This window comes from Caulobacter sp. 17J80-11 (assembly GCF_014349105.1).
GTDB lineage: Bacteria > Pseudomonadota > Alphaproteobacteria > Caulobacterales > Caulobacteraceae > 17J80-11.
Genome location: NZ_JACSJI010000004.1, coordinates 1 through 54,527 on the forward strand (window position 1 = coordinate 1; position 54,527 = coordinate 54,527).

53 protein-coding genes (1 of these 53 running past the window's edge) are annotated in these 54,527 nt (G+C 71.1%); 24 read left to right on the forward strand and 29 right to left on the reverse strand.

Annotation, left to right across the window (positions count from 1 at the left end; all coding sequences use genetic code 11):
- Positions 1-121: 121 nt before the first annotated feature.
- Together H8B08_RS05460 and H8B08_RS05465 are read right to left on the reverse strand one after the other, a co-directional pair.
- Positions 122-1,381: an NRAMP family divalent metal transporter gene (locus tag H8B08_RS05460; protein WP_222934333.1), complete on the reverse strand. Its 1,260-nt coding sequence runs from the start codon at positions 1,379-1,381 to the stop codon at positions 122-124.
- 58 nt (positions 1,382-1,439) lie between these two features.
- A complete protein-coding gene (locus H8B08_RS05465; protein WP_187449195.1) occupies positions 1,440-2,360 on the reverse strand; it encodes a LysR substrate-binding domain-containing protein in 921 nt (306 codons plus the stop codon).
- Positions 2,361-2,458: 98 nt separating this feature from the next.
- Here H8B08_RS05465 and H8B08_RS19065 point away from each other — a divergent pair, with 98 nt between their 5' ends.
- The gene (locus H8B08_RS19065) at positions 2,459-2,593 is read left to right on the forward strand and encodes a hypothetical protein (RefSeq protein ID WP_255500686.1); all 135 of its coding nucleotides are present in this window, start codon (positions 2,459-2,461) and stop codon (positions 2,591-2,593) included.
- Positions 2,594-2,747: 154 nt separating this feature from the next.
- On the opposite strand, the gene H8B08_RS05470 is transcribed toward H8B08_RS19065, so the two are convergent.
- On the reverse strand, positions 2,748-3,296 hold the full coding sequence (locus H8B08_RS05470; RefSeq protein ID WP_370545416.1) for a superoxide dismutase family protein: 549 nt from the start codon (positions 3,294-3,296) through the stop codon (positions 2,748-2,750).
- Positions 3,297-3,574: 278 nt separating this feature from the next.
- Here H8B08_RS05470 and gyrA point away from each other — a divergent pair, with 278 nt between their 5' ends.
- Entirely contained in the window at positions 3,575-6,313 is a 2,739-nt protein-coding gene (gene gyrA, locus H8B08_RS05475) for a DNA gyrase subunit A (protein WP_187449197.1), read from the forward strand.
- 32 nt (positions 6,314-6,345) lie between these two features.
- Positions 6,346-6,828 carry a pantetheine-phosphate adenylyltransferase gene (gene coaD / locus H8B08_RS05480; RefSeq protein ID WP_187449198.1) on the forward strand — a complete coding sequence of 161 codons (483 nt, stop codon included), beginning with the start codon at positions 6,346-6,348 and terminating at the stop codon, positions 6,826-6,828.
- Here coaD and H8B08_RS05485 read toward each other — a convergent pair.
- From H8B08_RS05485 to H8B08_RS05500, 4 genes are all read right to left on the reverse strand, one after another.
- Positions 6,825-7,196, reverse strand: a complete 372-nt coding sequence (locus H8B08_RS05485; RefSeq protein ID WP_187449199.1) for a hypothetical protein — start codon at positions 7,194-7,196, stop codon at positions 6,825-6,827. The genes coaD and H8B08_RS05485 overlap by 4 nt on opposite strands.
- Before the next feature lie 41 nt (positions 7,197-7,237).
- Positions 7,238-7,795 (reverse strand): hypothetical protein, encoded by a 558-nt coding sequence (locus tag H8B08_RS05490; RefSeq protein ID WP_187449200.1) that lies wholly within the window; start codon positions 7,793-7,795, stop codon positions 7,238-7,240.
- 76 nt (positions 7,796-7,871) lie between these two features.
- Positions 7,872-8,150, reverse strand: a complete 279-nt coding sequence (locus H8B08_RS05495) for a hypothetical protein (RefSeq protein ID WP_187449201.1) — start codon at positions 8,148-8,150, stop codon at positions 7,872-7,874.
- Between the two features lie 53 nt (positions 8,151-8,203).
- Entirely contained in the window at positions 8,204-8,509 is a 306-nt protein-coding gene (locus tag H8B08_RS05500) for a hypothetical protein (protein ID WP_187449202.1), read from the reverse strand.
- Between the two features lie 401 nt (positions 8,510-8,910).
- On the opposite strand from H8B08_RS05500, the gene H8B08_RS05505 reads away from it, so the two are divergent.
- The 4 genes from H8B08_RS05505 to H8B08_RS05520 all read left to right on the forward strand — a co-directional run bounded on the left by H8B08_RS05505 (position 8,911) and on the right by H8B08_RS05520 (position 12,366).
- On the forward strand, positions 8,911-9,738 hold the full coding sequence (locus H8B08_RS05505; RefSeq protein WP_187449203.1) for a peptidylprolyl isomerase: 828 nt from the start codon (positions 8,911-8,913) through the stop codon (positions 9,736-9,738).
- 117 nt (positions 9,739-9,855) lie between these two features.
- Positions 9,856-10,713 carry a peptidylprolyl isomerase gene (locus tag H8B08_RS05510; protein WP_187449204.1) on the forward strand — a complete coding sequence of 286 codons (858 nt, stop codon included), beginning with the start codon at positions 9,856-9,858 and terminating at the stop codon, positions 10,711-10,713.
- A gap of 131 nt (positions 10,714-10,844) precedes the next feature.
- Positions 10,845-11,690 carry a peptidylprolyl isomerase gene (locus H8B08_RS05515; RefSeq protein WP_255500690.1) on the forward strand — a complete coding sequence of 282 codons (846 nt, stop codon included), beginning with the start codon at positions 10,845-10,847 and terminating at the stop codon, positions 11,688-11,690.
- Between the two features lies 1 nt (position 11,691).
- The gene (locus H8B08_RS05520; RefSeq protein WP_187449206.1) at positions 11,692-12,366 is read left to right on the forward strand and encodes a peptidylprolyl isomerase; all 675 of its coding nucleotides are present in this window, start codon (positions 11,692-11,694) and stop codon (positions 12,364-12,366) included.
- Positions 12,367-12,537: 171 nt separating this feature from the next.
- Here the strand turns inward: H8B08_RS05520 and H8B08_RS05525 are convergent, their stop codons facing one another.
- Positions 12,538-13,611: a Ppx/GppA phosphatase family protein gene (locus H8B08_RS05525; protein ID WP_187449207.1), complete on the reverse strand. Its 1,074-nt coding sequence runs from the start codon at positions 13,609-13,611 to the stop codon at positions 12,538-12,540.
- 248 nt (positions 13,612-13,859) lie between these two features.
- On the opposite strand from H8B08_RS05525, the gene hspQ reads away from it, so the two are divergent.
- Positions 13,860-14,189, forward strand: coding sequence for a heat shock protein HspQ (gene hspQ, locus H8B08_RS05530; protein WP_187449208.1), 330 nt, complete (start codon positions 13,860-13,862; stop codon positions 14,187-14,189).
- 237 nt (positions 14,190-14,426) lie between these two features.
- Positions 14,427-15,146, forward strand: a complete 720-nt coding sequence (locus H8B08_RS05535; protein WP_187449209.1) for a carbonic anhydrase — start codon at positions 14,427-14,429, stop codon at positions 15,144-15,146.
- Positions 15,147-15,150: 4 nt separating this feature from the next.
- Here the strand turns inward: H8B08_RS05535 and H8B08_RS05540 are convergent, their stop codons facing one another.
- Complete coding sequence (locus tag H8B08_RS05540) at positions 15,151-17,649, reverse strand: response regulator (protein ID WP_187449210.1); 2,499 nt, start codon at positions 17,647-17,649, stop codon at positions 15,151-15,153.
- Between the two features lie 159 nt (positions 17,650-17,808).
- Positions 17,809-18,498, reverse strand: a complete 690-nt coding sequence (locus tag H8B08_RS05545) for a glutathione S-transferase family protein (RefSeq protein ID WP_187449211.1) — start codon at positions 18,496-18,498, stop codon at positions 17,809-17,811.
- 126 nt (positions 18,499-18,624) lie between these two features.
- Here H8B08_RS05545 and H8B08_RS05550 point away from each other — a divergent pair, with 126 nt between their 5' ends.
- From H8B08_RS05550 to phhA, 4 genes are all read left to right on the forward strand, one after another.
- Positions 18,625-19,149: a hypothetical protein gene (locus H8B08_RS05550; protein ID WP_187449212.1), complete on the forward strand. Its 525-nt coding sequence runs from the start codon at positions 18,625-18,627 to the stop codon at positions 19,147-19,149.
- Positions 19,146-19,697, forward strand: a complete 552-nt coding sequence (locus H8B08_RS05555) for a hypothetical protein (RefSeq protein WP_187449213.1) — start codon at positions 19,146-19,148, stop codon at positions 19,695-19,697. Before H8B08_RS05550 ends, H8B08_RS05555 begins: the two co-directional genes overlap by 4 nt.
- Positions 19,690-20,136, forward strand: a complete 447-nt coding sequence (locus tag H8B08_RS05560; RefSeq protein ID WP_187449214.1) for a hypothetical protein — start codon at positions 19,690-19,692, stop codon at positions 20,134-20,136. Before H8B08_RS05555 ends, H8B08_RS05560 begins: the two co-directional genes overlap by 8 nt.
- 73 nt (positions 20,137-20,209) lie before the next feature.
- Positions 20,210-21,094 carry a phenylalanine 4-monooxygenase gene (phhA, locus tag H8B08_RS05565; RefSeq protein ID WP_187449215.1) on the forward strand — a complete coding sequence of 295 codons (885 nt, stop codon included), beginning with the start codon at positions 20,210-20,212 and terminating at the stop codon, positions 21,092-21,094.
- A 122-nt stretch (positions 21,095-21,216) separates the two neighbouring features.
- Here phhA and H8B08_RS05570 read toward each other — a convergent pair whose 3' ends face one another.
- From H8B08_RS05570 to H8B08_RS05585, 4 genes are all read right to left on the reverse strand, one after another.
- Positions 21,217-21,981, reverse strand: coding sequence for a hypothetical protein (locus H8B08_RS05570; RefSeq protein ID WP_187449216.1), 765 nt, complete (start codon positions 21,979-21,981; stop codon positions 21,217-21,219).
- A 57-nt stretch (positions 21,982-22,038) separates the two neighbouring features.
- The gene (locus tag H8B08_RS05575; protein ID WP_187449217.1) at positions 22,039-22,965 is read right to left on the reverse strand and encodes a hypothetical protein; all 927 of its coding nucleotides are present in this window, start codon (positions 22,963-22,965) and stop codon (positions 22,039-22,041) included.
- 8 nt (positions 22,966-22,973) lie between these two features.
- Complete coding sequence (locus H8B08_RS05580) at positions 22,974-23,282, reverse strand: hypothetical protein (protein WP_222934334.1); 309 nt, start codon at positions 23,280-23,282, stop codon at positions 22,974-22,976.
- 182 nt (positions 23,283-23,464) lie between these two features.
- The gene (locus H8B08_RS05585; protein ID WP_187449218.1) at positions 23,465-23,854 is read right to left on the reverse strand and encodes a hypothetical protein; all 390 of its coding nucleotides are present in this window, start codon (positions 23,852-23,854) and stop codon (positions 23,465-23,467) included.
- 167 nt (positions 23,855-24,021) lie between these two features.
- On the opposite strand from H8B08_RS05585, the gene H8B08_RS05590 reads away from it, so the two are divergent.
- Positions 24,022-26,484: an ATP-binding protein gene (locus tag H8B08_RS05590; RefSeq protein ID WP_187449219.1), complete on the forward strand. Its 2,463-nt coding sequence runs from the start codon at positions 24,022-24,024 to the stop codon at positions 26,482-26,484.
- Here H8B08_RS05590 and H8B08_RS05595 read toward each other — a convergent pair.
- The 3 genes from H8B08_RS05595 to H8B08_RS05605 all read right to left on the reverse strand — a co-directional run bounded on the left by H8B08_RS05595 (position 26,426) and on the right by H8B08_RS05605 (position 29,344).
- Positions 26,426-27,253: a hypothetical protein gene (locus H8B08_RS05595; protein ID WP_187449220.1), complete on the reverse strand. Its 828-nt coding sequence runs from the start codon at positions 27,251-27,253 to the stop codon at positions 26,426-26,428. The genes H8B08_RS05590 and H8B08_RS05595 overlap by 59 nt on opposite strands.
- An 88-nt stretch (positions 27,254-27,341) precedes the next feature.
- Positions 27,342-27,656 carry a hypothetical protein gene (locus H8B08_RS05600; RefSeq protein WP_222934335.1) on the reverse strand — a complete coding sequence of 105 codons (315 nt, stop codon included), beginning with the start codon at positions 27,654-27,656 and terminating at the stop codon, positions 27,342-27,344.
- Between the two features lie 95 nt (positions 27,657-27,751).
- Entirely contained in the window at positions 27,752-29,344 is a 1,593-nt protein-coding gene (locus H8B08_RS05605) for a serine hydrolase (RefSeq protein WP_187449221.1), read from the reverse strand.
- A 173-nt stretch (positions 29,345-29,517) separates the two neighbouring features.
- Between H8B08_RS05605 and H8B08_RS05610 the strand changes: the two genes are divergently transcribed.
- The 4 genes from H8B08_RS05610 to H8B08_RS05625 all read left to right on the forward strand — a co-directional run bounded on the left by H8B08_RS05610 (position 29,518) and on the right by H8B08_RS05625 (position 33,160).
- Positions 29,518-29,721 carry a hypothetical protein gene (locus H8B08_RS05610; protein WP_187449222.1) on the forward strand — a complete coding sequence of 68 codons (204 nt, stop codon included), beginning with the start codon at positions 29,518-29,520 and terminating at the stop codon, positions 29,719-29,721.
- Positions 29,722-29,808: 87 nt separating this feature from the next.
- Positions 29,809-30,030, forward strand: coding sequence for a hypothetical protein (locus tag H8B08_RS05615; RefSeq protein ID WP_187449223.1), 222 nt, complete (start codon positions 29,809-29,811; stop codon positions 30,028-30,030).
- 139 nt (positions 30,031-30,169) lie between these two features.
- Positions 30,170-31,654 carry an arylsulfatase gene (locus H8B08_RS05620; protein ID WP_187449224.1) on the forward strand — a complete coding sequence of 495 codons (1,485 nt, stop codon included), beginning with the start codon at positions 30,170-30,172 and terminating at the stop codon, positions 31,652-31,654.
- A 453-nt stretch (positions 31,655-32,107) separates the two neighbouring features.
- On the forward strand, positions 32,108-33,160 hold the full coding sequence (locus H8B08_RS05625) for a sensor histidine kinase (RefSeq protein WP_187449225.1): 1,053 nt from the start codon (positions 32,108-32,110) through the stop codon (positions 33,158-33,160).
- Here H8B08_RS05625 and H8B08_RS19445 read toward each other — a convergent pair.
- Positions 33,157-34,869 (reverse strand): calcium-binding protein, encoded by a 1,713-nt coding sequence (locus tag H8B08_RS19445; protein WP_187449226.1) that lies wholly within the window; start codon positions 34,867-34,869, stop codon positions 33,157-33,159. The two genes, H8B08_RS05625 and H8B08_RS19445, sit on opposite strands and share 4 nt — an antisense overlap.
- Positions 34,870-35,069: 200 nt before the next feature.
- Between H8B08_RS19445 and H8B08_RS05635 the strand changes: the two genes are divergently transcribed.
- A complete protein-coding gene (locus H8B08_RS05635; protein WP_187449227.1) occupies positions 35,070-35,441 on the forward strand; it encodes an STAS/SEC14 domain-containing protein in 372 nt (123 codons plus the stop codon).
- A gap of 191 nt (positions 35,442-35,632) precedes the next feature.
- Here the strand turns inward: H8B08_RS05635 and H8B08_RS05640 are convergent, their stop codons facing one another.
- Both H8B08_RS05640 and H8B08_RS05645 read right to left on the reverse strand, forming a co-directional pair.
- Entirely contained in the window at positions 35,633-37,465 is a 1,833-nt protein-coding gene (locus tag H8B08_RS05640; RefSeq protein ID WP_187449228.1) for a DUF885 family protein, read from the reverse strand.
- Between the two features lie 278 nt (positions 37,466-37,743).
- On the reverse strand, positions 37,744-38,250 hold the full coding sequence (locus H8B08_RS05645) for a YidB family protein (protein WP_187449229.1): 507 nt from the start codon (positions 38,248-38,250) through the stop codon (positions 37,744-37,746).
- A 121-nt stretch (positions 38,251-38,371) separates the two neighbouring features.
- Here H8B08_RS05645 and H8B08_RS05650 point away from each other — a divergent pair, with 121 nt between their 5' ends.
- Positions 38,372-40,393, forward strand: coding sequence for a tetratricopeptide repeat-containing sulfotransferase family protein (locus tag H8B08_RS05650; protein WP_187449230.1), 2,022 nt, complete (start codon positions 38,372-38,374; stop codon positions 40,391-40,393).
- Between the two features lie 155 nt (positions 40,394-40,548).
- Here the strand turns inward: H8B08_RS05650 and H8B08_RS05655 are convergent, their stop codons facing one another.
- The gene (locus H8B08_RS05655; protein WP_187449231.1) at positions 40,549-41,166 is read right to left on the reverse strand and encodes a TetR/AcrR family transcriptional regulator; all 618 of its coding nucleotides are present in this window, start codon (positions 41,164-41,166) and stop codon (positions 40,549-40,551) included.
- Between the two features lie 103 nt (positions 41,167-41,269).
- On the opposite strand from H8B08_RS05655, the gene H8B08_RS05660 reads away from it, so the two are divergent.
- The 3 genes from H8B08_RS05660 (at position 41,270) to H8B08_RS05670 (ending at position 45,871) form a co-directional block, all read left to right on the forward strand.
- Positions 41,270-42,010, forward strand: coding sequence for a 3-oxoacyl-ACP reductase family protein (locus tag H8B08_RS05660; RefSeq protein ID WP_187449232.1), 741 nt, complete (start codon positions 41,270-41,272; stop codon positions 42,008-42,010).
- Between the two features lie 89 nt (positions 42,011-42,099).
- The gene (locus H8B08_RS05665) at positions 42,100-43,311 is read left to right on the forward strand and encodes a low temperature requirement protein A (RefSeq protein WP_255500691.1); all 1,212 of its coding nucleotides are present in this window, start codon (positions 42,100-42,102) and stop codon (positions 43,309-43,311) included.
- Between the two features lie 241 nt (positions 43,312-43,552).
- The gene (locus H8B08_RS05670; protein WP_255500692.1) at positions 43,553-45,871 is read left to right on the forward strand and encodes a TonB-dependent receptor; all 2,319 of its coding nucleotides are present in this window, start codon (positions 43,553-43,555) and stop codon (positions 45,869-45,871) included.
- A 70-nt stretch (positions 45,872-45,941) separates the two neighbouring features.
- On the opposite strand, the gene H8B08_RS05675 is transcribed toward H8B08_RS05670, so the two are convergent.
- From H8B08_RS05675 to H8B08_RS05690, 4 genes are all read right to left on the reverse strand, one after another.
- Complete coding sequence (locus H8B08_RS05675) at positions 45,942-46,952, reverse strand: hydroxyacid dehydrogenase (protein WP_187449234.1); 1,011 nt, start codon at positions 46,950-46,952, stop codon at positions 45,942-45,944.
- A 40-nt stretch (positions 46,953-46,992) separates the two neighbouring features.
- On the reverse strand, positions 46,993-47,634 hold the full coding sequence (locus H8B08_RS05680) for a LysE family translocator (protein ID WP_370545407.1): 642 nt from the start codon (positions 47,632-47,634) through the stop codon (positions 46,993-46,995).
- Positions 47,631-48,026 carry a cupin domain-containing protein gene (locus tag H8B08_RS05685; RefSeq protein WP_187449235.1) on the reverse strand — a complete coding sequence of 132 codons (396 nt, stop codon included), beginning with the start codon at positions 48,024-48,026 and terminating at the stop codon, positions 47,631-47,633. The genes H8B08_RS05680 and H8B08_RS05685 overlap by 4 nt, the downstream gene beginning before the upstream one ends.
- Positions 48,027-48,144: 118 nt before the next feature.
- Positions 48,145-48,555: a hypothetical protein gene (locus tag H8B08_RS05690; protein WP_187449236.1), complete on the reverse strand. Its 411-nt coding sequence runs from the start codon at positions 48,553-48,555 to the stop codon at positions 48,145-48,147.
- A gap of 163 nt (positions 48,556-48,718) precedes the next feature.
- Between H8B08_RS05690 and H8B08_RS05695 the strand changes: the two genes are divergently transcribed.
- The gene (locus H8B08_RS05695) at positions 48,719-49,120 is read left to right on the forward strand and encodes an SseB family protein (protein WP_187449237.1); all 402 of its coding nucleotides are present in this window, start codon (positions 48,719-48,721) and stop codon (positions 49,118-49,120) included.
- 160 nt (positions 49,121-49,280) lie between these two features.
- Here the strand turns inward: H8B08_RS05695 and astB are convergent, their stop codons facing one another.
- The 4 genes from astB to H8B08_RS05715 all read right to left on the reverse strand — a co-directional run.
- The gene (gene astB / locus H8B08_RS05700; protein WP_187449238.1) at positions 49,281-50,615 is read right to left on the reverse strand and encodes an N-succinylarginine dihydrolase; all 1,335 of its coding nucleotides are present in this window, start codon (positions 50,613-50,615) and stop codon (positions 49,281-49,283) included.
- Between the two features lie 182 nt (positions 50,616-50,797).
- A complete protein-coding gene (gene astD / locus H8B08_RS05705) occupies positions 50,798-52,261 on the reverse strand; it encodes a succinylglutamate-semialdehyde dehydrogenase (RefSeq protein ID WP_187449239.1) in 1,464 nt (487 codons plus the stop codon).
- Entirely contained in the window at positions 52,258-53,265 is a 1,008-nt protein-coding gene (locus H8B08_RS05710; protein ID WP_187449240.1) for an arginine N-succinyltransferase, read from the reverse strand. Before H8B08_RS05710 ends, astD begins: the two co-directional genes overlap by 4 nt.
- A protein-coding gene (locus H8B08_RS05715; RefSeq protein WP_187449241.1) for a hydrolase crosses the window boundary here: on the reverse strand, positions 53,265-54,527 show its 3' portion. 15 nt of this gene lie beyond the right edge of the window; only the last 1,263 of its 1,278 coding nucleotides appear in the window; its start codon lies beyond the right edge, outside the window — the gene reads right to left on this strand; the stop codon is at positions 53,265-53,267. Before H8B08_RS05715 ends, H8B08_RS05710 begins: the two co-directional genes overlap by 1 nt.

Below are 54,527 nucleotides of genomic sequence, written 5' to 3' on the forward strand. Positions count from 1 at the left end.
GAAGGCGGCCGCACCGTCGGCGCCGGCGTCGTGGCCAAGATCCTCGAGTAGTCGGTCAGCGCTTAACCGCGCAGAACGAATGAAACCCCGCCGGAGCGATCCGGCGGGGTTTTTGTTTTGCTCACCGCGCGAAGAACATGGCCGCCGCGGCGACAGCCATGACGGCGGTCGCGCCCCAGCCGCCCGCGCGCACCCAGGGGCCGATGGTGAAGCGTCCCATGCGGTCGCGGCGGCTGGCGACCAGCATCATCGCCGCCATGATCGGCACGGCGACCACACCGTTGAGCACCGCGCTCCAGAACAGGGCCTTGATCGGATCCAGGGGCGAGAAGTCGATGGCGACGCCCAGCAGCATGGCCGCGCCGATCACGCTGTAGAAGCCCACGGCGCGCCAGGGCTTCTCGCCCAGGCCTTCCTTCCAGCCGCGGCTTTCGCAGAGCGCGTAGGCGGCCGACCCGGCCAGGACCGGCACGGCCAGCAGGCCGGTGCCGATGATGCCCAGGCTGAACAGGGCGAAGGCGAAGGGGCCGGCCACCGGACGCAGCGCCTCCGCGGCCTCGGCCGCGGTCTGGATTTCGGTCTTGCCGTTGACGTGCAGGGTGGCGGCGGTGGCCAGCATGATCGCCATGGCCACGATGTTCGAGAAGGCCATGCCGACGAAGGTGTCCATGCGGATGCGCGCCAGCTCCCGCTTGGCCTGGCGCGGAGCCTCCTTCAGCGGCTTCGCCTTCGGGTTCTCGTTGACCTCCTCCACCTCCTGGGAGCTCTGCCAGAAGAACAGGTAGGGGCTGATGGTGGTGCCGAAGACCGCCACGATCATGGTCATGGCCCCGCCGTTCAGCTCGAACTCAGGCAGGACCAGGCTTTTCAGCGCCGCGCCCCAGTCGAGCTCGACCACGAACAGGGTCGCCACATAGGTCAGCAGCGCCATGGTCAGGATCTTCAGAAAACGGGCGTAGCGGCGGTAGGAGACGAACACCTGCAGCAGCAGGGATCCGAGCCCGAAGGCGACGGTCGCGACGTGGGCGTTCCAGCCGAGGGCGAGCTTCGCCGCGGCGCCCATGCCGGCGAGGTCGGCGCCGATGTTGATGGTGTTCGCGAAGAACAACAGGGCGACCAGCGCTGTGACCACCGGGCGGGGGAACACCTCGCCCATGTTCTTCGCCAGGCCCGCCCCGGTGACCCGCCCGATCTCGGCGCTGACCAGCTGGATGGCGGTCATCAGCGGATAGGTGAGGACCAGGGTCCACAGCATGTTGAAGCCGAACCGGGCGCCCGCCTGCGAGTAGGTGGCGATACCGCTCGGATCGTCGTCGGCCGCGCCGGTGACCAGGCCGGGGCCGAGCTCCTTAGCCGCGCGGCGAAAGTGGCCGATGCGCAAGACGAACTCCTCTGTGGAGCTGCTAATTCGCCTGTCGCGGCGGGGTTCCTCTTGGGCGCTATTGGGGACGCGTCGCCGCGTAGGCCTGCACCGCCGGATCGGCGGCGGCCTCGGCCAGCAGCCAGTCGCGGAACAGCGCGATCTTGGGCGTGCGGCGCCGTTCGGTCGGGTAGGCCACCCAGTAGCCGGGCGAGGTCTCGACCACAGCTTCGAACGGCTGGACCAGCCGGCCGTCGGCCAGTTCGCGCGCGAACAGGATGGGGTTGGCCAGGGCCACGCCCTGGCCGGAAAGGGCGGAGGCGACCTCGGCGATCTGAGTGTCGGCCGTGAAGCGGGTGCGCCGCTCGCCCGAGCCCAGGCCCAGCGCGCCGAACCACTGGGCCCATTCGCTGTCGGTTCCGATACGCGGGGCGCTCGCGAGGTCGCGCGGAGTGTCCAGGCCGCCCAGCCGCTCCAGCAGGGAAGGCGCGAGCAGCGGCGTCTGGATCGAGGGCATCAGCCAGGTCGACTCCAGCCCGGGCCAGCGGCCGTCGCCGGCGCGCACGCCCAGGTCGAGGCCGCCGCCGGCCAGGTCCAGCAGGGACGGGTTGGTGTCGAGCCTGAGCGCCAGATCGGGGTGGGCCAGCTGAAAGCCGCCGAGCCTGGGCGACAGCCACTGGTTGGCCAAGGTGAACAGGGTGGTGACCGCCAGAACGCCCTTGCCGGTCTCGGTCAGGTCGGAAACCGCAGTGCGCAGCAGGCTCATGGCGTCGGTCGCGGCGCGCGACAGCCGCTCGCCGGCGGGGGTGAGGACGACCTCGCGCGGCAGGCGGCGGAACAGGCTTTGGCCCAGACGCCCCTCCAGCGACTTGATCTGCCAGCTGACCGCCGCCTGGGTCATGCCCAGCTCCTCGGCCGCGCGGGTGAAGCTGCCCAGGCGCGCGGCCGCCTCGAACACCCGCACGGCGGAGAGCGGCAGGGTCGCGAGCACGTCAGACATAAGCGGGCCTTATGGGGTCAGCAGGAGAACTGCGTTGTTCGAAACTGCAGATCGCGCGAATTCTCCTCGCGTTCAAGGCCCGCGCAAGGAGACCGGCTATGGAATACGCGTTCCGCTCCCATAAGGATGTTCCGTTCGGCTGGGCCCTGGCCCTGGGCCAGCTGTTCGCGCCCAAGCGCGAGCGCACCCGCCGCGCCGCCCCGCATGGGCGGGCGAGCGGAGGGCTGGCGTAAATCACGATCGTCATCCCGGCCGTAGCGAAGCGGAGAGCCGGGACCCAGTAAGCGCGACGCTGGTTGCCGCGTGATTGCAGCGTTCAGGTCGAGCTTGCTGGGTCCCGGCTCTCCCGCCCCCTTCGGGGACGTCCGGCCGGGATGACGGCTTGATTTAGCCCGCGGCCTTCAGCACCCCGCACACGATCCGGCCGCCGGAGTTGCCGGTCGGCTGGTTGTGCTGGTCGTCGGGATTGGCGTGGATCACGACGGCCGAGCCGTCGGCGTCCAGCAGGGCGGGGCGGCCCTCCGCGCCCTTGATCGACACCGAGTTGGACCAGACCGCCATCTCCACCCGGCCGCCGCCGTCGGCGAACAGGTTGGGCAGGTCGCCGGCCTCGTGGCCCTTGGGGTTGAGCAGGCCGTGCAGGTGGTCTCCGGCCTTGATGTGCGCGCCGGCGGAGGCGAAGTCCGGCCCGGTGCAGACGCCCTTCTCGTGGAAGTGCACGCCGTGCCAGCCGGACGGAATGCCGCTGGCCTCAATCCGCATCAGCAGCCCACCCGGGCCTTCGAAGATCGTGGCCGTGCCCACGCTGGCGCCCGAGGCGTCCTTCAGATCGGCGGAGGCGACCGGCTTGGGGGCGGGCTCGGCCGCAGCGGCGGGTTTTGCGGCGCCTTGGGCGCCCGCGGGGGCCGGGGCGGCGGCGAGGGCCGCGGCGATCAGGAACGCTTCGAACATCGGTCCTTCCTCTCGAGGTTTGTGCGTCCACTCAGAAACTGTCTGGCCGGCGAAGTCGATCACCCGAACGGAGGGGACGCGGAAATTCCCTTGTGGATCAGCCCCGCGGCCCGTCGCGTGGGGGAAATACTCCGGCCGGCTCGCCATATAGGCGCAAGGTCCCACAAACGGGTGGGGACAGCTCGACCGCGCCTTTTGCGCCAACGGGGCCAGGGTGCTAATCAGAGCGGGAACGCAATCGTTTCGATTCCCAAGCTTTCCCCGTGAGCGACGACGCGACCATACCCTCCGGTTCGGAGCCGGGCCGTGGGGGCATCGCCCCCATCGCCATCGAAGACGAGCTCAAGCGCTCGTACCTCGACTACGCCATGAGCGTGATCGTTTCGCGCGCCCTGCCGGACGCGCGCGACGGCCTCAAACCCGTGCACCGGCGCATCCTCTATTCGATGCACGAGCAGGGGAACACGCCGGACCGCCCCTATGTGAAGTCGGCGCGCATCGTCGGCGACGTGATGGGTAAGTATCACCCGCACGGCGACGCCGCGATCTACGACAGCTTGGTGCGCATGGCGCAGCCCTTCTCCATGGGGCTGGTGCTGGTCGACGGCCAGGGCAACTTCGGCTCGGTCGACGGCGATCCGGCGGCGGCCATGCGCTACACGGAATCGCGCATGGCCAAGCCCACCGTGGCGCTGCTGGCCGACATCGAGAAGGACACCGTCGACTTCCAGGCCAACTACGACGGCAAGGAACTCGAGCCGGTCGTCCTGCCGTCGCGGATCCCGAACCTGCTGGTCAACGGCGCCGGCGGCATCGCCGTCGGCATGGCCACCAACATCCCGCCGCACAACCTGGGCGAGGTGGTCGACGCCTGTCTGGCGCTGCTGGACGATCCGAACATCGGCCTGGACGAGCTCTTGGACATCGTCCCCGGCCCGGACTTCCCGACCGGCGGCGAGATCATCGGCCGGACCGCGCCGCGCAACGCGCTGATCTCGGGCCGCGGCTCGGTCATCACCCGGGGCAAGGCCTCGGTCGAGACCATCCGCAAGGACCGCGAGGCCGTGGTCATCACCGAGATCCCGTATCAGGTGAACAAGGCCACCATGATCGAGCGCATCGCCGAACTGGTGCGCGAGAAGAAGATCGAGGGCGTCTCCGACATCCGCGACGAGTCCGACCGCGACGGCATGCGCGTGGTGGTCGAGCTGAAGCGCGACGCCTCGGGCGACGTGGTCCTCAACCAGCTCTACCGCTACACCCAGCTGCAGACCTCGTTCGGGGTCAACATGCTGGCGCTGGACCGCGGCCGGCCCGAGCAGATGGGCCTGCGCAAGCTGCTCGACCTGTTCCTGGAGTTCCGGGAAGAGGTGGTGGTCCGCCGCACCAAGTTCGAGCTGGCCAAGGCCCGTGACCGCGGCCACGTGCTGGTCGGTCTGGCCATCGCGGTGGCCAACATCGACGAGGTCATCCACATCATCCGCTCCTCGGCCGATCCGACCGAGGCGCGCGAACGCCTGCAGGCGAAGAACTGGCCGGCCGGCGACATGATCTCGCTGGTCGAGCTGATCGCCGACCCGCGCTCGATCGTGCTGGACGGCGGCCTGATCCGCCTGACCGACGAGCAGACCCGCGCCATCCTGGCCCTGACCCTGTCGCGCCTGACGGGCCTGGGCCGCGACGAGATCTTCGACGAGGCGCGCCAGCTGGCCAGCGCCATCCAGGGCTATCTGGAAATCCTGGCCTCGCGCGAGCGGGTGCTGGGCATCGTTCGCGAAGAGCTGGTCGAGGTCCGCGACGCCTACGCCGTGCCGCGCCGCACCCAGATCGTGGAAGGCGACGCCGAGCTCGAGGACGAGGACCTGATCCCCCGCGAGGAGATGGTCGTCACCATCACCCACTCGGGCTACGTCAAGCGCACGCCCCTTTCGACCTATCGGGTCCAGCATCGCGGCGGCAAGGGCCGCGGCGGCATGGCCATGAAGGACGAGGACGCGATCGTGGGCGTGTTCAGCGCCTCCACTCACGCGCCGGTGCTGTTCTTCTCGTCCACCGGCAAGGTCTACAAGATGAAGGTGTGGCGCCTGCCGCTGGGCACGCCGACCTCCAAGGGCAAGGCCTGGGTCAACCTGCTGCCGCTCGACGGCGGCGAGACCATCACCAACGTGCTGCCGCTGCCCGAGGACGAGGCGCAGTGGGAAGCGCTGGACGTGATGTTCGCCACCCGCGCCGGCGACGTGCGCCGCAACAAGCTGTCCGACTTCGTCAACGTCAACCGCGCCGGCAAGATCGCCATGAAGCTGGGCGAGGACGACGCCATGGTCGGCGTGGCGATCGCCACCTCCGACCAGGACGTGTTGCTGACCACGGCGCTGGCGCGCTGCATCCGCTTCGCGGTGGACGACGTGCGGGTGTTCAAGGGCCGTGACTCCACCGGCGTGCGCGGCATCCGCCTCGCGTCCGGCGACGAGGTCATCTCCATGGCCGTGCTGAACCGCGTCGACGCCACCCCGGCCGAGCGCACAGCCTATCTGAAGGAGCTGCGCCGCCAGCTGGGCGAGACCGCCGAGGACGCCGCTCCGGCCGCCGAGGAGGCCGAGGAGGAGGGCGCGGAAGGCGTCGTCACCCTGAGCCCTGAGCGGTTCAACGAGCTGAAGGCGGCCGAGCAGGTGATCCTCACCGTGGCCGACACCGGCTTCGGCAAGCGCTCGTCGGCCTATGAATACCGGCGCACCGGACGCGGCGGCCAGGGCCTGCAGGCCCACGACCTGTCCAAGCGCGGCGGCAAGCTGGTCGCCTCCTTCCCGATCGAGGAAGGCGACGAGATTCTGCTGGTCACCGACGGCGGCCAGCTGATCCGCACGCCGGCCAGGCAGGTCCGCCGGGCTGGACGCAACACCCAGGGCGTGACCATCTTCCGCACCGCGGGCGGCGAGCGCGTCGTCTCGGTCGAGCGCCTGGCCGAGAGCGAGTCTGAAGAAGAGGCGGCGGTCGAGGCGTAAGCCTCGGCCGGCTGCAACGACGGGGGGCGCTGATGCGCGTCGGTCTCTATCCGGGCACCTTCGACCCGATCACCAACGGCCACCTGGACATCATCGGGCGGGCCGTGAAGCTGGTGGACCGGCTGGTGATCGGGGTCGCCATCAACCGCGACAAGGGCCCGCTGTTCAGCCTCGAGGAACGGGTCGAGACCGTCCGCGAGGAGTGCGCGAAGATCGCCGACGGCCAGATCGTCGTGCAGCCCTTCGACAGCCTGTTGATGCACTTCGCCGAGCAGGTCGGGGCGCAGGTCATCGTGCGCGGCCTGCGCGCGGTCGCCGACTTCGAATACGAATTCCAGATGACCGCGATGAACCAGCAGCTCAATCGCGACATCGAGACGGTCTTCCTGATGGCCGACCCCCGCCACCAGGCGGTGGCCTCGCGCCTGGTCAAGGAAATCGCCCGGCTGGGCGGTGACATCAGCGCCTTCGTGCCCGAGACGGTGGCCGGGCGGCTGCGGGCGAAGTTCGCCTAGGCGCGCCGAGCGTTCATCCAGGCGCGTCCGATGAGGACCGCCAGGCCCAGGTGCAGGACGACGGCCGGCCACAGCAGGATCCCGCCGAGGCCGGCGATCCCCAGCCAGGTCAGATAGGCGCCGGCGAGCAGGTTGTAGATCGCCTGAGCGCGGAGGGTCGCGACCGTCGGCCGCCAGCCGGCCAGGGCCAGCGCCAGCAGCGCGATCCCGGCTAGACGTCCGAGGGGCGGGCCCGCATCTGGCAGGCCGGCGCCCAGGACCAGCCGCGCGAACAGGGGCGGGCTGGCGAGCAGCAACAGGCCGGTCGCGCCGGCCTCGATCGCCGCGACGCGGACGATCCAGTCCGGTGCGGTGGGGCGGTGGGCCATGCCCGACAACGGCGCTGGCGGCCGGGCGGGTCCCTGGGCTCTCACATGCTGATCTGCGGCAGGTACAGCGCGAAGTAGCCGACCAGGGTCGCGAACAGGCCCAGCGCCGACACCCACTGCGCCCAGCGGGCGGGGACGAACCAGGCCAGGGCCAGCAGGCCCAGCATGACCGGGATGCTGGCGTTCACGCCTTCGAATTGCCTGGTCAGGGTGGCGTTCAGGATCGCGCCGATCACCAGGTAGACGCCCATGGCGACGGCGTAGCCGCGCCGGTTGTCCAGGTGGAACTGGTAGAGGTCGCGCGGCTCCTCCGACGCGGCCGGCGTGACGAACATGGCGAACAGGTAGAGCACCACGGTCGAGGCGAACACGATGAGCAGGACCGGCAGGCTCCAGGCCTGCAGGTCGCGCAGGCCCCAGAGGCTGAGCCACATGTCGAAGGTCAGCAGCAGGCACATCGCCGCCCACAGGGCGTGAAGCGCCGAGAACTTCACGCGGCCGCCGCCCTGCACCAGGGCGCCGAAACCGGACAGCAGATGGGTCAGGCCGAGCGACAGCACGACCGACACCAGGACCATCACGTACTCGAAGATAGACACGTCCGCCCCCAGCGACCTGCGTTCGCTGCGGAGCCTCCGCTGACTCGCGCAGGCGGTCGAGCCGGGCGGGCGGGACCTAGGCCCCGCCGCGGTCCAGGCTGCTGACGGCGACGCCGCCGGCCACCACCTTGACGCCCAGGAAGCGCATCACGCCGCCGGCGAAGCTGATCTCCTCGACCTTTACGGCCGGATCGCGCTTGAGCTCGGACTCGTCGCGGAGCGTCAGGCGCAGGGTCAGGGCGTCGGTGCGTAGGCCCTCGGCCTCGGCCGTGACGATGGCGTGGCGGAAGTCGGCCGAGCGAAGGGTCGGCGCGGTCTTGGTCAGGGTGGGAGCGGGGACCTTGAGGGGCGTCATCACGATGTCTCCTGAATAGGTGGGGCGATAGGGCGGGTCGCGGCGTAGGCGGTTCATGCAAGTCCCTTGGGCGTGGTCTCGAGCGTTCCGCGCGGGTCATCGAGCGCGGCCTTCAGCCGGCGCAGGTCGGTGGCCAGCGTTTCGCGGCGCGCGCGCCAGGACTGGAACAGCTCGGATTCCGCGACATAGGTGTCGCCGGCCCGGCCGCCGCGCAGGGTGCGGCGCAGGGCCCGCAGTTCCTTTTCGTTGTCACGCTCGAGACGCTTCAGCGCGTCCTCGCACGCCTTGATCGCGCGCCGGGTCTCGGCATAGCCGCGGCCGAGCGCGGCGGCGGCCTCGACGGGTGAAGCAGCGGTCACGCTATCTCTTCTGGAACGGAGAGCTGGAGGCCGAGATCACGATCGGCGGTTTCGGCTTTTCGGCCTTCGGCTTGCGCGGCTCGCGGCCGCTGCGTTTCTGACCCTTGGCCATGACGATGCTCCTGGTCGCGCGCGGCGGAGGTCCGGCGCGCGCGCGAGTTCCCGATCCGCGGATGCGTTCGGGCCGAATCGAATCGGGGTCGCGATGGTCATGGGCTGCCCCTTTCCGGGGCGTCGTCGGCCGGAGCGCGCGGCGCGCGGCCGTCCGGCTGACGAGCACGCCGTTTCTAGCATGCTTCGCGCGGGGCCGCGGATTATTCGGCGCGGCGCGACCTTCCGCCCGGCCACGCTCTGGACAAGCGCCCGCGAACCCGCTGACCTGCGCCCGAACTCGGGGGACCATGCCGTTGAAAGCCGTTCTGTTCGCCGCCGCCCTGGCGCTCGCCGTTCCGGCCGCGGCCTCGGCCGCCGGGCCCGTTCCGACCTGGCGGACGGTCGAGCCGGATGACGCCTGGGTGATCGACACCTCCAAGGGCCGCGTCGTGGTCGAGCTGGCGCCGGAGATCGCGCCCAGCGCGGTGGAGCGGATCAAGCTTTTGACCCGCGAGGGGCTCTACGACGGGCTGGAATTCCACCGGGTGATCGACTGGTTCATGGCCCAGACGGGCGATCCCGGAAACGTCGACGGCGGCAAGTCTTCTCATCCCGACCTGAAGCCGGAGTTCACCTTCCGGCGCGGGCCGCAGACCCCGTTTGCGGCGGTGGCCAATCCGTACGGCACCGTGCTGGGCTTCGTGCAGAGCGTGCCGGTGCAGGGCAATCCGGACGCCGCCATGGCGCGCGCCTCGGACGGCAAGGCCAGCGCCTGGGGCCTGTACTGCCAGGGCGTGGTCGGCATGGGCCGCGGCGAGGCCGAGGACAGCGCCAACTCCGAGTTCTTCCTGATGCGCCAGCCCTATCCGGCGCTGGACAAGCGCTACACCGTGGTCGGCCGGGTGGTCGTCGGCCTGGACGTGGTGCGCAAGCTGAAGACCGGCGAGCCGGTCAATAACGCCGACACCATGGTGAAGGTGCGCATGCTCTCCGACATCCCGGCCGCCGAGCGCCCGACCGTGCAGGTCATGGACGTCCGCAGCGCCGAGTTCGCCGCGCGGGTGGAGAAGGCGCGGACGGTCAAGGGCGCCGACTTCTCGCCGTGCGACCTCGAGATCCCGGCGCGGGTCAAATAGTTCGTCACCCTCGGGACAAGCCCGAGGGTGACGATTGAGTGGGGCGCAGTGCCCCGCACTGGACAATCCCCCCCGAACCCGCTGATCTCGACGCAAAGCTCCGGGGAGGGGAATCCCATGAAATCCGTCGTGCTCGCGGCCGTCGCCGCCCTGGCCGTCACGGGCGCCGTCCAGGCCGCGCCGAAGGGGCCGAAGAAGCCGCCGGCCGAAGTCGCGCCGAGCGCCGCCGACTGGCGGGCGCTGGATCCCGACAACACCCTGGTGATCGACACCACCAAGGGCCGCATCGTGGTCGAGCTTACGCCCGCCGCCGCGCCCCAGCACGTCGAGCGCATCAAGAAGCTGGCGCGCGAGGGCTTTTATGACGGCCAGTCCTGGCACCGGGTGATCGACTACTTCATGGCCCAGACCGGCGACCCGCTGGGCACGGGCGAGGGCCAGTCGCCCTATCCGGACGTGCCGGCCGAGTTCACCTTCCGCCGCGGCCCCGAGCTGGCCATGACGCCGGTGGCCAGGCCGGCCGGCGCGGTGCTGGGCTTCGTCGGGACCCTGCCGATCGCCACCCAGCCGGACGCGCTGATGGCCAGGACCGGCGACAAGAAGGTGCACGCCTGGGGGCTGTACTGCCCGGGCGTGGCCGGCATGGCCCGGGGCGACGAGCCCGACACCGCCAACAGCCAGTTCTTCATCATGCGCCAGCCCTATCCGGCGCTGGACAAGCGCTACACCATCTGGGGCCGGGCGGTGACCGGGCTGGACGTGGTGCGCGCGCTCAACGTCGGCGAGCCGCCGGAGAACCCGGACAAGATGGTCCGTGTGCGCATGATGGGCGACATGGCCGCCGCCGACGCGCCGAAGCTGAAGGTGATGGACACCAGCTCCAAGGCCTTCGCCGCCCTGGTCGACAAGGTGCGCAAGGAGAAGGGCGCGGACTTCTCGATCTGCGACATCGAGGTGCCGGTCCAAGGCGGTTGAGCCGTGGCATATCCTTCGCCGGGCTCAGGACGGGGGCGGGCTGAAATCCCTCATTCTGAGCTTGCCGAAGATGGCGTGAAACCGCACAGATCGACGGCTGCGCCTGTGAGGGGCCCGAGAGGGGAATGAGCATGAAAGCTGTCGTGATCGCCGCCCTTGCGGCTCTGGCCGGGCCTGCCGCCGTTTCGGCCGCCACGCCCGTCGCGCCGACCGTGACCGCCCAGGCCGCCGACTGGCGCGCGCTCGATCCCGAGAACACCCTGGTGATCGACACCACCAAGGGCCGCATCGTGCTGGAGCTGTCGCCCCAGGCCGCGCCGCGCCACGTGGAGCGCCTGAAGCAGCTGGCCCGCGAAGGTTTCTACGACGGCATCATCTGGCACCGGGTGATCAACGACTTCATGGCTCAGACCGGCGACCCGGAAGGCACCGGCCAGGGCGGTTCGAGCTATCCGGACCTGCAGGCCGAGTTCACCTTCCGCCGCGGCGCGGACGTGGCCTACGCCTCGATCGAGAGCGCCAAGGGCCAGTCGGTCGGCTTCGCCGGCCTGCTGCCGGTGCAGACCCAGGCCGACGACATGATGCTGTTCACCGCCGACCAGCGCGTGCCGGCCAACGGCCTGTTCTGCTCGGGCGTGGCCGGCATGGCCCGCACCGGCGACCCCAACACCGCCAACAGCCAGTTCTTCCTGATGCGCGGCGAGAACCACGTGCTGGACAAAAACTACACGGCCTTCGGCCGGGTGGCGTCGGGCCTGGACGTCGTGCGCAAGCTGGCGACCGGCGAGCCGCCGGCCAGCCCGGACAAGATGCTCAAGGTGCGCGTGATGGCCGACATGCCGGCCGCCGAACAGCCGAAGATCAAGGTGCTGGACGTCCGCTCCAAGGCCTTCACCGCCCTGGTCGACAAGGTCCGCAAGGAAAAGGGCGCCGCCTTCTCGGTTTGCGACGTCGACGTCCCGACCCAGGGCGCGTGAGGTGAGGGCGCTCGCCGCCGTCCTCGCCCTGCTGGCCGCTCCGGCCGCGGCGGCCGAGCGGACGGCGGTCGCGCCGGAAAACGTGCTGGTGATCGACACCGGCAAGGGCCGGGTGCTGGTCGAACTGGTCCCCGAAGCCGCGCCCGCCCACGTGGCGCGCGTGAAAGAACTTGCCCGCGAAGGCTATTACGACGGCGCGCGCTTCTACCGGGTGGTTCCCAACTACATCGCCCAGGGCGGCGAGAAGCGGACCGACGGCGTCTATCCCTCGGGCAAGGGCGCGCTGAAGGCCGAGTTCACCTTCAAGGCCGCCGGCGACGCGGTCGGGCCGCTGCCGCTGGCGAAGGGCGCCGACGGGACCGCCTGGGCGAAGTTCTGCCCCGGCGTGCTGGCCATGGCCCACTACGACGACCCCGACAGCGGCGACAGCCAGTTCTTCATCGTCACCGGCTACGCACCGCTGGAGAAGCAGTTCACCGTCTTCGGCCGGGTGATCGCCGGCATGGACGCCGTGCGCGCGCTGGCCCCCGGCGAGCCGCCCGCTCAGCCTGACACGATGCAGAAGGTGCGGGTTCTGGCCGACGATCCGGCGTTCAAGGGCGCGACGGTCACCCGCGACGTGCTGGCGCCGGGCGCCAGGTGCGAGCAGGCGCTGGAGGGCCGGGTCGACCAATAACTCCCTTCTCCCCTTGTGGGAGAAGGTGGCCGGCGGAGCCGGCCGGATGAGGGGTGTCGGCGGTCGAGACCAGGATTGAGAGCGGGGGGCCAAACGCGGCCGGCGTCGCGCCCGCACCCCTCATCCGACGCGCTCCGCGCGCCACCTTCTCCCGCAAGGGGAGAAGGGGAGTCAGCTGACCTTCGCCGGCCCGCGCCGCCGTTTCCGCCGCCGCTTGCGGTTCCTGTCCTTCATCAGCGACAGCAGCATGCCTTCGCGCAGGCCCCGGTCGGCGACGCGGACGCGCTGGCAGGGCCACAGTTCCTGCACGGCTTCCAGGATGGCCGCCCCGGCCAGCACCAGGTCGGCGCGGTCGGGGCCGATGCAGGGCTCGGCGGCGCGGCCCGTGCGGCCCATGTCCATCAGCTTGCCGGCCGCGGCCTGGCAGTCGGCGTGGGTCAGCCACAGGCCGTCGACGCGGTTCCTGTCATAGCGCTGCAGGCCCAGGTGCATGCCGGCCAGGCTGGTGATGGCGCCTGACGTGCCGACCAGGTGGGCGCGGCCGTCGGCGAACATCGAACGCACGGCCTCGGCGCCTTCGAAGGCCGAGATCTCGGCCTTCACCGAGTCGACCATGGCCCGCCACCAGAGGTCCTGGTCTTCGTCCGGCTCGGGGAAGCGCTCGGCCAGGCTCACCACGCCGACGGCGATCGACAGCCAGGCCTTGATGTCGGTGCGCGGGCGCCCGTCGCGGCCCGGCGTCAGGGCCACCCAGGACAGTTCCGTCGAGCCGCCGCCGACGTCGACCACCAGGGCGGCCTCGGCCTCGCGGTCCAGCAGGTTGCGGCAGCCGGCCACCGCCAGGCGGGCCTCCTCGTCGGGGCCGATGATGGTCAGCTTCAGCCCGGTCTCTTCCTCGACCCGGCGCACGAATTCGGGGCCGTTGACGGCCGAGCGGCAGGCGGCGGTGGCCACGGCCTTCAGTCGCGCCACGCGCCGGCGGCGAATCTTCTCGGCGCAGATGCGCAGGGCCGCGACGGCGCGGTCCATGGCCTCGGGCTGCAGCCGGCCGGTGTGGGTCAGGCCCTCGCCCAGCCGCACGATCCTGGAAAACGCCTCGACGACGCGGAAGCCGCCGTCCGCCGGGGTGGCGATCAGCAGGCGGCAGTTGTTGGTCCCCAGATCCAAGGCGGCGAAATGCTCCGCCTCGGGCCTGGGGCTGCGACCGGCCTGGCCGCTGCGCGGCCTGGCGGGAGCCTCGGACATGGCTCGACCCCTAAGGTGAGGGCCGCCGTCGCGACCCACATGCGCCGCGCCGAAACAACCCGCTTCACGACCAAGGTAGCGAGCGCCGGGACGAGGGCAAGGTCAGCGGTGAGGGTTTGTCCGTCCACCTACGGGGAACCCTGACCGGGCAAGGGAGGAAAAGTTCGGTCCCCGCGGCCGTATCCTGACGGAACACCCGTGTTCGCCGTTCATCATTCGGTCAGGCGTAGGGGAGCACCCTTACGGGCATGAACACGCGCATCGCCAAGTATGGGATCGGCCAGGTCGTGCGCCACCGCTTGTTCCCCTTCCGGGGGGTGGTGTTCGACGTGGATCCCGAGTTCGCCAGCAACGAAGAGTGGTGGCGGGCCATCCCCGAGAACGTGCGGCCGTCCAAGGACCAGCCGTTCTATCACCTGATCGCCGACGGCGAGGACGGCGGCTACGTCGCCTACGTCTCGGAGCAGAACCTGGAGGCGGACGACACCGGCCAGCCGGTGAAGAACCCCCAGGCCGATCAGGTGTTCGTGGCCTTCGACCACGGGCGATATATGCCCAAGCCCAGGCAGCTGAACTGAGCAATCAATCCGTCACCCTCGGGCTTGTCCCGAGGGCCCAGGGTTCAGCCTCCACGAAAAGCGCCGAGTTCGCGCCGACATCGACGCGCGCGCGCGTCCAGCCGTTCTGCGACGGACGACTGGGCCCTCGAGACAAGCCCGAGGGTGACGACGCTGGATGATCTGTCAGGCTTTGTGATCGCCCCGCCGCCGCGCTCGGGGCTATAGTGCCGCCGCTTTGAAGCGGAGCGGCGCGCGATGGCCTGGTTGTTCGGCAAGGGGCGAAACGGCGGACGCGGCGGCAAGCCGCCCGAAGGTCCGCCGCCGCCGGAGCCGCCGTCCGGCGACGACCATCCCTTTTCCGGCGACGTGGACGTCGGCGCGCTCGGCCCCGAGGGGGCGCTCGAGCTGCTGAAGGCCGGCAACCGCGCCTTCCTGAGCGGGCAGGGCGTGATCAGCCACGTCACCGCCGCCGACCTGGCGGGCCTGCGCGAGGCCCAGCACCCGTTCGCCGCGGTGATCGCCTGCGCCGACAGCCGCACGCCGCCGACCATCCTGTTCAACCAGGGCCTGGGGCGGCTGTTCATCGTCCGGGTGGCGGGCAACACCATCGACCGGCGCGGCCTGGCCTCGATCGTCTACGCGGTGAAGCACCTGAAGTGCCCGCTGGTCCTGGTGCTGGGCCATACCGGCTGCGGCGCGGTCGCCGCCGCCGAGGCGGTGGTCGACGGCAAGATGGAGCTGGATCCGTCGCTGGAGGAGATGGTCACCCCGATCATCCCGGCGGTCCTGCACGTGCGCGCCCGCGGCGGGCACGCCGACGCGGCGATCGCGGCGGTGGAGGAGAACGCCCGACGCGTGGCCGAGCGGCTGCGCACCGCCGAAACCGCGCTCGCCGAGGCGATGGCGGAAGGCCGGCTGAAGATCGTCGCCGCGGTTAAGCACATCGACACCGGCGAGGTGAAGTTCCTCGATTGAGGGCTCAGGCCGCCGCGCTTTCCGCGTCATCGGCCGCCGGCGTCAGCGCCTCGTTCAGCGCGGTCAGCAGGGCCACGGCGGTGACCGGCTTGGCGACGTGGCCGTCTGCGCCGGCCTGTCCGGCCGCCTCGCGGTGCTCGGGCATGGCGTTGGCGGTCAGCATCAGGATCGGCGTGCGCGGCGCGCCGGAGGCCTGCTCCTGGGCGCGGATGCGGCGGGTGGCCTCCAGGCCGTCCATCACCGGCATCTGCATGTCCATCAGCACCACGTCGTAGCGGTCGCGCTGCAGGGCCTCGACCGCTTCGGCGCCGTTCTCGACGGTGGAGACCTCGACCCCGAAGTCGGCCAGCATGACGCGCACCACCTGACGGTTGGTCGGGTGGTCGTCGGCCAGCAGCACGCGCACGGCGCGCTCGGCGACCGGTTCGGGTTGGGACGCGACGGCGTCGGGCTCGGAGTCGTGAGGAGCGGAGGGCAGGGGCAGTTCGGCCCAGAACACCGAGCCCAGGCCCGGTGTGGAATCGCAGTCCAGCGTTCCGCCCATCAGCTCGGCCAGCTGGCTCGAGATGGCCAGGCCCAGGCCGCTGCCGCCATAGCGGCGGGTGATCGAACCGTCGGCCTGTTCGAAGCGGCCGAACAGCCGGTGCTTCTGGGCCGCGTCGAAGCCCACGCCGGTGTCCAGCACCGCGAAGCGGGCGCGGCCTTCGCCGGCCGGCTGGACCGAGAGGGTCACGCGGCCGGTCTCGGTGAACTTCACCGCGTTGCTGACGAGGTTGACCAGCACCTGGCGCAGGCGCGCGGAGTCGCCGACGCAGACGGCCTCCATCTCCGGCGCGATCTCGACCTCCAGGGCCAGGCCCTTTTCGTCGGCGCGCAGGCGGCTCAACGCGGCCACGGCGCGGACCAGGTCGCCGACATGGAACGGGGCGTTCTCGACCGCCAGGCGGCCGGCCTCGACCCGGGCCAGGTCCAGCACGTCCGACAGCAGCCTCTCCAGGGCCTGGGCCGAGGAGTCGACGATCTGCGCCATCTCGTGCTCGCGCGGCGGCAGGTCGGCCTTGGCCAGCAGGCCGGCCAGACCCACCACGCCGTTCAGCGGCGTGCGGATCTCGTGGCTCATATTGGCCAGGAATTCGCTCTTGGCCCGGTTGGCGGCCTCGGCCTGCACCTGGGCGGCCTTCAGCCGGCGGGCGGCGCGGCGCTGCCAGACCAGGGTGGCGGCGGCCGACAGCACGAACACGCCGGCGATGGCGAACATCCAGTGCTGGGCGGCGATGACGTCCTGCTGCAGGGCGGCGTTTCGCTTGGCGGTCTCCAGCTGCTCGCGGCGGCGCTGCAGCTGGCCCTGCATTTCCGAGGTGATCTGGTGCACGCCGGCGTTGAACTTCCGGGCCGAGCCTTCGGCGCGGTGCTGGTAGTAGGCGCGCTGTTTCTCGAAGGCCTGATCGTAGCGGCCTTGGGCGCGCAGCACCTCGGCCTCGACCTGCAGCAGGCGCGATCCGCCGCCGATCGCGCGCAGCCGCGCCAGGTCGTGGGCCGCGGCGGCCGTCTGGCCGGTCTGGGCGCGGGCGATGGCGCGCATGGGCAGCAGGGCGGGGGCCAGGAACTCCGCGCCCTTCAGCTCCTCGCCCATGCCGTCGAAGCAGGCCAGCACGTCGCGGGGTGCGTCGCGGGCCTCGCTGACCATGCCGCACAGATAGCGGTCCCACTTCTTCAGGCTGGCCAGGTCCGACCGTGAGGCGAGCCGGTGGTGGGCTTCGTAGAGGTCGCTCGCCAGGTCCTTTTCGCCAAGCCGGACCGCCAGGCTGGCCAGGTTGTAGACGCTGTCGAAGTCGGGTCGGGGATAGCCGGTGGCGGCGGAATCGAACTCGAAGCGGCGGAAGGCGTCGGCCGCGCCCTGCAGGTCGCTGAGGTCCATCAGCACCAGGCCGGTGATCTCCCAGACGCCGGCGCGGGCGGTGGCGGCGTAACGGTCCTTGGCCGGGATCAGGGTGTCGGCGTAGGCCAAAAGCTTCAGGGCCGAGCCGACCTGGTCGGTGCGCAGGATGTAGGCGCGCATGCGAAGCGCGTGGACGCGGGCGTACCAGTCGGTTTCGGCGGCCGCGATGCGGGCGATCTCGGCCGACGCGCTCTCGTCGCCCTCGTCATAGCGGGCGCGGGCGGCGTTGGTGCGGGCGATCGACAGATAGCGCGCGTCGTTGTCGCGCTCGGCCTGGGCGCGCAGGCGCCCGTTCCACAGCTCGAACTGCTCGAACTCGGACTGGTTGAGATAGACCCAGGCGACGTGCTGCAGGCGATCTAGGCGCTCGCGGCCTTCGAGCTCCATGGCCGCCTGGCCGAAGGCCGACAGCGCCTTGAAGCTGGTGTGGTCGGCGCGGTCCTCGACGGCGCGCGTCAGGGCGTGGAGCGCGTCGGTGCCCGTCGGCTGCGCGTGCACGCCGAGCGGCAGGGCGGACGCCAACGAGGCCGCCAGAATCGGACCAAGAACTCTGACGCCGCGCATGGCTGCTCCCAGGACGGCGCACTGTCGAACGGCGGCCTTGAGAAAGCGTGAAGGCCCGCGCCCGCGTATGTCGAGGTCACGGGAGTTCGCGCCGCTTCGGTCGCCAAAATTGCGTTTGATTCAGCGTGTGGCGGTCGCTCGCCGCAGCTTGCCTAAGCTTCAGGCCGCGGGCGCGCGCAGGTCCTCCAGCCAGGTCCCGGCCTGCCGCGCCTCGTCCTCGTGGCCGGGCTCGCGCCAGGTCTCGGCCAGGGCGTCGGCGTACCAGGCCCGCATGGCCGGCAGGTCCAGCACGCGCCGCACATAGCCTGCCGCCGGCGCCGAAAGCTCCAGCCCGTAGGTCTGCGCGCGGAAGGCGACCGGGGCGAAGAAGGCGTCGACGGCGGTGAAGGCCGCGCCGGCGAGGTACGGCCCGCCGAACCGCTCCAGCCCCTCGCGCCACAGCTCGTCGATGCGGGCCACTTCGGTGTCCAGGGCGGGAGAGGTCGTGCTCAGCCGCACGCGCAGGCCGCAGTTCATAGTGCAGGTGTTGCGCAGCGCGCCGAAGCCCGAGTGCATCTCCGCCGCCGCCGAACGAGCCCAGGCGCGCGCCTCGCGCCCGGCCGGCCAGACGCCCGGGTGCGCCTCGGCCAGGTATTCGCAAATGGCCAGCGAGTCCCAGACCTGGGTCGCGCCGTCGATCAGGCACGGCACCTTGCCGGTGGGCGAGAAGTGGCGGAAGGCCGCCCAGCTCGAGCCGGTCTCGAACGGGACCAGCCGCTCCTCGAACGGGATGTCCAGGGCGCGCATCAGCACCCAGGGGCGCAGCGACCAGGACGAGTAGTTCTTGTTGCCGATGTAGAGGGCGTACATGCGCGCGGTCTCCGGACGGGAGGTCCGGCGTACGGCGATCCGCGTCGGGCGGCAATCCGCGCCGCCGTTAGGGTCCGGGCAAGGCCCGGCGCCCGATGATCCCGGCGAATGCGGGAGCAGCCGGACGTGCGTGCGTATCCAGGGTTCGGCCGGCGCCGGCCGCCGGAAGACATCTCCAGCCGCCCTGCGTCGGCCGACTGGGCCGGACCCGCGCCCGCCGAGGCGCCGGCCGAGCCCACGCCGGGGGTGAACTGGGGCAGGCGGCTGAAACTGCTGGTCCTGAGCATCCCGATCGCCTTCGCCTGGCAAGAACTGGAACTGGCCAACGCCCGTCAGGCGGCCTCCGACGTGTCGCCAGGGCTCCGGATCGCGGCCGCGCGCTACCAGACGCCTAAGGGGTGTCCGGGGGCGGCCTGGGACGAGGGGCAGCGGATGCCCAGGGCCTGTCTGCGCGGGTACGGCATCTCCTCTGGGGAGACCTGGGCCTACGGCTTGACGCCTCCGCCGCCGAGCAGTTCGGGGCTGGCCCTCCAGGTCTGGTTCCGGGCCGGCGACGACGCGGTCCTGGCCCATTGCGGGCTGCTGGTCGGCTGCAAGGCCACCCATATCGTGCGCGGCCGCTTCTACGACGCCTGGGAGCCGCGTGCATGATGCGCAAGGTTTTCGGCCGGCGCGGACGCGAGCCGGCGCCGTCGGCGACGGACGGGCGATCCGAGCTGGACGCCTGGCGGCGCGAGCGGCTGGACGTGGCCTACGAGAAGATCGAGCTGCGTACGAAGCGCGCGCGCAAGCCGTGGCTGGAGGCCGGGCTGATCCTGGCGGCGATCGTGACGGCGCTGGCCCCCGACCTGACCCTGCTGGGCGACCTCGCCCCGGGCGCGGCCGACCTGTCGCCGGGCCTGAAGGTGTCGTCCAGGTCTTACGAGGCGCCGGACGGTTGCCGCTCCCGTCTGAACTGGCGGGCGGGCGACTGGATGGCCTTCGCCTGCCTGAACGGGGGCGCGGCCCTGCCGGACTGGAAGCTGGAGGCCTACGGCCTGGGGCGGCCGAACCGCTCGCGCGGCCGCACCGGCCGCTCGCTCCGGCAGAAGTGGGTGAGGGTGGGGCCCGACGCCCTGCTGGTCCGCTGCGGCCGGCTGGTCGGCTGCCGGGTCACGCGGGTGGTGGCCGACCGCTTCATGGAGAACGTGGGTGGTTGACGCGAAGCGGCGACGTCGGAATTCCGGGGATGACAGCTGGGCGCTGGCCGGGCTGGCCGCGGTCGCGGCGATCCTGCTCGGCTCCGACCTGTGGCTGTTCGGTCCCCCGAAGCCCGAGGCGTTCGACCTGGAGCCGGGGCTGCGCGTCGCGGCCGGCCCCTACCGCCGTCCGGAGGGCTGTCCCACGCGCTATTGGCGGACGCAGGATTGGATCGCGCGCGCCTGCCTGGAAGACGGGGCGAGGATCGGGACCTGGGGCGGTCGCCGCTACGGGCTCAGTTCGCCGGCCGAGGGCCAGTCCCACGGGGCGGCGCAGGCCTGGGTGCGGGCCGACGACGACGCCGTCCTGGTCGAATGCCACCGCCTTGGCGGCTGCCGGGTGGCCGGCGTGGTCCGCGGCCGGTTCAGCCCCGAACCCGCCGTGTCGGCGACCCCGTAAGGGCTCGCCGGCGGTATCCCCCGCGACGCTCGCGCGTTAGACTCGCTCCCGTTTCAGGGTATAGGCGTTCGCCATGAGCGACTTCGAGCACGTCTTCGACACCCCGCCGCCGGGCGCGGCGGCGGACTGGACCATTCCGCAGGACTGGGACGCCTACACCGACGTCGAGCACCAGACCTGGGTGACGCTCTACGAGCGGCAGATGAAGATCCTGCCGGGCCGGGCCTGCGACGCCTTCATGAAGGGGCTGGACGCGCTGGACCTGCACGGCGGCGGCATTCCCGACTTCCGCAGGATGAACGAGGCGCTGCAGAAGCTGACCGGCTGGACCGTCGTGGCGGTGCCGGGGCTGGTGCCCGACGACGTGTTCTTCGACCACCTGGCCAACCGCCGCTTCCCGGCTGGCCAGTTCATCCGCAAGCCGGACCAGCTGGACTATATCCAGGAGCCGGACGTCTTCCACGACGTGTTCGGCCACGTTCCCATGCTGTCGGACCCGACCTTCGCCGACTACATGGAGGCCTACGGCAAGGGCGGCGCCCGCGCGCTCGCGCTCGGCCAACTGAAGAACCTGGCGCGGCTCTACTGGTACACCGTCGAGTTCGGCCTGATGGAGACGCCGCAGGGGCTGCGCATCTACGGCGCCGGCATCGTCTCGTCGAAGACCGAGAGCGTGTTCTCGCTCGAGGACGCCTCGCCCAACCGCCTGGGCTTCGACCTGGAGCGGGTGATGCGCACCCTCTACCGGATCGACGACTTCCAGCAGGTCTACTTCGTCATCCCCTCGATCGAGAGCCTGCTGGCCGAGACCACCAGGGACTTCGGCGCGATCTACGCCCGCGTGAAGGATCTACCGGACCTGCCGATCGAAGAGATCCTGGCGTCGGACAAGGTCTTCACCCGCGGCACCCAGGCCTACGCCACGGCCGGCGGCCGGTTCGCGAAGAAGGCGAGCTGAGCGGGGCGCGCCCGCTAGACCCCCACAGTCCGTTTGTCCCGGCGAAAGCCGTGACCCAGCTGCGACCTCAGCGGGCCTGATCTGGGCCCCGGCCAGCCGGTCGTGCGGGGAAGGGCTTACGCCTACCGCCCGCCGGTGCTCGGCCCGACCGCGGCGGCCTCTGTGACGCCCAGCGAGGGGAAGATTTCGGCCAGGGCGCGCGTCTCGGGCAGGACATAGACGATGCCGCCGCGCTGTTTGAAGGCCGGCGTCACCACCTCGTCGAAGAAGGCGTCGGGCACGTTGATGCAGCCGTAGGTGATGCGGTTGTCCGCCGGGCTCGGCGACTTCAGGCGCTGCCAGCGGCCCTCGCGCGGACCGGAGCGGCTGAGCTCGCGAAGCGGATGCAGGGCGACCGCCGCGTCGTAGTCCATCCACAGGGACTTCTTCTTGCCGCCGTTGGGCCGGAAGCTGGTCAGGAAACGACCCGCCGGGGTGGTGCGTTCGCCCGGCTTGATCTTCTCGATGGGCCGCTTGCCGATGCCGGGCACGGAATCGTCGCCGGCGGCGTAGCCCAGCAGCACCGGCACGGCCCCGTTCGGACTGCCGTCGGCGTTGAAGACGAAGACCGCGGCCTTGTGCTTGTCGATGACGACGAAGGGCAAGCCGCCGTTGTCGTGGCTCGCGATGATCCCTGCGACCAGGCCGGTCACGGCCGGCGAGGCCACGGGCGTGGCGAGCTGCACCGGCTTGGCCTTGGCTTTGGCCCTGGCGGCGGGCTTGGAGGACTTGGCGGCTTGGGCGGGCTTGGCGGCGGCGGGCGTCGCGACCGCGCCGGCGGCCAGCAGCCCCAGCCCCAGCGCGCAGGCGGCGAGCGTCGACTTCAGATGATCGCGGACGGCCGACACGTTAGCTCCCAAGACGCACTCCCGAATTTTACGCGCTGGGCGCGGTGAAGCTGGTGGTTATCCACCCCCTCCGGCGCCCGGTCGAGACGCCCGCGTGGCGCTGCGGTCTTCTGCCGCGGCGGCGGACTCCCGGTGATCTTCCACGGCGGCGGTCGCCTCCGGCGCGTCGGACTTCGCGCGCCGGGAAAACAACTTCCGCCAGCCCTTCTTTTCGCCCTGCGCCGAAACCTTGGTGAAGCCGGCGTCCTGGCCCAGCGTCGGGAAGACGTCGTGCAGCGGCCGCGCCTCAGGCAGGACGTAGACGATCCCGTCGCCGTCCTTGAACACCGGCGCCACCACCTTGTCGAAGAAGGCGTCCGGCACGTTGATGCAGCCGAAGGTGATGCGGTTGTCGCCCGCGCTCGCGGTCTTCAGCCGCTGCAGGCGATGCTCCCGCGGATCGGACAGGGTCACTTCGCGCACCGGGTGCAGCGAGATGGCGGCGTCGTAGTCGACCCACAACACCTGCTTGGGGCCGTTCGGCCGGAAGCCGGCCTCGAAGCGGCCGGCGGGCGTGGTGCGCTCCTCGGGCGTGATCTGGGCCAGGGGGCGCTCGCCGATGCCGGGCACGGAATCGTCGCCGGGCGCGAAGCCGATCAGGGCCGGGCTCGCCGCGTTCAGGGTCCCGTCGGGACGATAGACGAAGACGGCGGCCTGCAGCTTGTCGACAATGACGAACGGTCGCTCGGCGTTGTCGTGGCGGGCGACCACCCAGTCGGCGAAGGCCGTCACGGTGTCCGAGGCGGCGATCTTCGCGGCCTTGGCCGGCTTGGCCCTGGTCGCGGTTTTCTCAGGTCTGGGCCTGGACGCGGCCTCGGCCGGCGTGACGAGCACGCCGGCCGAAACCAGGCCGAGGCCTAGCGCGCAGGCCGCGAGGGCGGTCCTCAGGCGGCCGCTGGAAGCCGCCGCCTGTCCATCCCGGACCGTCCTCGCGAGCCTGCGCACGGCGCGCCTCAGTTCCGGGGGGACCGGACGGTGGCGGCGCGCTGACGCTCCAGAGCATCCACGCGGCCCGAGAGCTGGTCGATGCGCTGGTTGGCGGTCCGGGCTTCGCCGGCGGCGGCCTGGGCCGCGCTGGAAGCGGCGTCGGCGCGCTGGGCGGCGTCCTGCGCCTTCGCGTCGACCGCGTCGATGCGGGTGTTCACGCCGGCGATCTGCTCGTCGACATACTTCGTCGAGGCGCAGGCCCCGAGGCTGGACGCGCCGAGGAGCAGGATGGAGGCGAGCCAGACACCCGGCTTCCGAACGTTGGCTTGGGTCATAGTTTCCAAGTTCCCTTGTTGCGGAATTTGGAATGTTCCTCCGACGCTGCGGTTCCACACTAAATGCACCGCTTGCACGCGTCGCGGCGCGCGCCGGCTGAAGATCCCGAAGGAATGCGCGCAGTTTCAGCCACTTACGCCCGATGGGCGCAAAAATGCTGATTTCTGCAAATTTCGCCGGGTCAGGCCCGCTTCGGCTTCGGCCGGCTGAGTTCGATCAGCTTGACCCATCCGACCAGGGTCATGGTCAGAAGGCCCGCGCCCCACAGCAGGCCGTAGATCCACGTCGGCGTGTCGTGGAGGCCGAAGGCCTCGGCGATCCCGAAGCCCGAGGCGGTGGCGAACAGCAGGATGGCCAGCACGTCGGCCCCGGCGATCAGGCGCAGGCCGCGGCCCTTCTGCCGCCCGGCGCGGGTGAACAGGAAGCCGGTGATGCTGCACGCCACGGCCAGGACGACCAGGTGAGGCGCGAGCGCGTCCTGCACCACGGGCCCCAGCGGCGTGCGGGCGAACCAGCAGGCGAAGGCCGCCGCGAACAACGCAATCGACGACAGGTGGAAGACTGCGCTCATCCGAGCCTCCTGTGGTCCCACCGACGGCGCGCATGGTCGCGGCGTAAAGCGTGTCTGTCCAGCGTGCGCGGCCACGCGTCACGTAGAGTTGCGGCAGGGGCCTGCTTAACCACTCGATAGCCGTCGACCTGTAGGGAAGCCGGCTTCTCCGGGGAGCACGCGGCCGAGTGGGCGGGGCGAGCGCGATCGCGAACAACAAGTCTTTGAGGGCGTGGGCGGATTTCCGGGCGGCTGCGGCCTGCGCGCTTGTCGTGTTCGGCTGCGTGGTGGGGAGCCTGGCCTTCACCACCGAAGCCGACCGGCTGGCCGCGCTGTGGCCGGCCAACGCCGCCATGCTGGCCCTGGTGCTGCGCAACCCGGCGCGGCGGACCGACCTGCTGATGGTGTCGGCCTGGACGGCCAATCTGCTCGCCAACCTGGCGGTCGAGCTGGCGCCGATGCGCGCCGTGACTCTGGCGACGGCGAACTGCGCCGAGGTCGCCATCGCCGTCGAACTGCTGCGCCGGATCGGCGGGCCGACCTTGGACCTGACGCGGCTGCGTCATCTGAAGGCGCTGGCCCTGGCGGCGCTGGCCGCGCCGATGGTGAGCGGGGCCGTGGCGTCCGTCGCGCTGAACCTGCTGGAGGGCGCGCCGGTGCTGTCGAGCTTCGTGCACTGGTGGGCCACCGACGGGCTGGGCATGCTGGTGCTGACGCCGGCCTTCCTGCTGCTGTCGCCCCGCCGCATGGGACGCCTGTGGCGACCGGAGCTGCGTCGCGGGAGCCTGGGGCTGGCCGTGCTGCTGGCGCTCGCCCTGGCCGTGGTGTTCGGCCAGTCGCGCTACCCGCTGGGCGTGCTGGCGCCGGTGGTGCTGATGCTGATCGCCTTCCAGCGCGGGGTGACGGGCGCGGCCTTGGGCCTGCTGGCGACCGCCGTGGTCGGCAGCGCGGCGACCATGCATGGCTTCGGGCTGCTGGCGCGTGTCGAGACCCAGACCGAACAGGCGCTGGTGCTGCAGGCGTATCTGGCGGTGACGGTGGCCGGCGCCCTGCCGGTGGCCGTCAGCATGGCCCAGCGCCGGCGGCTGGAGCGCTCGCTGACCAGCGCCCGCGCCGAGGCCGAGCGCAGCGAGCGGCGCTATCGCCTGGTCGCCGATCACTCGACCGACGTGATCACCCACCTGGACGTGACGGGACGCGCCACCTTCATCTCGCCGTCGTCCGCAGCCCTGATCGGGCACGCGCCCGAGCGGCTGATCGGAACCGCCACCCTGGACCTCGTTCATCCCGACGACGTCGAGCGGGTGAGGGGCGCCTTCCTGGCGCTGCTGGACCCGGCCGCCCCAGTCCGGGCGATCGAGTGCCGGCTGCGTCACGCCGACGGACGCTGGATCTGGATCGAGGCCAAGCCGACCGCCGTGCGCGGCCCCGACGGCCGGGTGAGCGGCTATGTCGACGTCGTGCGCGACGTCAGCGCCCGCAAGGCGGCGGACGCCGAGCTGGCGGAGGCCAAGCTACAGGCCGAGGCGGCGGCCGCCGCCAAGTCCGACTTCCTGGCCACCATGAGCCACGAACTGCGCACGCCGCTGACCAGCATCATCGGGTTCTCGGGCCTGCTGGCCGGCTCCGAACGGCTGGGGGAGGGGGAGAGCCGCTACGTCGAGCGCATCCGCGTCGCCTCCGAAGCCCTGCTGGGCGTGGTCAACGACGTGCTCGACTTCTCCAGGCTGGAGGCGGGCGCTGTCGAGCTGGACCCGCAGCCGTTCCAGCTGTCGACGCTGGTCGGCGAGACCGTGGGCCTGGTCGCCCAGCAGGCCGAGGCCAAGGGCCTGAGCCTGGAGGCGGGGATCGAACCGGCCGACGCGGTGCTGGTCGGCGACGGGCCTCGCCTGCGCCAGGTGCTGCTGAATTTCCTCGCCAATGCGGTGAAGTTCACCGCCCGCGGCGGCGTCGCCGTTACCGCCGAGGTCCGGCCGGCCGGCCCGGCGCGCGCCCGACTGAAGGTCTCGGTGCGCGACACCGGCATCGGCGTCGCCCCCGACAAGCTGGACCAATTGTTCGACCGCTTCGTACAGGCCGACGGCTCGATCTCGCGCCGGTTTGGCGGCACGGGTCTGGGCCTGGCCATCTCGCGGCGGCTGATCGGCATCATGGGCGGCGAGATCGGCGTGGACACCCGCCCGGGCGAGGGATCGACCTTCTGGTTCGAGGTCGACCTGCCGGTGGTCGACGCGACGGCGCGACCGGTCGCGGCCGCGATCGCGCCCCTGTCGGCCGCGCGGGTGCTGATGGTCGACGACAACGCCGCCAACCGCGAGCTGGGCCGCGCCCTGCTGGAGGCGGCCGGCCTGGAGGTCGACACCGCCTGCGACGGGGTCGAGGCGGTCGAAGCGGTGAAGGCGCAGGCCTACGCCGTGGTGCTGATGGACGTGCACATGCCCGAGATGGACGGCATGGACGCCACCCGCGCCATCCGGGGCCTGGGGCCGCGGTTCGCCAGCCTGCCGATCGTGGCCCTGACCGCCAACGTCCTGCCCGAGGCCGTCGCCCGCTGCCTGGAGGCCGGCATGGACGACCACGTCGGCAAGCCGATCATCCCGGCTCAGCTTTATGCCGCGCTCGGCCGTTGGCTTCCCGCGGAGGCGGCTTAGGCGCCGCCTTTTCGGCCACCAGCTCCGGACGCCGCTCGAACATCGGGAAGACGTCGTCCAGCGGCCGCGTCTCCGGCAGGATGTAGACCACGCCCTTGGCGCCGGCGAAGGCCGGGCGGATCACCTCGTCGAAGAAGGCGTCCGGCACGTTGATGCAGCCGAAGGTGATGCGGTTGTCCTTGGGGGTGGGGGAGTTCAACCGGGACAGGCGGCGCTCCCGCGGATCGACCAGGGTCACCTGCCGTAGCGGGTGCATGGAGATGGCCGTTTCATAGTCCACCCAGAGGACTTCTTCCTTGCCGGGGCCCTTCCCGAAGGCGGCCACGAACCGGCCGGCCGGGGTGGTGCGCTCCTCGGGCCGGATGTTGGAGAGTTCGCGGTCGCCCACGCCCGGCGTGCTGTCGTCGCCGTGGGCCAGGCCGATCAGCACGGGCGCGAGGCCCGTCATCCGGCCCTGCGGGTCGAACACGAACACCTCGGTCTCGATCTTGTCGATGACGACGAAGGGGAGGCCCTCGTTGTCGCCCGAAGCGACCACCCAGTCGGCGAAACTGGCCACGGTCGCAGCCGCGAAGGCCCACGCGCGTCCGGCTTCTTCTTTCGCCTTCGGATCTTCTTTCGCCTTCGGATCTTCGGCTGTCGGCGCGGCCGCTTTCGCCGCGACAGCCTTCTTGGCCGCCGCGTAGGCCGGAGGCGCGGACGCCCCGGCCGCAAGGACGCAGAGGCACGCGGTCCAGGCCGCGAGCGCCGTCCTTAGGGGATAGCGCATAGCCCGCTCCAATGAACGCAGGACGAGCCGCCGATCGCGGACGCCGGGGCCGCACTTAACCCCGGACGTCCGTGTCGCTCACGTCAGGTCAGTTCCGGGGCTTCTTGGTCTGCTGCATCTGCATGGCCCGCTGCTCGAGGCCGTCGACCCTCTGGGTCAACTGGTCGAGCCGCTGGTTGGCCGTGCGAGCTTCGCCCGCGGCCGCCTGGGCCGCGCTTCCCGCAGCGTCCGCGCGTTGGATCGCGTCGTTCGCCTTGGCGTCGACCCCGTCGATGCGACTGTTCACGGCGGCGATCTGCTCGTCCACGTACTTCGTCGATGCGCACGCGCCGAGAGACGAACCGCCCACGAGCAGAATCGCAGCGAGCCAGACACCTGCCTTCGGATTCTTCAGCCGGGTCATTTTTCCCAAAGTCCTCGCTATGGACCTCTGATTGTCCTCCAATCGGGGTCGCGCAGATATCGGGTGAACCCCCTAGGGCATATACGGGGGTGCGCTTAGGCGCCGACCCGTTTGAAACGCAGGTGCTGGAAGTCGTAGCTGAAGTCCGCCAGCGGCGAGAACGCCTTGGCCGTCACCTCGACCGGACGGCCGCGCTTCACGGCGAAGGTCAGGACGGCGTCCTCCACCGTCGGGTCGGCGAAGCGGGTGCGGAAGGCGTCCGGGCCCCAGGGCTCCAGCGGCCCCCGGAAGGCGGGGGTCTTCAGGAAGGCGACCCTCAGGCCCTCGCCGTCGCGGCGGATCTCGAGGTCGCCGTACCAGGGATCGCGATACAGGCCGGCGTAGCGGGCCAGCGGCGCGGTCGGGCCGCCGACGGGCTTGCCGGTGTCGGTGGCTTTCAGGGTGGCCAGCGCCGTCGCGCGGCGGGTCTGGCCGCGATTGCGATAGTAGGCCACCCAGTCGAAGGCCGGCGCACCCATCATCCGGTCCAGCAGGGCGTTGCGCAGGCCGTTCTGCACGCCGACCTCCTCGGCGTTGGTCAGCACGGCGATCCCGACCCCGCGGCCGGGGATCATGGCGGTGGCGGTCAGCTGGCCGTTCATGGCCCCGCCGTGGGCCACGACCCGCTCGCCGCGCCAGTCGAACACCTGCCAGCCCAGCGCGTAGGTCGCGAACAGCGAACGGCCCGGTTCGTCGGACGTGGGGCCGGCCGAGGTCCCGATCAGGGTCTGCGGCGTCCACATCTCCGCCGACTGGATCTCGCTCCACACCGACTTGCCGTCGGGACCGAGGCCGCGGTTGAGCTGGATGCGCAGCCAGGCGGCCATGTCGCGCGCGCCGGCCTGCACGCCGCCGGCCGGGGCGAAGGAGTCGGTCTCCTGGCGCTCCACCACCCGCATCTCGCCCATGCCGTAGACCGGCCCGCCCAGGCGGGCGTGGCGGGCCGAGATGTCCGCCGTGCGGACCAGGGAAGGGGCGGGGACGGCCTGGGCCATGCCGGCGGGCCTGAGCACGCGCTCGGTGACGAAGCTCTCCCAGCTGGTCCCGGTCACGCGCTCGATCAGCTGGCCGGCGGCCACGTAGAGCACGTTGTCGTAGTCGTAGCCGGTGCGGAAGCCGCGCACCGGCTCCAGAAAGCGCAGGCCGTGCACCACCTCGGCGCGGGTGTGGGTGGTGGTCGGCCAGATCATCAGGTCGCCGGCCCCCAGCGGCAGGCCGCTGCGGTGGGTCAGCAGGTCGCGCACGGTCATGGCCGCGGTGGTGGCCGGATCGTACATGGCGAAGTCGGGCAGGCGCCGGACCACCGGCTCGTCCCAGGCCAGCTTGCCCTCGTCGACCAGGATGGCCAGCGCCGCGGCGGTCATGGCCTTGGTGTTGGAGGCGACGGCGAACAGGGTGTCGGGACCGACCGGCTCGGGCGCGCCCAGCTTGCGCACGCCCCAGCCCCGGGTCAGGTCGGGCTGGCCCGGCCGCACCACCGCCAGGGCCACGCCGGGCGTGCCGAACTCGGCCATGAAGGCGTGGACCAGGCCGTCGAGATCGGCCAGCGGGTCGGTCGCCTGCGCCCAGGCCGGACGTGCGACTGCGGCGGCCAGACCGACCGCCGCCCCGGACGCCAGCAGCGCCCGCCGATGGATGAACCCGCTCACGCCCAGATCCCCGACTCGCTTCGGCTCGAAGCATCACGGTTGCGGACGGCTTGGCAATGCGGTCTGCGGCCGCGCCGCGACAGGGCCGCGACGATCTGCCCGGTTCACGCCGCCAGGGGGAAGCCTAGCTTGGCCTTGGCGGGGGGCGCGCAAGAACAAGAGGGAGCGAGGCCATGGCCTTCGATCTCGGCCCCGAGCCGCACCACCCCGCCTGCCCCAGCTGCAAGCGTCCGGTGACCGACGACGACGCGGCCACCCGGCTGGTGTTCCGCGAGGACCAGAGCGGCTGGCTCGGCTTTTCCGGCCTGTGGCACGACCTGTGTTCGCGCCCTTACTGGGAGAAGGCCGCGCGCATCATGGGCCGGCTGGACGGCTGAGGCCGCGACGATCCGCGCGGTTCGCAAGGGCGACCGAGGTTCTAGCTTGTCGGGGCGCGCGAGCGGCGCGCGTCTGCGAGCTGGACCATGGCCTTCGATCTCGAACCCGGCGGCGACCCGCGCGGTCCCTGGTGCCCCAAGTGCAAGCTGCCGGTGATGAAGGGCCAGCCGACCACCCGCATGGTGTTCCCGGAGGACCCAGACGGCCTGCGCGGCCTCTCCGGCCAGTGGCACGGCGAGTGCGCCCGGCCGTACTGGGACACGCTCACGCCGATGCTGGACATGCTGAAGCGGATGGGCGGCGGCTGATCCGAAGATTCCCCAGCGCTACGCTCGGGGGATCTGCACAGCCGCCTAGGTGTTCGGCGGGACGGGGCTCAGGGCGCGCCTGATAGGCCCGCGACGGCCGCCGTGTTCGGGTGCCGCTTTCACGAGAGCGGAGGCGACCATGCCGGGCGGCAAGCCGAACATCTTGTTCATCATGGGCGACGACATCGGCTGGTTCAACGTCAGCGCTTACAACCACGGGGTCATGGGCTATCGCACGCCCAATATCGACCGCATCGCCAAGGAAGGGGCGATGTTCACCGACTGGTACGGCCAGCAGAGCTGCACGGCCGGGCGGGCCGCCTTCATCACCGGTCAGTCGCCGATCCGCACCGGCCTGACCAAGGTCGGCTTGCCGGGCGCGGACCTGGGCCTTCGGGCGGAGGACCCGACCGTCGCGGACGTGCTGAAGGCGCAAGGCTACGCCACCGGCCAGTTCGGCAAGAACCACCTGGGCGACCGCGACGAGTTCCTGCCCACCGTCCACGGCTTCGACGAGTTCTTCGGGAACCTCTACCACCTCAACGCCGAAGAAGAGCCGGAGAACCCGGACTATCCCAAGGACCCGAAGTTCAAGGAGAAGTTCGGCCCGCGCGGCGTGTTGAAGTGCAAGGCCGACGGCAAGGGCGGCCAGAGCATCGAGAACACCGGACCGCTGACCCGCACGCGCATGGAGACCATCGACGAGGAGTTCCTGGCCGCAGCCAAGGACTTCATCACGCGCAAGCAGGCCGAGGGCGGACCGTGGTTCTGCTACTTCAACTCCACCCGCATGCACATCTTCACGCACCTGAAGAAGGAGAGCCAGGGCGTGACCGGGCTGGGGGTCTATCCGGACGGCATGGTCGAGCACGACGGCCATGTCGGTCAGCTGCTGGGCCTGCTGGAGGAACTGGGCTGCGCCGACGACACGGTGGTGGTCTACACCACCGACAACGGCGCCGAGGTGATGAGCTGGCCCGACGGCGGCTCGACCCCGTTCCGCGGCGAGAAGGCCACGAACTGGGAGGGCGGCTTCCGGGTGCCCTGCCTGATCCGCTGGCCGGGGGTGATCGAGCCCGGTCGGGTGGTCAACGACATCTGCGCCCACGAGGACTTCCTACCCACCTTCGCGGCCGCGGCCGGCGAGACCGACATCGTCGGCAAGCTGAAGGCCGGCCACACGCTGGGCGGGCGCAAGTTCAAGGTCCACCTCGACGGCAAGAACCTGCTGCCGTTCCTCAAGGGGCAGGAGGAGGAAAGCCCGCGCGAGGGCTTCCTCTACTGGAGCGACGACGGCGACCTGATGGCCATCCGGGTGCGCCAGTGGAAGGTCGCGTTCATGGAGCAGGAGCACACCGGCCTCGACGTCTGGAAGCGTGAGTTCGCGAACCTGCGCGCGCCGAACATGTACAACCTGCGCTCCGACCCGTTCGAGCGCGGCACCGAGAGCTTCGAGTACGGCAAGTGGATGGCCGACCGCGCTTTCCTGATCGTGCCCGCTCAGGCGATCGCGGCGCAGTGGCTGGAGAGCTTCAAGGAATTCCCGCCGCGGCAGAAGCCGGCCAGCTTCAGCCTCGGCGAGGTGATGGAGAAGATGACGACGGCCAGCCCCAGCCAGAATTGACCGCCGAGGCCCGCTCAGGCGCCCCCTGAGCGGGCTTAGGGCCGACACCGGCGCCCGCCGAGGGCGGGGAGAGTGCGGACCACCTGAGCCGCGCCCAGCCCCCTAGGTGATCGACAGCCCCAGCCTAGGGGCCCGCCTGATGGTTCTGCTCCGTGTTGCGGTGCTCCGTGCTCCATCCAAACGAGCGGAGGCCGACGACCAGGCGATGGAGAAGATGACCGAGGTCGCCTTCGGAGCGCATAGACGGGGAGGCCGCCATGGCCCGTCAGACCCGTCGTGCGACCTTCGCGCTCGCCGCCCTGCTGCCGACCGACCAGAAGGCCATAATGGAGCTCGTCGCGGCGACCCACGCCGGGATGACCACAGCCGGCTGGACAAGGCCTGGGCGGCCATGCGCGGCTGGCCAGTGGTCAGCAGGAAGCGCGACTGGCGGACGATCTTCCCGCGGGCCGCATGAGCGACGAGCCCTCCGAACTCGACCGACTGCTCGCCGTGCCGGAGGCGCGGGCGCTGATGGACGCGCTGATGAGCTACACGCCCTCGATCACCACGGTCGTGCGCGCCTCCGACCTGAAGGTGCTGCGGGTCAGCGAGTTCGCCTCACAATTACTGGGCCTGACGCCGGTGCCGCGGGAAGGCGTGCCGTTCGACATCTACGCCGGCGGCTTCAAGGCGTTCGACGCCGAGCGGCGACCGATCCGCTTTGAGCACCGGCCGCTGATCCGGGCGGTGCGGGGGGAGGTGGTGCACAACCACTTCGGCTACGTCCAGGACTTCGCTGGACGGTGGGTACCGATCGTCTGCAACGCGGCCCCGATCCGCGACGCGGCCGGCGCGGTCATCGGCGCCATCCTGTCCTGCACCGACATCACCAAGCAGAAGCAGCTGGAAGACGAGCTGCGGGAGACCGCGGACCAGAAGGAGGCGCTGTTCCGCGAGCTGGCGCATCGGGTGAAGAACCACCTGCAGATCATGTCGGGCCTGATCGCGCTGGACGCCCGCGACGACTCCCTGAGCGCCGCCGAGGTGGCCGAGCGCAACCAGTACCGCCTGCGCATGCTGGCGGCGGTCTACGACAGCTTGACCCAGGCCGAGGCCGGCGAGCGGATCGGCGCGCGCGTGTTCGTCGACGAGGTCTGCCGGCCGTACCGGACCGAGCAGGTGGCGGTCGACGTGGAGGTGGTCCCGGCCGATCTGACCCTGGCGCCGGACCAGGCCGCGCCGTTCGGCATGCTGCTGAACGAGGCGGTCTGCAACGCCTACAAGCACGCCTTCCCGGACCGCGCTGGACGGGTGCAGGTGACGCTGCGGCGGGAAGGGGAGGGGCTGGTGCTGGAGGTGGCCGACGACGGCGTGGGCCTGCCGGCCCAGGCCGCCGACCGTTCCTCCCACGGGCTGAAGCTGATGCGCCTGCAGGCGCGCCAGCTGAACGGGACCCTCACGATCGGAGACCGGCCGGGCGGCGGCGCGGTGGTCACCGCCGCCCTGCCGGAGGAAGCCGTCTAGCCCCAGTGCCAGGGATCGATGCTGGTCATCGAGCCGAGGGTCACGCTTTCGACCGTCACGGTCTCGCCGCTGGAGAAGGCGAACACCACGTCCGGACCGACCTGGGTGACGGAGTAGGTCGCGCCCGTGCCGGCGAAGGCTGAGAAGTCCAGGGTGTCCTCCGTGCCGCCGGCGGTGAAGTCGCCGATGACGTCCGAGCCGGACCCGGGCTGGAACACGAAGGTGTCGTCGCCGGCGCCGCCTTTGAGGGCGTCGTCTCCGGCCCCGCCGTCCAGCACGTCGTTCCCCTTGCCGGCGGAGATTTCGTCCTTGCCGTCCCAGCCGGTCAGGCGGTTGTCGTTCTCGTCGCCGATCAGCACGTCGTCGCCGTAGGAGCCGCCCAGGTTCTCGATGGAATTCAGGCTGCCCGAATTGCCCCAGCCGTCGTCCACGATCTTGTTGGCGGACAGGTCCACCCACACGCCGTTCGTGCCGTACTCGATCTCGGCCACGCCGTCGAAGTCGGTGTCGACCAGGCGCATCTGGGTGAACTGCAGGATGCTGTCGATGCCGTCGCCGCCGTCGACCATGTCGGGCGCGTCGTCGATCTGGAAGCTGTCGTCGCCCTTGAAGCCTTCCGCGTGGTCCTTGAAGGCGGCCAGGATCAGGTTGTCGCCGTCATCGCCGTAGAACTGGTCGTCGAACATAGTGCCGGCGCCCAAGCCCTCGATGGAGTCCATCTTCTCCTTGTTGCCGTAGCCGTCGTTGTAGACCATCTGGTCGCGCAGGTCGGCGATCACGCCCTGGGTGGCGTCCAGGTGGTAGAAGCTGACCCGGTCGAAGCCGGCCCCGCCGATGAACACGTCCTCGCCCGAGCCGCCGCGCAGCTGGTCGTCGCCGTCGCCGCCGTCCAGGGTGTCGTTGCCGGCGCCGCCGCGAAGCATGTCGTTCGCTTCCCAGCCGTTGATGACGTTGTCGCCGGCGTCGCCGATCAAGAGGTCGTCGCCGGCCGATCCGCCCAGGTTCTCGACGTTGTAGATCCAGCCCGTGCCGCCCCAGCCGTCGTCGAGAATGCGGTTGGCCTCCAGGCTGACCCGCACGCCGTTCGTGCCGAATTCGATCTCAGCGACGCCGTCGGCGTTGGTGTCGACCAGGCGCATCTGGGTGAAGCGCAGGATGGTGTCGATCCCGTCGCCGGCGTCGAGGAACGCGACCGCGTCGTCGAGCTGGAAGGTGTCGTCGCCCTTGAAGGCTTCGATGTGGTCGCCGCGGGCCCCCAGGATCAGGTTGGCCCCGTCGTCGCCGTAGAACTCGTCGGCGAACATGGTGCCGTCGCCCAGGCCCTCGATCGAGGACATCTTCTCCGCGTTGCCGTAGCCGTCGTTGTAGATCTTCTGGGTGCGCAGGTCGGCGATCACGCCCTGGGTGGCGTCCAGGTGGAAGAAGCTGACCCGGTCGATCCCGGCCCCGCCGTCGAAGCTGTCCTTGCCGGCCCCGCCGCGCAGGTAGTCGTCGCCGTCGCCGCCGATCAGCTTGTCGTTCCCCTCGTCGCCGCGGATGTAGTCGTCCCCGGCGCCGCCATCGAGCACGTCGTCGCCGAGGCCGCCGTAGAGGTGGTCGGCCCCGTCCTTGCCGTACAGCTCGTCGTTCCCGGCCAGGCCGAGGATGGTGTCGTCGCCTGACGTTCCGGCAAGCACGTCGGCCGCGGCGGTTCCCGTGATGGTAGGCATGGCGATGGCTCCTGAAGTCTCGCGGACCGGGCGCAGCCGCCCGGCGCACGCGAAGGTGGGCCGCCTTCTTCGCACCGCCGGGCGGAGGTCCGGCAGGGCGATTGTCTCAGGGGAAATTTACGGATGGACCCGCGCCGGCGCCGGCCGGGCCGCGCGAACCGCCGGTCCGCCCCGGATGTTGGAGTCCCGAAAGGTCCCCCATGATCGACATCCTTCCAGCCCCCGACAACGTCGCGGCCTACCGCCTGTCCGGCCGCATCACCGGCGAGGAGTACGACCACGTCGTCGCCGACCTGGAAGAGCGGCTGGAGACGCACGACAAGCTCGGCGTCTACGTCGACCTGATGGGCTTCGACGACATGACGGTGGAAGCCGCCTTCAAGGATCTGCGCTACGGCCTGGCCAAGCTGGGCGACCTGAAGCGCTTCCCCCGCGAGGCGGTGGTCACCGACAAGCAGTGGGTGAAGGCGCTGGTCCGCTTCGCCGACCCGCTGATCCCCCACGTCGAGGTGCGCACCTTCGCCCCCGACCGCCGCGAGGAGGCCATGGCCTGGGCGGCGCAGGCGCGGTGAGAGCGGGCGCGCGCGAAGAACAACATCGACCGTCATCCCGGCCGTAGCGGAGCGCAGCACAGCGGAGAGCCGGGACCCAGCAAGCTCGACCGTGACGCTGCGAACCCGCGTTGCAACCAGCGCCGCGCTTGCTGGGTCCCGGCTCTCCCGCGCCCTGCGGGCGCGGGAGAGCCGGGATGACGGATTGAAACTTAAGCCGCGACCTTCATCCGCGTCGCCGTCCAGTCGTCGACGACCCGGCCCAGCACGTCGAGCGGCATGGCCCCGCCCAGCAGGACCGCGTCGTGGAAGCCCTTCAGGTCGAAGCGCGAACCCAGCTTCGCCTTGGCCTGCTCGCGCAGGCGGACCATCTCGATGTGGCCGATCTTGTAGCCGCAGGCCTGGCCCGGCCAGACGCAGTAGCGCTCGACCTCGCTCTCGGCCGCGCCGGGCGCCAGGCCGACGGTCTCGACCATGTAGGCGATGGCCTTCTCGCGGCTCCAGCCCATGGCGTGCATGCCGGTGTCCAGCACGATGCGCACGGCGCGGTAGAGCATGGACTGCAGGAAGCCCAGCTTGCCGACCTCGAAGCCGTCGTACATGCCGCTCTCCAGCGCCAGCTGCTCGGCGTAGAGCGCCCAGCCCTCGTTGTAGGCGTTGAAGCCGAGCGTCTTGTGCAGCAGCGGCGTGCCTTCGGCCTCCAGGGCCAGGGCACCCTGCAGGTGATGGCCCGGCAGGCTCTCGTGATAGGTCAGGGTCGGCAGGGCCCACTTCGGCCAGATCGTGGTGTCGACCAGGTTGATGTAGTAGGCGCCCGGGCGCGAGCCGTCGACGCTGGACGACTGCGAATAGCCGCGCGGCGCGCCCAGTTCGATGGCCGGCGGCACGCGGCGCACCTCGACATTGGCCTTCGGCAGATGGGCGAACAGGTCGGGCAGGCGCTTGCGGATGGCGTCGACCTGCACGTTCAGGTCGGCCAGCAGGGCGGCGCGGCCGTCGTCGGTGTTCGGATAGAGGTACTTCGGATCCTGGCCGAGCGCGGTCAGGCGCGCGCCGACCGTCCCTTGGGGCAGGCCTTGCTGCTTCAGCAGGGCGTCCGCCTGGGCGACGATCTCGGCCACCTGCGACAGGCCCAGCTTGTGCGCTTCGGCCGGGGTCAGGCCGGTCGAGGTCTGGAAGCGCAGGCACATGGCGTAATAGGCCTCGCCGCGCGGCAGGCGGGCGACGCCGGCGTCGTGCACGGCCTTGGCCTGCCAGGAGCTCAGAAGCGCGATCTGGCGGTCCAGCGCGGCGGCCAGCGGGCCGTCGACGATCTTCGTCGCGCGCGCGCTCCAGTCGCCGTCGATCCCTTTTTCCTTAGTGCGACGCGCCAGCGAGGCGACCAGGCCGGCGCTCTCGCCCGACTGGCCGCGCAGCGAGCCCAGCTGCTTCAGGGTCTTGCCCAGGATGAAGTCCGGCGGGACCACGCCGGCCGCGCCGTCGGCGCGGGCGCGTTCGGTCTCCTGCTCGATCGCCTTGGGGAAGGCTTCCAGGCGGGCCAGGTAGGCCTCTGCGTCCTCGCGGGTCTCGATGGTGTGCTGGCTGTCCAGGAAGTCCGGCACGCTCTGGTAGGCCCCGGTCAGCTGGCTGACCACGTAGGGCACCGGATAGCTGTACGCGTCCACGCCCCCATACGGGTACTTGGCGATTTCGGCCGAGATGTCCGACATCCAGGCGATGGTGTCGAAGTCGCTGGCGGCGCGGCCGGAGAGCGCCTTGCGGTCGACGCCCTTCAGCGCGGCCTTGGCGTCGGCGAGCGGCTTCAGCTGGCGCAGGCGGTTGGCGGGCGAGCGGTCGTCCAGCCGGGACTTCAGCGCCGCGCGGGCGCCGGTGTCGAGGCCGAGGCCGCCGGCGGTCTCCGGATTGTCGCGCAGCATCTGCTCGACGATGCGGTCGTAGAGGCCGGTCGCCTGCGCTTGCGGGCCCGCCGCACCTCGCGCGAACGCCGGCGTCGCGGTCGCGGCCGCCAGCGCGGCCCCCGACATCAGAAAGGCCCGACGATCCATGGTGTGCGACTCCCCCTAGCGGCGCTCTTACGGCGCGCAGGGATGTGGCCAGCGCGGCGGTTGGCCGTCAAGCAGACGGGGAGACGCGGGGCTAGATCCTCCCCCGAGCGAGCGCAGCGAGCGGTGGGGGAGGGGGACCGCGAAGCGGTGGAGGGGGCTCCAGCTTGACGCGGCGGCTCAGGTGCGCGGCCGCCACCGTCGGGTCAAGCTGGAGCCCCCTCGGCGGCTTGCAGCCGCCTGCTCCCCCCAGCGCTCCGCTCGGGGGGAGATCTCTTCCGTCAGCTCAGCATCCGCCCGATCTCGTGATCGTCGGGCAGGCGGCCTTCGGGGGTGAGCTTGTCGACCGCGTCGGGCAGTTCGTCGGAGAGCTCGGACAGCAGCTGCTCGCGGCCGAGGCCGGTTTCGACCTCCAGCTCGTCGACCGTGTGCGGGCCCAGGGCCTCGGCCAGCTGGTGCGGCGCGATGCGCTGGTTCTGGCCGCGGCCGATCCAGGAGCCGATCACGTCGCCGTGGCCGTTCTTGCCGAACTGGTCGACCAGGGCGCCCAGGGCGCCCGCGCCGCCTAAGCCGGCCAGCACGCCGCCCAGCCCGCCCGGCAGGCCGCCGCCTTCCTCGTGGCGGGCGCCCGCACCGGAGCGGCGGCTCTGCATGTAGCTCTGGGCCGCCTTGGCGGCCAACGCGAGCATCAGAGCCTTCACCACGGGGGAGGCGGTCGCGCCGCCGCCACGCCGCCCGCCGCGCGGCGCGCCGGCCACACTGCCGAGGATCTGGTCCAGCAGTCCCATGGGCTTGTCCTTTCCTGGTTCCGAGCCGAACACGCGGCCGGGCGTGGGCGTTCCGGACAATTGACAGGCGCGCGCGAAGCGCCGCTCATTCGTGCGTGACTTCGCGGGGGCGGGGGTTTTGGTGACGAGTACGGCTTCCGAGCCTTCAGGCTCGCTGGCGACGGCGCTGGCCCACGGGGCCCGCCTGCTGGAACGCGCGCCGGCGCTGGCGGCGCAGCAGGCGCGCGAGATCCTGGCCGCCGCGCCCGGCCACCCGCAGGCCACGCTTCTGCTCGGCACGGCGCTGCGGGCGGCGCGCGACGTGCCCGGCGCGCTGGCGGTGCTGACCCCGCTGGCCACGGCCGCGCCCGACTGGCCGGCGGCCCAGCTCGAGGCCGGGCTGGCCCTGGCCGACGCCGGACGGACCCGCGAGGCGATCGCCGCCCTGCACCGCGCGGTGCGGCACAATCCCCACCACGCCTTCGCCTGGCGCGCCCTGGGCGACCAGCTGACGCTTGTGGGCGACACGGACGGCGCCGACGCGGCCTATGCGCGGCACCTGGCGTCCTCGGTGAAGGACCCGCGCCTGGTCGAGGCGGCGCAGGCCCTGTGCGAAAACCGCCTGGCCGTGGCCGAGCGCCAGCTGAAGGCCTTCCTGAAGCAGCACCCCACCGACGTCGCGGCCATGCGCATGCTGGCCGAGGTGGCCGGGCGCCTGCGCCGCTATGAGGACGCCGAGAAGCTGCTGGCCCGCTGCCTGGAGTTGGCGCCGGGCTTTTCCATGGCGCGGCACAACTATGCGCTGGCCCTCTACCGCCAGAACAAGGGCGCCGAGGCGGTGGCCGAGCTGGACGTGCTGCTGGCCCGCGAGCCGGGCCACGCCGGCTACATGATCCTGAAGGCCGCGGCCCTGGGCCGGATCGGCGAGTACGAGCAGGCCATCGACTGCTACGACGCCGTCCTGGCCCGCTGGCCGGAGCAGCCCAAGGCGTGGATGAGCTACGGCCACGCGCTGAAGACGCTCGGCCGTCAGGCCGAGGCGATCGACGCCTACCGGAAAAGCATCCGTCTGCTGCCCGGCCTGGGCGAGGCCTGGTGGAGCCTGGCCAACCTGAAGACCGTGCGCTTCTCCGACGACGACGTCGCGGCCATGCGCGCTCAGCTGGACCGCGGCGACTTGTCCGAGGAGGACCGCTTCCACCTGCACTTTGCGCTCGGCAAGGCGCTGGAGGATGCGGGCGAGGCGGGGGCGTCGTTCGAGCACTACGCCGCCGGCAACGCGCAGCGCCGCGCCGGTCTGGACTACGACGCCGACGAGAACCGCGCCCACGTCGACCGGTCCAAGGCCTTCTTCACCCCGGCCGTGTTCGCCGCGCGGGCGGGGCAGGGGTGCTTAGCGCCCGACCCGATCTTCGTCGTCGGCCTGCCGCGCGCCGGCTCGACCCTGATCGAGCAGATCCTCTCCAGCCACTCGCAGGTGGAGGGGACCATGGAACTGCCCGACGTGGTCTCCATGGCCAAGCGGATCGGCGGCAAGAAGACCAAGAGCGCGGTCTCCACCTATCCCGAGGCGCTGGCCGAGTTCGACGCCGACGCCTTGCGCGCCCTCGGCGAAGAGTACCTCGAGCGCACCCGCGTGCAGCGCAAGACCGGCCGGCCGTTCTTCATCGACAAGATGCCGAACAACTTCGCCCACGTCGGCCTGATCCGGCTGATGCTGCCGAACGCGAAGATCGTCGACGCGCGCCGCCACCCGCTGGGCTGCTGCTTCTCCGGCTTCAAGCAGCACTTCGCGCGCGGGCAGGGGTTCACCTACGACCTCACTGAGCTGGGCCGCTACTACGCCGACTACGTCGAGCTGATGGCCTGGTTCGACCAGGTCCAGCCGGGCGCCGTGCACCGGGTGATCTACGAGCGCATGGTGGCCGATCCGGAAGCTGAGGTGCGCGCGCTGCTCGACTACTGCGGCCTGCCGTTCGAGGACGCTTGCCTGCGCTTCTACGAGACCGAGCGGGCGGTGCGCACCGCCAGCTCCGAACAGGTGCGCCAGCCGATCTTCACCGACGCGGTCGAACACTGGAAGGCGTACGAGCCGTGGCTGGAGCCGCTGAAGGCGGCGCTCGGGCCTGTGCTGGCGGCGTATCCGGAGGCGCCGGCGTACTGAACCTAAGATCTCCCCCCGCCCGTCAGGGCGGCGTGGGGGGCTCCAGCGGAGCGCGCGTCTTCCGCCGCAAGACCGGTGGCGCAGACGGCGGTCGTCGCGCCAGGGCGAGCCCCCCATCGCCGCCTTCGGCGGCTCCTCCCCCCAGAGGGGGAGATCTATGAGGGCCACGCCCGCATCGCCGTGCGCCCGACCGCCAGCAACTCCTCGCGGCTGGCGCCGTCGCGGGCCTGGACCGACAGGCCCTGCTGCACCGTCATCAGGAAGCGGGCCAGCGCGCCGACGTCGACGCCGCCGGCCAGGTCGCCGGCCGCGACGCCGCGGCGCAGCCGATCCTCATAGGCCCGGATCGCCTGCAGCCGCCGCTCGGCCACCGCCGCGCGCACGCCCTCGGCCGAAGGCGAGCACTGGGTCTCGGCGGCGGCGACCATGCAGCCGCGCGGCTGGTCGGCGCGGGTCAGCTCGAAGGCGGCCGCTTCCAGCAGCCGCTGGAACGCGTCGCGGGTCGGCAGATCGGCCGCCAGGATCGGCTCGACGTAGGCGCCGGGGCCGGCCACGTAGCGGTCCAGCGCCTGTTCGTAGAGCTGGGCCTTGCCGCCGAACGCGCCGTACAGGCTGGACGGGCTGATGCCCATGGCGGCGGTCAGCTCGTCCATGGAGGCGGCCTCGTAGCCGCGGTCCCAGAACAGCCGCATCGCCTTATCCAGCGCCAGTTCGCGGTCGAAGCCGGGCGGGCGGCCGCGCGGGCGGCGGGTGGTCGGGTCGATATTTTTCATAACGATCGTTCCGAATATCTCTTGAACGCCTCGGGGCGGTTTCCCACCTGCCGCCCCATGGATCGGGAGCAATCGTTCCCGAAATCGGAAGATAGGCTCAGACATGACGGATTTGAAGCGCAAGGTCGCCCTGGTCACCGGCGGTTCGCGGGGCATCGGCGCGGCCATCGCCAGGCGGCTGGCGGCCGACGGCGCGGCGGTGGCGATCACCTACACTTCTTCGCCCGACAAGGCCGACGCGGTGGTGAAGGCGATCGAGGCCGACGGCGGCAAGGCCCTGGCCATCCAGGCCGACGCCGCCGATCCCGCTCAGGTGAAGGCGGCGGTCGCCCGCACGGTCGAGGCGTTGGGCGCCCTGGACATACTGGTCAACAACGCCGGCGTGCTGGCCCTGGGCCCGATCGGCGAGCTGGCCCTGGACGACTTCGACCGCACCCTGGCGGTCAACGTGCGCGGCGTGTTCGTGGCCAGCCAGGAAGCCCAGCGCCACATGAGGGACGGCGGGCGCATCATCAACATCGGCAGCGTCAATTCCGACATCGCCCCGTTCCCGGGCCTGACCGCGTACTCGGCCAGCAAGGGGGCGGTGGCCGCCCTGACTATCGCGCTGGCCCGCGAGCTGGGCCCGCGCGGCATCACCGTCAACAACCTCCAGCCCGGCCCGGTCGACACCGACATGAACCCGGCCGCCGGCGACTTCGCCGACACCCTGCGGGGCATCATGGCGCTGGGCCGCTACGGCCACGCCGACGAGATCGCCGGCCTGGTCGCCTACCTGGCCAGCGACCAGGGCGGCTACGTCACCGGCGCCAACCTGCGCATCGACGGCGGCTTCGGGCTGTAATTATTCCTTTCAAGGGCCGGGTGGGCGAAGCTGCGACGCTTCCCCGCCCGGCTCGCCGTGCGAGCCCCCTCCCATGAAAGGGGAGGGAGATGAGACCCCGCGTCGCGCGTTCTAAGGACATGAGCTTCCTCGCGCCCCCAGCCGGTCTGCTGCGCGAGCGGCGCGGCCACGCCCACGCTCCGGTCACCTTCGTCGAGTTGTTCTTCGACCTGGTGTTCGTGTTTGCGATCACCCAGCTGTCCCACGCCCTGCTGGAGGACCTGAGCCTGCGGGGCGTGTTGCAGGTCGGCCTGCTGGCGATGGCCGTGTGGTGGGTGTGGATCTACACCTCGTGGCTGACCAACTGGCTGGATCCGGAACGCAGCCCGGTGCGGCTGGGCCTGTTCGTGCTGATGCTGGCCGGGCTGGTGCTGTCGACCTCGCTGCCGCGGGCGTTTGGCGATCGCGGCCTGGCCTTTGCGGCGGCCTACGTCTTCATGCAGGTCGGACGCTCCGCCTTCATGCTGTGGGCGCTGGGGTCGAGCAAGCCGACGCTCACGCGCAGCTTCCAGCGGATCGGGGCCTGGTTCGTGGCGTCAGGCGTCGCCTGGCTGGCCGGCGCCTTCGCAGAGGGCGAGGCGCGTCTGGCGCTCTGGGCCGTGGCCGTGCTGATCGAGTACCTGGGCCCGTCGGCGGGCTACTGGTCGCCCGGCCTGGGCCGTTCGTCGACCGGCGACTGGAACATCGAGGGCGGGCACCTGGCCGAGCGCTGCGGCCTGTTCGTGATCATCGCGCTGGGCGAGTCGGTGCTGGCCACCGGCGCCACGTTCGCGGGGTTGGTCTGGACGCCCGAGACGACGGCGGCCTTCGTGGTCGCCTTCGTCGGCAGCGTGGCCATGTGGTGGCTGTACTTCGACGGGGTGTACGAGGCCGCCAGCGCGCGCATCGCCGGATCGGACGACCCGGGGCGGATCGGCCGGTCGGCCTACACCTACGTGCACCTGCCGATCGTGGCGGGGGTCATCATCGCGGCGGTGGCCGACGAACTCACCCTGCACGAGCCGCTGGGGCGGCTGGAGCCGGCGGCGTCCGCCGCCGTGCTGGGCGGGCCGGCGCTGTATCTGCTGGGCCTGCTGCTCTTCAAGCGGGCGGTGTTCGGCTACTGGTCGCCCTCGCCGCTGGGTGGGCTGGCCATGCTGGCGGCGCTGGTCCCGCTGACGGCGATGCTGACGCCGGTGCTGCTGGCCGCAGGCGCAGCGACCGTGCTGGTGATCATGGCCGCCTGGGAGCGGCGGCTGCAGCGCCGGCAGGCGCGGACCTGAGCGGCGCTTCCATGAATTGAAAGGCGATTTCCAGAACTCGCGCCGTATCGACACGTCTTGGCCGTGTCGTCGGCGACACGTTCGTGAAATCGCGCTTTTCTTCTAGCTTGACAGTTCCCCGGACTCCGGCGCGACACTACCGCTCAGCTTGGGGCTGTTCGGGGGGATGAGTATGCGTCGGCTGTCGCCCGCTAAACTGCGGGGTGCTCAACTGTTTTCGGCGACGCTGCTCGCGTCGACCATGCTCACCGGGGTCGGCGTCGCCGCCGCCCAGGACACCGGGACCGCCACCCTCGACGAGGTGGTGGTGACGGCCCAGAAGGTGTCGCAAAGCCTGCAGGACGTGCCGTTCAGCATCCAGGCCATGGGCACGGAGAAGCTGGAGCAGCTGCAGGTCGCCGACTTCAACGACTTCGCCAAGTTCCTGCCCAGCGTCTCCTACCAGACGGTCGGGCCGGGCTTCACCAGCATCTACATGCGCGGCGTGGCCAGCGGCGGGGACGGCAACCACTCCGGCTCCATGCCCAGCGTCGGCATGTACCTGGACGAACAGCCGGTCACGACCATCCAGGGCCCGCTGGACATCCACGTCTACGACATCGAGCGGGTCGAGAGCCTGGCCGGGCCGCAGGGCACGCTGTACGGCGCGAGCTCCCAGGCCGGCACCATCCGCATCATCACCAACAAGCCCAGCATGGCCGGCTTCGACGCCGGCTGGGACGCGGGCGTGAACACGGTGGCGCACGGCGGCATCGGCTACGTCGCCGAGGGCTTCGTCAACCAGCCGCTGGCCGACAACGTCGCGGTGCGCCTGGTCGGCTGGTACGAGCACGACGCCGGCTACATCGACAACGTGCCGGGCACGCGCACCTACCACGAGGGCGAGAACGTCGACGGCGACGACATCCCGGACCACACCATCAACAACGACGCCCTGGTGAAGGACGACTTCAACGACGCCGACACCTACGGCGCGCGCGCGGCGCTGCGCATCGACCTGAACGACGACTGGACCATCACGCCGCAGCTGATGGCGCAGGACCAGAAGACCAACGGCGTGTTCGGCTTCGATCCGGACGTCGGCGACCTGAAGGTGGACCGCTACAAGCCCGACAGCTCGCACGACCGCTGGGTGCAGGCGGCCATGACCATCGAGGGCCGGATCAGCGACTTCGACGTGACCTACGCCGGGTCGTACCTGAAGCGAAACGTCGACTCCGAGTCCGACTATTCCGACTACTCGTTCTTCTACGACAACCTGTACAACTACGGTCAGTACTGGGTCGACGACACCAGCACGCCGCTGGCCGACCCGTCGCAGTACATCCAGGCCAAGGACCGCTACACCAAGCAGACCCACGAAATCCGGCTGGCCTCGGCGCAGGACAAGCGGTTCCGCTTCATCGTCGGCGCCTTCTACCAGCGCCAGTACCACAACATTCAGCAGGACTACCGGATCGACGGCCTGGCCGACTTCGAGTCGGTCACCGGCTGGCCCGACACCCTGTGGCTGACCAAGCAGGAACGCGTCGACATCGACACCGCCGCCTTCGGCGAGGCGACCTTCGACATCACCGACAAGCTGTCGGTCACCGGCGGGGTGCGCCTGTTCAAGGTCGACAACAGCCTGAAGGGCTTCTTCGGCTTCTCGTCCTGGTACAGCGGCTCGACGGGCGAGGCGGCCTGTATCTCGCCGACGCCGGTGGTGCCGGGCGGCCCGTGCGAAAGCTTCGACAAGAACGTCAAGGAAGACGGCAACACCCACAAGCTGAACGTGACCTGGAAGTTCGACGAAGACCGCATGGTCTACGCCACCTGGTCGACGGGCTACCGCCCCGGCGGCCTGAACCGCCGCGGCACCCTGCCGCCGTATCTGTCGGACTTCCTGACCAACTACGAGCTGGGCTGGAAGACCACCTGGGGCGGCAACCTGCGCTTCAACGGCGCGGTGTTCATGGAGCAGTGGGAGGACTTCCAGTTCTCGATCCTGGGCCCCAACGGCCTGACCGAGATCCGTAACGCCGCCCAGGCCGAGATGAAGGGCGTCGAAACCGAGATCAACTGGCGGGTCAACGAGGGCCTGACCATCTCCGGTTCGGCCGCCTACACCGACGCCCAGCTGAGCGAGAACTACTGCGGCTTCACCGATCCGGACGGCAATCCGGTGACGGACTGCCCGAGCCCGCTGGCGCCCAAGGGCCAGGCGCTGCCGGTCACGCCCAAGTTCAAGGCCAACCTGACCGCCCGCTACGAGTGGAGCTGGGCCGACTTCGACGCCCACCTGCAGGGCTCGCTGGTCACCCAGAGCGGCGCCTGGACCGACCTGCGGACCACCGAGCGCGGCATCGTCGGCCGGATCCCGGGCTACACCAGCGCCGACGTCGTGTTCGGGGTGGAAAAGGACGGCTGGTCGGGCGAGCTGTCGATCCTCAACGCCTTCGACGAGCGCGGCGAGGTCACCCGCACGGTGGCCTGCGCCGAGGCGGTCTGCGGCACCCGCGCCTACACCGTTCCGATCCAGCCGCGCACCATCGGCGTGCGGATCGGCAAGCGTTACTGACGGCCACAAGGCCGCCGGGGCAGGGGAGGGCGGCGTCGCGCAAGCGGCGCCGCCCTTACTCTTTTCCGGATCAGGCCGGCGCGACCACCACGTTGATCGGCCGCCCGCTCGCGAAGGCCTCGATGTTGGCGACCGTGGTGTCGAGGATGCGCCCGACCGCCTCGCGGGTGTCGTAGGCTATGTGCGGGGTCAGCACCACGGTCGGGAAGCGCAGCAGGGCGTGGTCGGCCAGCAGGCCGCGCAGCCGCTCGATCGGCAGCGCCGCGCCGGCGCGGAAGATCTCGGCCTCCTCGCGCAGGCCCGCCTCCTCGGTCAGCACGTCCAGGCCCGCCCCGGCCAGCCGGCCGCCGGCCAGGGCCCGCACCAGCGCCTCGGCGTCGACCACCCCGCCGCGGGCGGTGTTGATCAGCACCGCGCCCGGCTTCATGCGGGCGAACTGGGCGTCGGAGAGCAGGTTCTTCGTCCCTTCCCCGCCCGGCACGTGCAGGGTGACCACGTCGGCCTCGGCCAGAAGGTCGGCGAGGGCCACGTAGCGCAGGCCCTGCGCCTCCAGCTCCGGATCGGGTCGGACATCGAAGCCGAGGACCCGCATGCCGAAGCCGCGGCCGATGCCGGCGGCGCAGCGGCCGATGCGGCCCGTGCCCACGACGCCGAGGGTCTTGCCGTGGAGGTCGAAACCGCGCAGGCCGGCCTCCGAGAAGTCGCCCCGCCGTGTGCGCTCGGCCGCCTCCACGACCCGGCGGCTGACCGCCAGCAGGAGCGCGAAGGCGTGCTCGGCCACCGTGTGGTCGCCGTAGCCCGGCACGTTGCAGACGGTGATCCCCTGCGCCTTGCAGTAGTCCAGGTCGATGTGATCGTAGCCGGTCGAGCGGGTGGCGATCAGTTGCAGCCGGGGCAGGCGTCTTAGGACCGGCGCGGTCAGCTCCGACTTGATGAAGGTCGCGATCGCCTCGGCGTCGGCGTGGGCGGCCGCGTCGGCGGCGGTCAGCGCCTCGGCCCGGCAGTCGACCGCGTGGGGCGGCGACAACCGCAGGCAGGCTTCGCGCTCCCAGTCCTCGGCTTCGAACACGACGACGCGCATGGCCGCCCGGCAACTGGCGCCGGCGCGGTCCGGTTCGGGCTCAGCCGCGGGTATCCCAGGCCAGCCACATCGCCACCAGGGCGATCGCGACGGCGAAGGCGCGGCGCACCGCGCGGGCGCGCGGATGGTCGCCCGCCGCCCCCAGCCGGCTCCCGGCCCGGGCGGCCAGCAGCACGATGGCGCCGTGCACGACGACGCTGATCGACAGGTGCAGGAAGCCCAGGGTCAGGGCCTGGGGCAGGGCGGGCCGCGCCGGCGAGATGAAGCTGGGCAGCAGCACCACGTAGAACGCCGCCGCCTTGACGTTGAGCAGGTTGGCGAACAGGCCGTGCCGGAACCAGGCCCCGTAGCACGCGGGCCCCTGCGGCGCCTGACGCGCGGTCTCCCGCTCGGCCGACCACGCCTCGAAGGCGAGCCACAGCAGGTAGAGCACGCCGGCCCAGCGCAGGGCCTGGTAGAGCACGGGATAGGCCAGCAGCACGCCGGTCAGGCCGAAGGCGGCGGCGATCATGTAGGCGGTCAGGCCCAGCGTCACGCCGGCGACCGCGGTCAGGCCCGCCTTTCGGCCGCACGCGGCCGAAAGGGAGGTCAGGTAGCCCATGTTCGGCCCGGGCGTCAGCTCCACCACCGCCATGGCGACGAAGAAGCGGGGAAGGACGGCCGGGTCGACCCCGCCGATCACTCGGTGGTCTTGCCGTCGAAGTGCTCGTCGTCCGCGTCGGCTTCGGCCTTGGTGCGGTGGACGGTGCCGTCCTTGTGGTGGGGCGGGCTGTAGAGGGTGTAGAGCTTCAGCGGCTCGGCGCCGACGTTGCGGACGTTGTGGCGCGCGCCCTTGGGCACGATCACAGCCGAGCCGTCGCCGACCTTGTGGGTGACGCCGTCGATCAGCACCTCGCCGTCGCCGCTCTCGACGCGGAAGAACTGGTCTTCCTTGTCGTGCACCTCTTCGCCGATCTCGCCGCCGGCCGGGATAGCCATCAGCACCAGCTGGGTGGAGCGGGCGGTGTAGAGCACGCGACGGAAGTCGGTGTTCGCTTCAGTCAGGCGCTCGATGTCGTCGACATAGCCCTTCATGGCGGGGTCCCTTGCTGTCCGGTCTGGACAACCCCTACCGCATGACGGAGTTCGGCGAAGCAAAATCTCCGGCGACGAAGCCCTCTCCCCCGCGATCGGGGAAGAGGGCTTCGTGAGATCAGCAGCCGGCCTGGGCCAGCCCCTGCTCGCGGTCCTTGGCGCTGACGGCCGCCGAGCCGCCGCCCATCGGGGCGCTGTTCTTGGCGGAGTCGCGCACCACGTCGACGGCGACCTGGGCGGCGGCGGCCTTCAGCGGGTTGTCGGCGCGAGCGGTGATCTGCGGCGCGGCGGCCTGCAGGGCCGAGGCGGCGAAGCCCAGCAGCTTGCGGGCGGACTTGGAGCGCTCGCTCTCGGCCGGCTTGGCCGGCGCGGCGGCGACGGCCTGGACGTCGCCCTGGTTCTGCATGATGGAGCGGGCGATGGCGCAGGCCTCGGCCGGCGGGCGGTCCTGGCGGGCGGCGGCCGGCTGGGCCGCGGCCACGACGGCGGCGACGGCGGTCAAGGCGGCGACGGTTTTACGGACGGTCATGGTGGGGGTCTCTGGCGTGTGCGCCGGGTCCCAGGCCCATCCCGTCCCGCGCGTCTCCTTCGCTCTAGCTCCGGCCGGCCGGGGACGGGCGCGAGGTGCGACGAGGATTCGACAAGCGACGAAGCTGCGACGAAGGTGGCCGGCCCTGCCCGGAGACACGCCGATGGACGACGCGCACCTGACCTTCCAGCCGCTGAACGAGCTCGAAGCGCTGATGGTCGCCGCCCACGCCGATCCGGCCCGCAAGACGGCCTTCCGCGACGCCCTGCTGGCCGCGCCGCTGTGCGCCCTGACCCAGGCGGTGGTCGACGGCGGCCGCAGGCTGGAGCCCGGCGACCGGGTCCAGCTGGCCACCGCGCCCCAAGCAGACGGTCGCGCCGCGATCATCCTGTTCACCGCGCCGGCCCGGATCGGGCAGGTCTATCCGGCCGGCGTCTCCTACATCCAGGGCCCGGGCGTGGAGATGCTGAAGCTGGCCCGCCACGGCGCGGCCATGCTGAACCCGGGCATTCCCTACGGCGTGCTGTGGACGTCGGGCGAGATCGAAGCGCTGCTGGCGGGGTGATGAACCCTCTCCCGGAGGGAGAGGGAAGGGACCCGCGCACCGGAGCGCAAGCGGAGGTCCGCGCGGGAGGGTGAGGGGTTACGCGATCTGGGGAAGGCCCCGTAACCCCTCATCCTCCCACGCTTCGCGCGGGCCCCTCCTTCTCCCTATGGGAGAAGGTTCAAGTGCGCTGGAACGGATAGAAGTCCCCGCCCAGGTTCAGGATCGCGGTCAGCTGGTCCAGCGCCCCGCGCGTCTCGGTCAGCAGTTGCGGGTCGGCCAGGTCGGCGGGGCGCAGTTCCTCGCGGTACCAGCGCTCGGCCCATTCGCACAGGCGTCCGTAGAGGCCCGCGTTCAGCCGCTGGAACGCGTTGGCGGAGTGCAGCTCCTGCTCGGTCAGCACCACGCGCAGGCGCAGGCAGGCGGGGCCGCCGCCATTCCTCATGCTCTGGCGCACGTCGACGTACTCGACCCGGCCGATGGGGCCGTTGGTGGTGACCAGCGACTGGGCGGCCGCGTGCGCGCGCGGGTTCTCGGCGGTCTCGGTCGGGGCCAGCAGCACCAGGCGGTCCTCGCCGGGCACGACCAGCAGCTGCGAGTTGAACAGGTAGGACCTCACCGCGTCCTCCAGCGGCAGGTCGGCCGCGGAGATCTCGACGAATTCCGGCGCGAACAGGCCCTCGGCGGCGGCGCGGATCGCGTCCAGCGTGGCCTTCTTGTCCTCGAAGGCCAGCTCGTGGAACAGCAGGGCGGTGCGCGTGCCCACGCACACCACGTCGTTGTGGAAGGCGCCGCCGTCGATGGCCGCGCGGGCTTGGCGGGCGAAGACCGGGCGGTTGGCGCCGTGGCGGCGGGCGATCGCCTGGCAGGCCTCAAGGGTCTGGCGGGCCGGGTACTTGCCCTCCCAGCGCTCCCAGGCGTCGCGGCCCCAGACCAGCAGGTTGACGCCGGGCGCGCCGTGCTCGGCGGCCAGCCGCACGTGGTTGGCGGCGCCCTCGTCGGCCAGGTGGGCGACCGGGTTCAGGGCGTCGTGGACCGCGAAGCGGCGCGGGTCCGGGAACAGGCGGCGCAGGCTGCGCGTGGTCTGCTCGTGCTCAAGGCTGCGGTGCAGGTTGGTGACCAGGTTGGCCGGGGTGAAGTGCACCCGCCCGTCCGGCGCGTCGACCGAGGGCGTGACGGTGGCGGCGTTGGCCGCCCACATCTGCGAGGACGAGCAGGCCGCCGCCGCGAAGGCCGGCGCGTCCTTCCAGGCGCGCTCCAGCACCTCGGCGTCCGTGCCGGAGAAGCCGAGCGCGCGCAGGAACGGCGTGAAGGGCCGCTCGTGCGGGGGCAGGACGAACTGCGGGATGCCGAGGTCGGCCAGCCGCTTCATCTTGGCCAGGCCCTGCAGGACGGCGGCGCGCGGGTTGGACGCCTCGCCGGCGTTGACCTGGCTGGCGATGTTGCCCGGCGACAGGCCCGCGTAGGAGTGCGTCGGCCCGACCAGGCCGTCGGCGTTGGCTTCGATGGCGGTCATCTCAAATCCTCCCCCGAGCGAGCGAAGCGAGCGGTGGGGGAGGGGGACCGCCGAAGGCGGTGGAGGGGGCTCCAGCTTGACGCCGTCGCTTCCGCCTCCTGGCCCCGCCGCCGTGGCGGCTGGAGCCCCCTCCACCATGCTTCGCATGGTCCCCCTCCCCCAGAGGGGGAGGATCTAGTTGCTTACGGCCTCAAACCCTTGATCTCGCCCAGGATCGACCGGGCCTTGTCGGCCTCGAAGGTCGCCACCGGGTAGGCCACGTAGTCGGCCGCGTAGTAGGCGCTGGGGCGGTGGTTGCCGCTGGCCCCCACGCCGCCGAACGGCATGTCGCCGGCGGCCCCCGTGGTCGGGCGGTTGCGGTTGACCACGCCGGCGCGCGAGCGGGCCAGGAAGCGGCGCCAGCGCGCTTCGTCGTCGCTGATCAGACCGGCCGACAGGCCGAATTTCGTGTCGTTGGCCTTGGCGATGGCGGCGTCGAAGTCGGAGACGCGGAACACCTGCAGCACCGGCGCGAAGATCTCGTCGTCGGGCAGGCCCTCGACCCCGGTCATGTCGAACAGGCCGGGTGTGACGAAGGCGTGCGTGCCGTCCACGCGGTGGAACTTGCGCACCACCTTGCCGCCCATCTCGATCAGGCCGCGCGCCTTGGCCAGCGCGCCTTCGGCCGCCTTGGCCGAGATCAGCGGCCCCATGTAGGGCTCGGGCGTGGCGTCCCACGGGCCCACGGTCAGCCGGTCGGTCAGGGCGGCGACCGCCTCGATCACCGCGTCGCCTTCCGCGCCGTCCTTGACGATCAGCCGGCGCGCGCAGGAGCAGCGCTGGCCGGTCGTGACATAGGCCGACTGGACGACCAGCGAGGCGGCCGCGGCCGGATCCTCGACGTCCCAGACCACCAGCGGGTTGTTGCCGCCCAGCTCCAGGGCCAGCACCACGTGCGGGTTGTCGGCGAACTTGCGGCGGAAGAAGTCGCCGGCCTGGGCCGAGCCGGTGAACAGCAGGGCGTCGATCGGCTGCTCGATCAGGGCCGCGCCGGTCTCGCGCCCGCCCTGCACCAGGTTGACCACGCCCTTGGGCAGGCCGGCCGCCTCCAGCGCCTCGACCAGCATCTGGCCGGCCAGCGGGGTCTCTTCGGACGGCTTGAACACCACCGTGTCGCCGGCCAGCAGGGCCGGGACGATGTGGCCGTTCGGCAGGTGGCCGGGGAAGTTGTACGGGCCCAGCACGACGGCGACGCCGTGCGGCTTGTGGCGCAGCACGGCGCGGCCGAAGGCCATCTCCGCCTCGCGCTCGCCGGTGCGCTCGGCGTAGGCCCGGATCGAGATGTCGACCTTGCCGATCATCGAGTTCAGCTCGGCCGTGGTCTCCCACAGGGCCTTGCCGGTCTCGCGCGACAGGGCCTTGGCGAACTCGGGCGCGCGCTCCTGCAGCACCGCCTTGTAGCGGCGCATGAACTCGACGCGCTCCTCGCGCGGGCGCTCGCTCCAGTCCTCGAAGGCCTTGCGGGCGCTGCGAACGGCGCATTCGACCTCGCCGCGCGTGGCGGCCGAGCCGGTCCAGACCTGCTCGCCGGTGGCCGGGTCGGTCGAGACCAGCCGCTCGCCCGCGCTCTCGCGCCACTCGCCGTCGATAAACAGACGCCCGTTCATGCCTTCACCCGAACCAGGTCCCCGCCTTTCACGCGCAGCAGATCGGCGACGTCGCGGGTCATCAGGACCTGCTCGTCCTCGACCGTCACCGCTGCGCGGGTGGCGCGGAAGTTTTCGATATCGTCCACCGAAACCAGCGAGGGCGTCGCGTGATCCAGCGCGTCCACGAGGCGCACGACGAGGCGGCGGCTGTCGCGCACGGTGCGGATTTCGTCGCGGGGGCAGGCCACCGTCGGGCCGGCGTCGAAGATGTCGACCAGGCCCGTGGCGCGGAAGCCCTCGCGCTCCAGCAGGGCGCGGGCCGCTTCCCCTTCGCGGTGGACGTTGCCGATCACGCGGCGCGCCGGCTCCGGCAGAAGCTCCACATAGATGGGGTGGCGCGGCGCGAGGTCCAGGATGAACTGGCCGTCGGAGGCGGCGCTCATGCGGTCGGCCTCGCCGAACGGCATGTGGAAGAACTTGGCGGCCACGTGCTCCCAGAACGGGCAGGAGCCGTCCTCCTCGAACCAGCCGCGCAGCTCGGCCAGCACGTTCTCGGAGAACCGCTGGGGGTCGGAGCCGATCAGCATGTAGCGCGATTGGGCGAGCAGCCGGCCCGCGCCGCCGGTGCGCTTCTCGGCCTTCAGGAACAGCGAGCCGACCTCCGACCAGCCGGAGCACTCGTTCACCAGCACCAGCGCCTTGTGGTCGAACTTCAGGCCCAGGTTGGCCGAGTACTGGGTCAGGCCCACCACGCGGAAGGAGAAGAACGGCCGCTTCACGCCGACCGCCGCCTTCACGCCGGCCACGCCGTCGATCTGGCCGGTCTCGGCGTCCTCGAGCATCAGCGTGTACCAGCACTCCAGCGGGGCCAGCTCGCCGCGGAAGCTGGCCTGGGACACTTCCAGCCGCTCGCGCAGGGTCGGCTCGTCCTCGGGCAGGCTGGTGAAGCCGGGGCCGGACAGCACGGCCAGTTCCATCAGGGCGTCGAAGTCGGCGGGACCCGCCGGACGGACCACAAGCATCACTCAGTTTCCTCAGCCAGGGCCACTCTTGGGCCCGCGTCGCGCAGCGCCCGGATGCCGGCGGCGTCGATCTCGCCGGAGGCCAGCTTCATCAGGATCAGGGCGGAGAGCTGCGCGCGCTCCACAAAGCTTTGCGGCCACGCATACTCGGCTTCGCTGTGGATGTCGCCCCCGCGCACCCCCAGCGTGTCCACGTTCGGCAGGCCCACCGCATAGAGGTTGTTGCCCTCGCACACCCCGCCCGACGGCTTCCAGCCGATCGGCTGGCCCAGCAGGTCGCCGACGGCCTTCACCGCCCCGAACAGGGCCTGCTGCGAGGCGTCGAACGGCTTGGCCGGGCGGGTGAAGCCGCCGTGGCGGTGGATGGAGATCCCCTCGAACGGCGCGACGGCGCAGACCTCGTCGATCGCCCGGTCGATCCAGGCCGCGCCCTCCGCGTCGGGCACGCGCACGTTGAAGCGCACGACCGCGTTGTCAGCCACCACGTTCAGCGGCGCGCCGCCGGAGATCTTGGCGACGTTGACGGTGACGCCCTCGCGCACGCCGTTCAGCGCGTGTAGGCGGCAGGCCAGTTCGGCCGCCGCGGCGATGGCGTTGCGGCCCAGGGCGAAGTCGCGCCCGGCGTGGGCGGCCTTGCCCTTCACCACCAGGTGGAAGTTGCCCGAGCCCTTGCGCGCCCCGGCCAGCGTGCCGTCCGACAGGGCCGGCTCGTAGGTCAGGCCGACGTGGCCCAGCCGGCCGATCTCGGCCAGCACGGCGCCGGAGCCCAGCGAGCCGATCTCCTCGTCGGGCGAGAGCAGCACGCGGTAGCCGACCCGCTCACGCAGGGGGTGGCGCTCGAATTCCTCCAGCGCGGCCAGCATGACCGAGATGCCGCCCTTCATGTCGGCGATCCCGGGGCCGTTCAGCGCGCCGTCCTCGCGCACGACCAGCTTCTGGAACACGCTCTCGGCCGGGAAGACGGTGTCGTAGTGGCCGGTCAGCACGACCTGGACCGGCGCGTCCGGGCGCACGGTCATCAGCAGGGCGTCGGTGTGCGGCTGGTGGCGCAGGGCGCCGTCGTCGGCGACCTCGGGGCTGGCCTGCAGCGCCCGGTGTTCCAGGCGGCCGGGCAGGTCGTCCAGGAACTCGGCCAGGATAAGCTTCTGCTTCTCCAGCCCGGCGATGTGCCGGCTGCCGGAATTGATCGCGCACCAGTCGACGGCGCGCCCGACGATCTGCGCCTCGCGCGCCTTGAGGGCGTCGAGCACGAGCCGGTCTTC

Excerpts from the sequence above, each read along its gene's own strand:
- H8B08_RS05465 (WP_187449195.1), bottom strand. The coding sequence starts at position 2,360 with ATGTCTGACGTGCTCGCGACCCTGCCGCTCTCCGCCGTGCGGGTGTTC.
- H8B08_RS19065 (WP_255500686.1), top strand. The coding sequence starts at position 2,459 with ATGGAATACGCGTTCCGCTCCCATAAGGATGTTCCGTTCGGCTGGGCC.
- coaD (WP_187449198.1), top strand. The coding sequence starts at position 6,346 with ATGCGCGTCGGTCTCTATCCGGGCACCTTCGACCCGATCACCAACGGC.
- H8B08_RS05485 (WP_187449199.1), bottom strand. The coding sequence starts at position 7,196 with ATGGCCCACCGCCCCACCGCACCGGACTGGATCGTCCGCGTCGCGGCG.
- H8B08_RS05495 (WP_187449201.1), bottom strand. The coding sequence starts at position 8,150 with ATGACGCCCCTCAAGGTCCCCGCTCCCACCCTGACCAAGACCGCGCCG.
- H8B08_RS05505 (WP_187449203.1), top strand. The coding sequence starts at position 8,911 with ATGCCGTTGAAAGCCGTTCTGTTCGCCGCCGCCCTGGCGCTCGCCGTT.
- H8B08_RS05510 (WP_187449204.1), top strand. The coding sequence starts at position 9,856 with ATGAAATCCGTCGTGCTCGCGGCCGTCGCCGCCCTGGCCGTCACGGGC.
- H8B08_RS05515 (WP_255500690.1), top strand. The coding sequence starts at position 10,845 with ATGAAAGCTGTCGTGATCGCCGCCCTTGCGGCTCTGGCCGGGCCTGCC.
- H8B08_RS05525 (WP_187449207.1), bottom strand. The coding sequence starts at position 13,611 with ATGTCCGAGGCTCCCGCCAGGCCGCGCAGCGGCCAGGCCGGTCGCAGC.
- hspQ (WP_187449208.1), top strand. The coding sequence starts at position 13,860 with ATGAACACGCGCATCGCCAAGTATGGGATCGGCCAGGTCGTGCGCCAC.
- H8B08_RS05535 (WP_187449209.1), top strand. The coding sequence starts at position 14,427 with ATGGCCTGGTTGTTCGGCAAGGGGCGAAACGGCGGACGCGGCGGCAAG.
- H8B08_RS05540 (WP_187449210.1), bottom strand. The coding sequence starts at position 17,649 with ATGCGCGGCGTCAGAGTTCTTGGTCCGATTCTGGCGGCCTCGTTGGCG.
- H8B08_RS05545 (WP_187449211.1), bottom strand. The coding sequence starts at position 18,498 with ATGTACGCCCTCTACATCGGCAACAAGAACTACTCGTCCTGGTCGCTG.
- H8B08_RS05555 (WP_187449213.1), top strand. The coding sequence starts at position 19,146 with ATGATGCGCAAGGTTTTCGGCCGGCGCGGACGCGAGCCGGCGCCGTCG.
- phhA (WP_187449215.1), top strand. The coding sequence starts at position 20,210 with ATGAGCGACTTCGAGCACGTCTTCGACACCCCGCCGCCGGGCGCGGCG.
- H8B08_RS05580 (WP_222934334.1), bottom strand. The coding sequence starts at position 23,282 with ATGACCCAAGCCAACGTTCGGAAGCCGGGTGTCTGGCTCGCCTCCATC.
- H8B08_RS05585 (WP_187449218.1), bottom strand. The coding sequence starts at position 23,854 with ATGAGCGCAGTCTTCCACCTGTCGTCGATTGCGTTGTTCGCGGCGGCC.
- H8B08_RS05595 (WP_187449220.1), bottom strand. The coding sequence starts at position 27,253 with ATGCGCTATCCCCTAAGGACGGCGCTCGCGGCCTGGACCGCGTGCCTC.
- H8B08_RS05600 (WP_222934335.1), bottom strand. The coding sequence starts at position 27,656 with ATGACCCGGCTGAAGAATCCGAAGGCAGGTGTCTGGCTCGCTGCGATT.
- H8B08_RS05610 (WP_187449222.1), top strand. The coding sequence starts at position 29,518 with ATGGCCTTCGATCTCGGCCCCGAGCCGCACCACCCCGCCTGCCCCAGC.
- H8B08_RS05615 (WP_187449223.1), top strand. The coding sequence starts at position 29,809 with ATGGCCTTCGATCTCGAACCCGGCGGCGACCCGCGCGGTCCCTGGTGC.
- H8B08_RS05620 (WP_187449224.1), top strand. The coding sequence starts at position 30,170 with ATGCCGGGCGGCAAGCCGAACATCTTGTTCATCATGGGCGACGACATC.
- H8B08_RS05625 (WP_187449225.1), top strand. The coding sequence starts at position 32,108 with ATGAGCGACGAGCCCTCCGAACTCGACCGACTGCTCGCCGTGCCGGAG.
- H8B08_RS19445 (WP_187449226.1), bottom strand. The coding sequence starts at position 34,869 with ATGCCTACCATCACGGGAACCGCCGCGGCCGACGTGCTTGCCGGAACG.
- H8B08_RS05635 (WP_187449227.1), top strand. The coding sequence starts at position 35,070 with ATGATCGACATCCTTCCAGCCCCCGACAACGTCGCGGCCTACCGCCTG.
- H8B08_RS05640 (WP_187449228.1), bottom strand. The coding sequence starts at position 37,465 with ATGGATCGTCGGGCCTTTCTGATGTCGGGGGCCGCGCTGGCGGCCGCG.
- H8B08_RS05645 (WP_187449229.1), bottom strand. The coding sequence starts at position 38,250 with ATGGGACTGCTGGACCAGATCCTCGGCAGTGTGGCCGGCGCGCCGCGC.
- H8B08_RS05655 (WP_187449231.1), bottom strand. The coding sequence starts at position 41,166 with ATGAAAAATATCGACCCGACCACCCGCCGCCCGCGCGGCCGCCCGCCC.
- H8B08_RS05660 (WP_187449232.1), top strand. The coding sequence starts at position 41,270 with ATGACGGATTTGAAGCGCAAGGTCGCCCTGGTCACCGGCGGTTCGCGG.
- H8B08_RS05665 (WP_255500691.1), top strand. The coding sequence starts at position 42,100 with ATGAGACCCCGCGTCGCGCGTTCTAAGGACATGAGCTTCCTCGCGCCC.
- H8B08_RS05670 (WP_255500692.1), top strand. The coding sequence starts at position 43,553 with ATGCTCACCGGGGTCGGCGTCGCCGCCGCCCAGGACACCGGGACCGCC.
- H8B08_RS05675 (WP_187449234.1), bottom strand. The coding sequence starts at position 46,952 with ATGCGCGTCGTCGTGTTCGAAGCCGAGGACTGGGAGCGCGAAGCCTGC.
- H8B08_RS05685 (WP_187449235.1), bottom strand. The coding sequence starts at position 48,026 with ATGAAGGGCTATGTCGACGACATCGAGCGCCTGACTGAAGCGAACACC.
- H8B08_RS05690 (WP_187449236.1), bottom strand. The coding sequence starts at position 48,555 with ATGACCGTCCGTAAAACCGTCGCCGCCTTGACCGCCGTCGCCGCCGTC.
- H8B08_RS05695 (WP_187449237.1), top strand. The coding sequence starts at position 48,719 with ATGGACGACGCGCACCTGACCTTCCAGCCGCTGAACGAGCTCGAAGCG.
- astB (WP_187449238.1), bottom strand. The coding sequence starts at position 50,615 with ATGACCGCCATCGAAGCCAACGCCGACGGCCTGGTCGGGCCGACGCAC.
- astD (WP_187449239.1), bottom strand. The coding sequence starts at position 52,261 with ATGAACGGGCGTCTGTTTATCGACGGCGAGTGGCGCGAGAGCGCGGGC.
- H8B08_RS05710 (WP_187449240.1), bottom strand. The coding sequence starts at position 53,265 with ATGCTTGTGGTCCGTCCGGCGGGTCCCGCCGACTTCGACGCCCTGATG.